General features: G+C 46.1%; 44 protein-coding genes. 24 read left to right on the plus strand and 20 right to left on the minus strand.

Annotated elements, in window-relative coordinates:
- The first annotated feature begins 197 nt into the window (after positions 1-197).
- Positions 198-410, plus strand: coding sequence for a transcription antiterminator/RNA stability regulator CspE (gene cspE / locus AACU59_RS06375; RefSeq protein ID WP_013855834.1), 213 nt, complete (start codon positions 198-200; stop codon positions 408-410).
- Between the two features lie 96 nt (positions 411-506).
- Here the strand turns inward: cspE and trmL are convergent, their stop codons facing one another.
- From trmL to AACU59_RS06390, 3 genes are all read right to left on the minus strand, one after another.
- Positions 507-983, minus strand: coding sequence for a tRNA (uridine(34)/cytosine(34)/5-carboxymethylaminomethyluridine(34)-2'-O)-methyltransferase TrmL (trmL, locus tag AACU59_RS06380; protein ID WP_013855835.1), 477 nt, complete (start codon positions 981-983; stop codon positions 507-509).
- Positions 984-1,082: 99 nt separating this feature from the next.
- Positions 1,083-2,483, minus strand: coding sequence for an envelope stress sensor histidine kinase CpxA (cpxA, locus tag AACU59_RS06385; RefSeq protein WP_094144539.1), 1,401 nt, complete (start codon positions 2,481-2,483; stop codon positions 1,083-1,085).
- Positions 2,483-3,169, minus strand: a complete 687-nt coding sequence (locus AACU59_RS06390; protein WP_013855837.1) for a response regulator — start codon at positions 3,167-3,169, stop codon at positions 2,483-2,485. The genes cpxA and AACU59_RS06390 overlap by 1 nt, the downstream gene beginning before the upstream one ends.
- Positions 3,170-3,355: 186 nt before the next feature.
- Here AACU59_RS06390 and AACU59_RS06395 point away from each other — a divergent pair, with 186 nt between their 5' ends.
- The 3 genes from AACU59_RS06395 to pfkA all read left to right on the plus strand — a co-directional run bounded on the left by AACU59_RS06395 (position 3,356) and on the right by pfkA (position 6,104).
- Complete coding sequence (locus tag AACU59_RS06395; protein ID WP_026027415.1) at positions 3,356-3,850, plus strand: CpxP family protein; 495 nt, start codon at positions 3,356-3,358, stop codon at positions 3,848-3,850.
- Positions 3,851-3,972: 122 nt separating this feature from the next.
- Entirely contained in the window at positions 3,973-4,881 is a 909-nt protein-coding gene (gene fieF / locus AACU59_RS06400; RefSeq protein ID WP_010318335.1) for a CDF family cation-efflux transporter FieF, read from the plus strand.
- A gap of 260 nt (positions 4,882-5,141) precedes the next feature.
- A complete protein-coding gene (gene pfkA / locus AACU59_RS06405) occupies positions 5,142-6,104 on the plus strand; it encodes a 6-phosphofructokinase (protein ID WP_026027416.1) in 963 nt (320 codons plus the stop codon).
- A gap of 111 nt (positions 6,105-6,215) precedes the next feature.
- Here the strand turns inward: pfkA and glpX are convergent, their stop codons facing one another.
- Positions 6,216-7,223: a class II fructose-bisphosphatase gene (gene glpX / locus AACU59_RS06410; protein ID WP_013855841.1), complete on the minus strand. Its 1,008-nt coding sequence runs from the start codon at positions 7,221-7,223 to the stop codon at positions 6,216-6,218.
- Positions 7,224-7,539: 316 nt separating this feature from the next.
- Between glpX and zapB the strand changes: the two genes are divergently transcribed.
- On the plus strand, positions 7,540-7,782 hold the full coding sequence (gene zapB, locus AACU59_RS06415; protein WP_010318338.1) for a cell division protein ZapB: 243 nt from the start codon (positions 7,540-7,542) through the stop codon (positions 7,780-7,782).
- A 118-nt stretch (positions 7,783-7,900) separates the two neighbouring features.
- On the opposite strand, the gene metF is transcribed toward zapB, so the two are convergent.
- The 3 genes from metF to AACU59_RS06430 all read right to left on the minus strand — a co-directional run bounded on the left by metF (position 7,901) and on the right by AACU59_RS06430 (position 12,614).
- Positions 7,901-8,791 carry a methylenetetrahydrofolate reductase gene (metF, locus tag AACU59_RS06420; protein ID WP_094144945.1) on the minus strand — a complete coding sequence of 297 codons (891 nt, stop codon included), beginning with the start codon at positions 8,789-8,791 and terminating at the stop codon, positions 7,901-7,903.
- A 245-nt stretch (positions 8,792-9,036) separates the two neighbouring features.
- Positions 9,037-11,448 carry a bifunctional aspartate kinase/homoserine dehydrogenase II gene (locus AACU59_RS06425; RefSeq protein ID WP_017049225.1) on the minus strand — a complete coding sequence of 804 codons (2,412 nt, stop codon included), beginning with the start codon at positions 11,446-11,448 and terminating at the stop codon, positions 9,037-9,039.
- Entirely contained in the window at positions 11,448-12,614 is a 1,167-nt protein-coding gene (locus tag AACU59_RS06430; protein ID WP_094144944.1) for an O-succinylhomoserine (thiol)-lyase, read from the minus strand. The genes AACU59_RS06425 and AACU59_RS06430 overlap by 1 nt, the downstream gene beginning before the upstream one ends.
- Positions 12,615-13,007: 393 nt before the next feature.
- Here AACU59_RS06430 and metJ point away from each other — a divergent pair, with 393 nt between their 5' ends.
- Positions 13,008-13,334 (plus strand): met regulon transcriptional regulator MetJ, encoded by a 327-nt coding sequence (gene metJ, locus AACU59_RS06435; RefSeq protein WP_010318342.1) that lies wholly within the window; start codon positions 13,008-13,010, stop codon positions 13,332-13,334.
- Between the two features lie 148 nt (positions 13,335-13,482).
- Here the strand turns inward: metJ and AACU59_RS06440 are convergent, their stop codons facing one another.
- Positions 13,483-14,760 carry a malic enzyme-like NAD(P)-binding protein gene (locus AACU59_RS06440; RefSeq protein WP_026027888.1) on the minus strand — a complete coding sequence of 426 codons (1,278 nt, stop codon included), beginning with the start codon at positions 14,758-14,760 and terminating at the stop codon, positions 13,483-13,485.
- A 205-nt stretch (positions 14,761-14,965) separates the two neighbouring features.
- Positions 14,966-15,181, minus strand: coding sequence for a 50S ribosomal protein L31 (rpmE, locus tag AACU59_RS06445; protein ID WP_010318344.1), 216 nt, complete (start codon positions 15,179-15,181; stop codon positions 14,966-14,968).
- Between the two features lie 268 nt (positions 15,182-15,449).
- On the opposite strand from rpmE, the gene priA reads away from it, so the two are divergent.
- The 7 genes from priA to rraA all read left to right on the plus strand — a co-directional run bounded on the left by priA (position 15,450) and on the right by rraA (position 23,301).
- Complete coding sequence (gene priA, locus AACU59_RS06450) at positions 15,450-17,651, plus strand: primosomal protein N' (protein ID WP_094144943.1); 2,202 nt, start codon at positions 15,450-15,452, stop codon at positions 17,649-17,651.
- A gap of 305 nt (positions 17,652-17,956) precedes the next feature.
- Positions 17,957-18,964, plus strand: a complete 1,008-nt coding sequence (gene cytR, locus AACU59_RS06455) for a DNA-binding transcriptional regulator CytR (RefSeq protein ID WP_013855849.1) — start codon at positions 17,957-17,959, stop codon at positions 18,962-18,964.
- A 102-nt stretch (positions 18,965-19,066) separates the two neighbouring features.
- Positions 19,067-19,609, plus strand: a complete 543-nt coding sequence (locus AACU59_RS06460) for an SPOR domain-containing protein (RefSeq protein WP_017043196.1) — start codon at positions 19,067-19,069, stop codon at positions 19,607-19,609.
- 120 nt (positions 19,610-19,729) lie between these two features.
- Positions 19,730-20,296: an ATP-dependent protease subunit HslV gene (hslV, locus tag AACU59_RS06465; protein ID WP_010317615.1), complete on the plus strand. Its 567-nt coding sequence runs from the start codon at positions 19,730-19,732 to the stop codon at positions 20,294-20,296.
- 35 nt (positions 20,297-20,331) lie between these two features.
- Complete coding sequence (hslU, locus tag AACU59_RS06470) at positions 20,332-21,663, plus strand: HslU--HslV peptidase ATPase subunit (RefSeq protein ID WP_088729195.1); 1,332 nt, start codon at positions 20,332-20,334, stop codon at positions 21,661-21,663.
- A 122-nt stretch (positions 21,664-21,785) separates the two neighbouring features.
- Positions 21,786-22,703, plus strand: coding sequence for a 1,4-dihydroxy-2-naphthoate polyprenyltransferase (locus AACU59_RS06475; RefSeq protein WP_017043197.1), 918 nt, complete (start codon positions 21,786-21,788; stop codon positions 22,701-22,703).
- Positions 22,704-22,779: 76 nt separating this feature from the next.
- Positions 22,780-23,301, plus strand: a complete 522-nt coding sequence (gene rraA / locus AACU59_RS06480; RefSeq protein WP_026027418.1) for a ribonuclease E activity regulator RraA — start codon at positions 22,780-22,782, stop codon at positions 23,299-23,301.
- A gap of 105 nt (positions 23,302-23,406) precedes the next feature.
- Here rraA and AACU59_RS06485 read toward each other — a convergent pair whose 3' ends face one another.
- Both AACU59_RS06485 and tpiA read right to left on the minus strand, forming a co-directional pair.
- Positions 23,407-24,744, minus strand: a complete 1,338-nt coding sequence (locus tag AACU59_RS06485) for an MATE family efflux transporter (protein WP_088718008.1) — start codon at positions 24,742-24,744, stop codon at positions 23,407-23,409.
- Between the two features lie 147 nt (positions 24,745-24,891).
- On the minus strand, positions 24,892-25,665 hold the full coding sequence (gene tpiA, locus AACU59_RS06490; RefSeq protein WP_026027419.1) for a triose-phosphate isomerase: 774 nt from the start codon (positions 25,663-25,665) through the stop codon (positions 24,892-24,894).
- A gap of 292 nt (positions 25,666-25,957) precedes the next feature.
- On the opposite strand from tpiA, the gene AACU59_RS06495 reads away from it, so the two are divergent.
- Both AACU59_RS06495 and AACU59_RS06500 read left to right on the plus strand, forming a co-directional pair.
- Positions 25,958-26,305 (plus strand): 5-carboxymethyl-2-hydroxymuconate Delta-isomerase, encoded by a 348-nt coding sequence (locus AACU59_RS06495; protein ID WP_094144942.1) that lies wholly within the window; start codon positions 25,958-25,960, stop codon positions 26,303-26,305.
- Positions 26,306-26,322: 17 nt separating this feature from the next.
- Positions 26,323-26,748, plus strand: a complete 426-nt coding sequence (locus tag AACU59_RS06500) for a DUF805 domain-containing protein (protein ID WP_029190043.1) — start codon at positions 26,323-26,325, stop codon at positions 26,746-26,748.
- A gap of 76 nt (positions 26,749-26,824) precedes the next feature.
- Here the strand turns inward: AACU59_RS06500 and AACU59_RS06505 are convergent, their stop codons facing one another.
- Positions 26,825-27,163, minus strand: a complete 339-nt coding sequence (locus AACU59_RS06505; RefSeq protein WP_013855858.1) for a DUF3135 domain-containing protein — start codon at positions 27,161-27,163, stop codon at positions 26,825-26,827.
- A 116-nt stretch (positions 27,164-27,279) separates the two neighbouring features.
- Positions 27,280-27,897: a helix-turn-helix transcriptional regulator gene (locus AACU59_RS06510; RefSeq protein WP_013855859.1), complete on the minus strand. Its 618-nt coding sequence runs from the start codon at positions 27,895-27,897 to the stop codon at positions 27,280-27,282.
- Positions 27,898-28,149: 252 nt separating this feature from the next.
- Between AACU59_RS06510 and AACU59_RS06515 the strand changes: the two genes are divergently transcribed.
- From AACU59_RS06515 to AACU59_RS06525, 3 genes are all read left to right on the plus strand, one after another.
- On the plus strand, positions 28,150-28,440 hold the full coding sequence (locus AACU59_RS06515; RefSeq protein WP_010317634.1) for a co-chaperone GroES: 291 nt from the start codon (positions 28,150-28,152) through the stop codon (positions 28,438-28,440).
- A 69-nt stretch (positions 28,441-28,509) separates the two neighbouring features.
- The gene (gene groL / locus AACU59_RS06520) at positions 28,510-30,144 is read left to right on the plus strand and encodes a chaperonin GroEL (protein ID WP_013855861.1); all 1,635 of its coding nucleotides are present in this window, start codon (positions 28,510-28,512) and stop codon (positions 30,142-30,144) included.
- 191 nt (positions 30,145-30,335) lie between these two features.
- Positions 30,336-30,893 carry a VC2662 family protein gene (locus AACU59_RS06525; protein WP_026027420.1) on the plus strand — a complete coding sequence of 186 codons (558 nt, stop codon included), beginning with the start codon at positions 30,336-30,338 and terminating at the stop codon, positions 30,891-30,893.
- Between the two features lie 49 nt (positions 30,894-30,942).
- Here the strand turns inward: AACU59_RS06525 and AACU59_RS06530 are convergent, their stop codons facing one another.
- Complete coding sequence (locus AACU59_RS06530; RefSeq protein ID WP_013855863.1) at positions 30,943-31,416, minus strand: MgtC/SapB family protein; 474 nt, start codon at positions 31,414-31,416, stop codon at positions 30,943-30,945.
- A gap of 71 nt (positions 31,417-31,487) precedes the next feature.
- Complete coding sequence (epmB, locus tag AACU59_RS06535) at positions 31,488-32,510, minus strand: EF-P beta-lysylation protein EpmB (RefSeq protein ID WP_017047264.1); 1,023 nt, start codon at positions 32,508-32,510, stop codon at positions 31,488-31,490.
- A 33-nt stretch (positions 32,511-32,543) separates the two neighbouring features.
- Here epmB and efp point away from each other — a divergent pair, with 33 nt between their 5' ends.
- Positions 32,544-33,110 carry an elongation factor P gene (efp, locus tag AACU59_RS06540; protein ID WP_017043203.1) on the plus strand — a complete coding sequence of 189 codons (567 nt, stop codon included), beginning with the start codon at positions 32,544-32,546 and terminating at the stop codon, positions 33,108-33,110.
- A gap of 123 nt (positions 33,111-33,233) precedes the next feature.
- Here efp and frdD read toward each other — a convergent pair whose 3' ends face one another.
- Genes frdD through frdA form a run of 4 tightly spaced genes read right to left on the minus strand, consistent with a single transcriptional unit; the run spans position 33,234 to position 36,582 of the window.
- On the minus strand, positions 33,234-33,611 hold the full coding sequence (gene frdD / locus AACU59_RS06545) for a fumarate reductase subunit FrdD (RefSeq protein ID WP_094144941.1): 378 nt from the start codon (positions 33,609-33,611) through the stop codon (positions 33,234-33,236).
- Between the two features lie 12 nt (positions 33,612-33,623).
- Positions 33,624-34,007 carry a fumarate reductase subunit FrdC gene (frdC, locus tag AACU59_RS06550; protein ID WP_017043204.1) on the minus strand — a complete coding sequence of 128 codons (384 nt, stop codon included), beginning with the start codon at positions 34,005-34,007 and terminating at the stop codon, positions 33,624-33,626.
- A 2-nt stretch (positions 34,008-34,009) separates the two neighbouring features.
- Entirely contained in the window at positions 34,010-34,768 is a 759-nt protein-coding gene (locus tag AACU59_RS06555) for a succinate dehydrogenase/fumarate reductase iron-sulfur subunit (RefSeq protein ID WP_017046770.1), read from the minus strand.
- Entirely contained in the window at positions 34,768-36,582 is a 1,815-nt protein-coding gene (gene frdA, locus AACU59_RS06560; protein WP_013855868.1) for a fumarate reductase (quinol) flavoprotein subunit, read from the minus strand. Before frdA ends, AACU59_RS06555 begins: the two co-directional genes overlap by 1 nt.
- Positions 36,583-36,826: 244 nt before the next feature.
- Here frdA and epmA point away from each other — a divergent pair, with 244 nt between their 5' ends.
- From epmA to cysE, 5 genes are all read left to right on the plus strand, one after another.
- Positions 36,827-37,801 (plus strand): elongation factor P--(R)-beta-lysine ligase, encoded by a 975-nt coding sequence (gene epmA, locus AACU59_RS06565; RefSeq protein WP_094144947.1) that lies wholly within the window; start codon positions 36,827-36,829, stop codon positions 37,799-37,801.
- A gap of 156 nt (positions 37,802-37,957) precedes the next feature.
- Positions 37,958-38,392, plus strand: a complete 435-nt coding sequence (locus AACU59_RS06570; RefSeq protein ID WP_010317649.1) for a rhodanese-like domain-containing protein — start codon at positions 37,958-37,960, stop codon at positions 38,390-38,392.
- Positions 38,393-38,559: 167 nt separating this feature from the next.
- Positions 38,560-39,027, plus strand: a complete 468-nt coding sequence (gene secB, locus AACU59_RS06575) for a protein-export chaperone SecB (RefSeq protein WP_013855870.1) — start codon at positions 38,560-38,562, stop codon at positions 39,025-39,027.
- Between the two features lie 181 nt (positions 39,028-39,208).
- Positions 39,209-40,267 carry an NAD(P)H-dependent glycerol-3-phosphate dehydrogenase gene (gpsA, locus tag AACU59_RS06580; protein WP_161437835.1) on the plus strand — a complete coding sequence of 353 codons (1,059 nt, stop codon included), beginning with the start codon at positions 39,209-39,211 and terminating at the stop codon, positions 40,265-40,267.
- Between the two features lie 86 nt (positions 40,268-40,353).
- On the plus strand, positions 40,354-41,175 hold the full coding sequence (gene cysE, locus AACU59_RS06585; protein ID WP_010317654.1) for a serine O-acetyltransferase: 822 nt from the start codon (positions 40,354-40,356) through the stop codon (positions 41,173-41,175).
- A 62-nt stretch (positions 41,176-41,237) separates the two neighbouring features.
- Here cysE and AACU59_RS06590 read toward each other — a convergent pair whose 3' ends face one another.
- On the minus strand, positions 41,238-41,777 hold the full coding sequence (locus AACU59_RS06590) for a PadR family transcriptional regulator (RefSeq protein WP_038149150.1): 540 nt from the start codon (positions 41,775-41,777) through the stop codon (positions 41,238-41,240).
- Positions 41,778-42,006: the final 229 nt, after the last annotated feature.

Here is a 42,006-nt window from a genome sequence, read left to right on the forward strand (position 1 = left end):
TAGTTACCTCGCTCTGTTGTTCAGGGGTTATTAATGAAACAAAAAATAAAAGTAAAAGTAAATTCTCAGAATCCCATCGTAAAAGTTGATGTCCTCAGTGTTTCCCTTACCTTATTAGTAACATTAAATAATTCAATCTATCAGTGCATTGCGCATAAGCGCGATAACTTTATGAATTTAAATAAAAGGGACACATTATGTCTAACAAAACAACTGGTTCTGTAAAATGGTTTAACGAAACTAAAGGTTTCGGCTTTCTTACTCAAGATAACGGCGGCGCTGACGTGTTCGTACACTTCAATGCAATCGCTTCTGACGGTTTCAAAACTCTAATTGAAGGCCAAAAAGTGTCTTTCAACGTAGAAAACGGTCAAAAAGGCCTACAAGCAGCTCAAGTAACTGTTCTGTAATCTAGCCTAATATCTAGAATTAATAAAAAGGTCGCCTAGGCGGCCTTTTTGCTATTTGGTGATTTATCTTCTTACCGTTTTAGAGCACTAGCGCTGTTATTGCGCACCTTCAAAGCCCATTTGACGCCACGCTTCAAACGCAATAATAGCGACCGCATTAGAGAGATTTAAACTGCGAGCTTCTGCCATCATAGGAATACGAATACGTTGTGTCATCGGTAGGCTTTCGATGACTTGCGCTGGTAATCCACGAGTTTCTGGGCCAAACATCAACACATCTCCTTTTTGAAACTGCGCATCGACGTGGTGCCCCGTGGTTTTAGTGGTACAAGCAAAAATCCGGTACGTTTCGCGCTCTGCATTGAGGTAGTCCATAAAGGCATCCAAGTTGGCATGACGCGTTACGCGCGCTAAATCGTGGTAATCAAGCCCTGCACGGCGCACTTTCTTCTCTTCTAGATCAAAACCCAGCGGTTCAATAAGATGCAAATTAGCGCCGCAATTGGCACACAAGCGAATAATATTTCCGGTATTAGGGGCGATTTCAGGTTCGTAAAGTGCGATATCAAACATGGTATAGCTGCTCTTAAGGAGTGTGGGCCGGAAGTATAAGGTGACGAGCCTATTGAGTACAAGTCACCCGTTATTTGGCAATATAGGCATAAGTGGAATTTAACTATCCAATGGGAGCGTGAATTGTACTTTTAACCCACCTAATTGGCTGCGACTTGCGTGAATAGTACCGCTGTGTTGACGAATGGCACTTTCGGTGATGGCTAAACCTAACCCTGTACCACCACTGTGCCTATCACGCGCGGTCGAAACACGATAAAAGGGGCGGAAAATATCGTCTAACTCGTTTTCGGGAACGCCTTCACCATTGTCTTCCACGCAAACCGATAGTCTGCCTTTTTCGACCGAAAAGGTAATATTGATTTCATCTTTGCCATAGTAAATGGCGTTACGCACAATGTTTTCCAATGCGCTCATCAGCAGTTTTGGTGTACCGGAAATCGTGTGCGGTGGAATCGCATTATAGGTGAGTCTTTTTTCCATCTGCTCCGCCTCAAATTGGGCATCACTCAATAATTCCTCCCATAAACTGGATAGCGGTTGAGTTTCTCTGCTGAGATGGCTATTGGTTTGCATACGCGAAAGCGTCAGCAGTTCACCGATCATCTGCTCTAAACGCTGTGCTTCGGTGTCGATTCGCTCCAATTCTGAGCTGCTACCTTGTTTACGAGTGGCAAGTGCATTGGCCATTCTCAGTCGAGTTAAAGGGGAGCGCAGTTCGTGTGAAATATCCGACAGCAATCGCTGCTGGCCGGAAATCATTTGATTGACGGCTTCTACCATTTGGTTAAAGCTTTTTCCTGCTTGGCGAAATTCACTGGTGCCTTTTTCTAAGCTTGGGTCGACCACAAATTCGCCGCGAGCGACCCGTTTGGCGGCTTGCTCGAGGCGGCTGGCGGGTTGGCTCAATGCCCATGCGAGCCATAGGAGTAGCGGTGTACTGACGAGCATCACGGCAAGCAGTAGACCGAACGGACGGTCAAATAGTTGCAATAAGAACGGGGGGGGCTCATTCCAGCGAATACCGACAAACATGAGTAGATCTTGCTTAGCAAGGGTAATTGGCAATGGACCTGAAATCATATAACGGCCATAGAGCTTCTGTTGTGGCTTATCAATGGATTCAATGCTGGTCACGAAATTTTGGAGTGCTTTAAATTTAAAGTCGGCTTGAGTTTTGGTGGTGAGGATCGTGCCATCTGGCGTTGTGATAAAAAATTGTGGCGTGCCGTTCTTCTCGCGCATGTGCCCTTCACCACGCTTGTTGCTGCTATTTTCTAAACGAAAGAGGATACGTGTGAGTTCATGCTCATCTTTAAACATACTCTCTATTTTCTGTTTTAAGTGTGTAAGACGTTGGTATTCATCGCTAGGTATATCACGGGTTTTGCGAGGATCAAGGTGCGGCAGTGCTAATACTGCGATCAGCACCAGCAGCATCGTAAACCAAAAAATGGCAAAAATTCTGCCATAAAGGCTGTTGATTTTAGGTAGGCGCATTAATCCTCCAGAATCATGAGGTAGCCACGACCACGCAGCGTTTTAATCCGTGATTTACCATCGACACGCTCAGGTAATTTCTTGCGTAAATTCGAGACGTGCATATCAATCGCGCGGTCAAAGGCCGCCAACCGTTTTCCTAGGACATCAAGGCTGAGCGCTTCTTTAGTTAAGGTTTCGCCTGGGTTTTGCACAAAATGAGTCAGCAAGGCAAATTCCGTGGTGGTGAGGTCTAACAATTGCCCTTGGCAATAGGCTTCCTGCTTGCTGGGGTATACTTGAATATCTTGGCACTCAATGACTTCATTATGTTTGGTGCCATTGCTGGTTTGGGTTCGGCGCAAAATCGCGCGAATGCGTGCCAGCAGCTCTCGGTCACTGAAAGGCTTCGGTAAATAGTCATCCGCGCCGAGTTCTAAACCGATGACGCGATCGATCTCCTCTCCTTTGGCGGTGAGCATTAATACCGGGGTATGCCAGTTTTCACGTAACTTTTTCAGCGTTTCCATCCCATTAAGCTTAGGCATCATTACATCGAGTAAGACAAGATCAATGCGATCATGAATGGCCGCGAGCCCGCTCTCACCATCATTCGCTTCAGAGACATCGAAGCCTTCATAGCTCAAGACTTCTTTTAGTAAGCTGGTGAGCTCAGTATCATCATCAATCAGAAGAATATGCGCCATGTGTCGCCTCGTCGTTGGGGAATTTATGGGTACAGTTTACTGCGAAATAGGCAAGATATTCAGTGAGCAATAAGCTCTTTACGATTCTTTACGCTCACTATACGTTGCTTTACCGTACAGGCCCTATTCTACACTCAAGCGCTGTGAATACAGCTTGTTAGAATCCACTTAGTGAAGGAATAGATGATGAAAATGGCAAAAAAATTAGTACTTGCGGCGGTGATACTTCCTCTGACTCTTAGCACAGCAAGCGTCTTTGCATTTGGTGGTAAAGAGCAGCATAAAGGCCCAAATGATAAGTGTGGCGGTTTTGATCGCGGCATGATGCAGCAGCTTGATTTGACGTCTGATCAACAAGCAAAGCTGAAAGGAATGCGTGAGGCGAATCGCGAAGCGATGAAGGGTGAGCACAAAGGTCAACGCCAAGCGAAAATGAAAGCGCACCATGACAAAGTACAGGCTCTCGTGCTCGCTGAGAACTTTGATGCGGCAGCGGCAAATGAACTAGCCAAAGAGATGGTCGATCAACAGGTTGCTCACCGTGTCAAGATGCTAGAAAAACGTCATGACATGATGAGTGTGCTAACTCCGGAACAAAAAGCAAAACTGCAAACGCTACAACAAGATCGCATGCAGAAGTGCATGGAAAATGGTCCTAAGCACATGAAAAAAAATAGCTAGTCATTGATAACCGCTAATAATTGATACTAGGCCTCGGGTGAGGCCTGTTCATTTTTGTGTCATATTCATTCTTAATTTGAGAAGGTATACTACCTGCTCATTCTCAAGCTGATTTTAGTGATATGAAACAAGAATACGCACGCCTTGTTACGCTTGCTGCCTGGACAGCAACCCTTGTAGCCTCATTGTTGCTGATAGTAAAAGTGATCGCTTGGTGGGTTACTGGCTCGGTCAGCCTACTCGCATCCTTGATTGATTCCTTACTTGATATTGCCGCTTCCGTGGTCAATTTAATTGTGGTGCGTTACGCACTGCAGCCCGCAGATAAAGAGCACGCCTTTGGTCATGGTAAGGCGGAATCGCTTGCGGCTCTTGCCCAAGCGATGTTCATTTCAGGCTCGGCCTGTTTTCTTATCCTCAATGGGGTTGACCGTTTTTTCCGCCCACACGAATTAACTTCTCCTGAATATGGCGTTTATGTCAGCCTGTTTGCAATGCTAGTGACTTTTGGCTTAGTGTTGTTCCAAAAGCATGTCGTGAAAAAAACGGGCAGCCAAGCCATTGCCGCGGATTCATTGCATTACCAAACCGATCTGTTCATGAATGCAGCGATTATGATCGCGCTCATATTGAGCTGGTTTGGCTTTAAACAGGCCGATGCCATCTTTGCGATCGGCATTGGCGTTTATATTCTTTACAGTGCTTTTCGTATGGTACAAGAGGCCATTCAGACCTTATTGGATCGTAAGTTACCTGACGAAGAATTGAAGCAAATCCGCACAGAATGTCTTTCTGTGGCTGGTGTGTTGGGTGTGCATCAATTAAGAACTCGCATGTCTGGACCTGTAAGATTCATTCAGTTACATCTGGAACTAGATGACAATATCCGCTTGATTGAGGCGCATCGCATTTCCGATGAGGTGGAAGATAAGCTACTCGAGGCTTTCCCGGGAGCTGATGTATTAATCCACCAAGATCCTTATTCTGTGGTGTTTGGACCAGAAAAAAAGCAAAAATCACAAGGGTGGTAGCGACAAAAACGCTCTTATTAACTATCTTTTTAAGAACAATAAATAAGCATGATTCTGATATGAATCAACAAAGCATTAACTCAAAACTGTAATACTCTTACATAAGTAGCAAACTTACATAATTTCGTGCAAATAACAGTAGTATTCCTCTTTAGGAAAGGTAACATTATGCACAGATTAGAAAGATTTTGCTGTCGGTTTTATCGCTAACGGACAGCGTAAAAAATTAGTATTAAGTTCCCAAAAAATCGAGGGTGAGCATGATTAAGAAGATCGGTGTTTTGACTAGTGGCGGTGACGCACCTGGCATGAACGCAGCAATCCGTGGTGTTGTTCGTACGGCACTCGGTGCTGATTTGGAAGTATTTGGTATTTACGATGGCTACCTTGGTCTTTATGAAGATCGCATTAAAAAATTGGATCGTTCAAGCGTTTCTGACGTTATCAATAAAGGTGGTACTTTCCTAGGTTCTGCGCGTTTCCCTGAATTTCGTGAAGTTGCAGTACGTGAAAAAGCGATCGAAAACCTAAGAAAGCATGGTATTGATGCTTTAGTCGTGATCGGCGGTGATGGCTCTTATATGGGTGCGAAAAAGCTAACCGAAATGGGTTTTCCATGCGTTGGTTTACCAGGCACGATTGATAACGACATTGCAGGTACCGATTACACTATTGGTTACTTAACAGCATTGAATACGGTTATCGACGCAATTGACCGTTTACGTGATACTTCCTCTTCTCATCAACGTATTTCTATTGTTGAAATCATGGGTCGTCATTGCGGTGATTTGACTCTGATGTCGGCGATTGCAGGCGGTTGTGAATATATCATCACCCCTGAAACTGGCTTGAATATGGACCAACTGATCGCGAACGTTCAAGACGGCATTAAGAAAGGTAAGAAACACGCCATTATTGCACTGACTGAGTTGATGATGGATGCTAACCAACTGGCGAAAGAAATTGAAAAAGCAACGGGACGTGAAACTCGCGCTACCGTGCTGGGTCATATTCAACGCGGTGGTCGCCCGACGGCGTTTGACCGTGTTCTTGCGTCACGCATGGGTAATTTTGCGGTACATTTACTGCTTGATGGCCACGGTGGTCGTTGTGTTGGTATTCAGAAAGAGCAGTTGGTTCACCACGATATTATCGACGCAATTGAAAATATGAAGCGTCCAGTTCGCACTGATTTGTATAAAGTGGCTGAAGAGTTATTCTAATCACTTCTTCCATCTCGGTATAAAGTGATTAAGTAAAAAAGACCGCATTGCGGTCTTTTTTGTCTCTCTATGCTTTGTCGTTAAAATAAAACAGAGCAAAGCACTGGCGGATTACAAAATGATCGCGCGCACTTCTGGGTCTTTGCGCTCTAAGTAGTGAATTGATTTAATACGGCGAATGGTACGACAGCGGCCACGAATTAATAGCGTTTCTGTGGTGGCGATGTTGCCTTTGCGGGTAATACCTTCCAGCAGATCCCCTTTGGTGATACCAGTAGCTGAGAAAATGACGTTATCACTGCGGGCCATCTCTTCCATTTTCAGCACTACGCCAGCTTCGACACCCATTTCCGCGCAGCGAGCTAACTCTTTTGCACCGTAAATGCGGTTTTCTTCCGTATCGCCTTTGACTTCATGACGTGGTAGCAGACGGCCATGCATATCACCATCTAGAGCTCGGATGACCGCGGCTGAAACCACCCCTTCAGGTGCACCGCCGATGCAGTACATCACGTCGACTTCACTATCAGGCATGCAAGTTAGGATCGAGGCGGCGACATCGCCATCTGGCACAGCAAACACGCGAACACCCATCTCTTGCATTTGCGCTATGGTGGCATCATGGCGAGGTTTCGCTAAGGTGATCACAACTAGAGTGTCTAATGGTTTATTCAGCGCGGCGGCGATATTTTCTAAATTCTCTTTTAAAGGCTTATTGAGGTCAATGCACCCTTTAGCGCCGGGGCCAACCACCAATTTTTCCATGTACATATCAGGTGCTTTAAGGAAGCTACCTTTTTCGCCAGCCGCCAAAACAGCCAATGCGTTTGACTGGCCCATTGCCGTCATGCGCGTACCTTCAATAGGATCCACTGCGATATCAACCGCATCGCCACCAAGGCCAACAAGCTCGCCAATGTAGAGCATTGGAGCATCGTCAATTTCGCCTTCACCGATTACAATTTCACCTTGGATGTCGGTTTTATTGAGTAGGTTGCGCATGACTTCTACCGCTGCGCCATCGGCCGCATTTTTATCGCCTCGGCCAAGCCATTTGTAACCTGCCAGTGCGGCACCTTCAGTGACTCGAGAGAATGCCATTGCTAAATCGCGTTTCATGCTAGCTCCAAAGAAAAGGGAATAGGAAATTTCGGCGGAATTTTAGCATATCAAATAGTAAACGTTTGCTTTTTTAGTTCACAAGGGTTGCACTTGATCAAAGCTAAGCCTCAAATTGAGCAAATCCATGGCCAGATAAAGTGTTTTTCGGTCTAGGTTTGGCGCTTAAGTGAGTTGACGGTTAAGTTGAGCCGATTTTTTAGCCAAATAGCGAGAAAATTTGCATATAGTGAGTGTTTCTGAGCGCTGTGCTGAGTAGAATGAACCAATAAGTGAAATTTTGTTCACCTCAACCGAATAACTAAGGGTATGCACCATGTCTTTTGAAGTATTAGAACTACTAGAAGCAAAAATTCAAACCGCAGTTGACACCATCGCACTTCTACAAATGGAAGTGGAAGAGCTTAAAGAAGAGAAACAGCAGCTCGTGAATGAAGCGAATGAGCTAAAAGTAGCGCGTGAAGAGCTTGAGCAAAAAGCGCAACAAATGGAGCAAGAGCAGAATGCATGGCAAGATCGTATTCGTAGCTTACTTGGTAAAATGGACGACGTGGAATAATCTGCTCGCTTAAGTGATACCACAACGCCGACATCAAGTCGGCGTTACTTTTAATCAATCATCGCGTTTTATCACGAGCAACATTTACCAATAATAGCGTTATGAGTGCAGAGAAAGTTTATGCTTTCGGTCTTACGCCCAACGTATGGCACAATGCGTAGGTCATTTCAGCGCGATTGAGCGTATAGAAATGGAAGTCTTTGACGCCTTCACGGCTTAAAATACGAACCATGTCAATTGCTTGGCTTGCACCCACGAGCTGGCGTGTGGTTGGGTCATCATCTAATCCATTAAATTGTTTCGCCATCCATCCGGGGACTTTAACGTTGTTTTGCGCGGCAAAGCGAGAAGCTTGTTTAAAGTTTGATACCGGTAGAATGCCCGGTACAATTTCAGCATCAATACCAGCAGCTACGCAGCGGTCGCGAAATCGTAAGTAGCTTTCAACATCAAAAAAGAATTGAGTAATTGCGCGGTTTGCACCTGCATCAATTTTGCGTTTTAGATTGACCAGATCGGATTGCGCGCTTTTCGCTTCAGGGTGGACTTCTGGAAATGCCGCGACAGAAATATCAAAATCATGGCGAGATTTGAGTAGAGTCACTAAGTCGGAAGCATACATTTCTGGTTTGCCGCCACCAGCGGGGATGTCGCCACGCAGCGCAACTATGTTCTGGATGCCGTTGTGCCAGTAGTCATCGGCAATCTGAATCAGCTCATCGCGAGAGGCATCGATGCAGGTGAGGTGCGGTGCTGCAATAAGGCCAGTTTGATCTTTAATCTCTTTAATGATCGAATGGGTGCGGTCGCGCTCGCCAGAGTTTGCTCCGTAAGTCACAGAAACAAATTTAGGTTGCAGGGTTTTTAAACGGTGAACGGAATTCCATAATGTCTCTTCCATTTGCGCTGAGCTGGGTGGAAAAAACTCAAATGAGACATTGATATTATCTGATAGCTCAGCCACGTTCTGGTTGAGTGCATCAATATGACTGGCGTGCGTGTATCCCATTTTATTTCTCCCTGTGGCGTTCTTCCGCCAATCTATCATTCCTTAAGTTGACGTTTAGACGTCTATATGTCCACAGAATGTATTGAATAGCATTTAATGTCAACACTGTAATTATGAATATTATTCATGTTGATTGTGAGTGACCTTCAAGTCATGCTCAACCTCGGTATGCATGACCTAATATCATCCTTTCGCAGTTAAATTAAGGAGCCTAGTGGCCCCTTAATCTGGAATAAGCTGGAGTGTTACAGCAAGCTTGACAGCAAGTTGAGGTCCGATTGGATAGCTCCTGCTGTCACTTCTCTACCAGCGCCCGGGCCACGAATCACTAACGGGTTATCGCGATACCATTTACTCTCGATAGCAAAGATGTTGTCACAAGGTAAAAGGTTAGCCAAAGCGTGTTCACGCTCTAAAGCTTCAACCCCCACCGTTGCTTTGCCATTTTTCTCAAGCCTTGCGACATAGCGTAGCACTTTATCTTCACGTTGTGCTTTGGTTAGTCTCTCTGCTAATTTTTCACTCAGCAGTTGGCCTTTGTCTAAAAAGTCATCCAGTGAGAGGTGCTTGAGCTCATCAGGAACCAGTGATTCAACTTTGACATTTTCCGGTTCGATATGTAATCCCGCTTCACGGGCTAGGATCACCAGTTTGCGCATTACGTCTGAACCATCCAGATCGCTGCGCGGGTCAGGCTCGGTAAGTCCTTGTTGCCATGCTAAATCGACCAGTTCGCTAAACGGTATTGAGCCGTCGAATTGCTGAAATAACCAAGATAAAGTGCCAGAGAAAATACCAGAGAGGGCGACGATTTCATCACCGCTTTCACGCAAATCACGTACCGTGTGGTTAATGGGTAAGCCTGCGCCAACCGTCGCGTTGTAGAGCCAATGGCGGCTAATTTTCGCGAACGCTTCTTTTATTTGGTGGTAATCGACGCTAGAGGAAGAGCCCGCGACTTTATTCGCTGAGATGAGGTGCACCCCATTTTCAGCAATGCTGAGATAGTGATCAGCCAGTTCTTTGCTTGCGGTTACATCGAGCACAACCGCTTCGTCATATCCTTGAATATTGCTTAATCGTTGTAGCCAAGTCATTCCTTCACTGGCAATCGCTTCATCGTCAAAATGCTTTAAAACCGATGCCGCATCAATCCCTTGCTCATCAAACCAATAGGTTTGGCTATCGACCACCGCGACCAACTCGAAGTTCATGCCATGGCGTTTTTCTAACTCTGATTTTTGTTCAGCAAAGAGTTTTAACCAACTCGAACCAATGTTGCCTTTGCCACACAGTGCCAGTGCGACCCGTTTTTGCGCCTGAAATAGTTGGTTGTGCATACCCACCACTAAGGGGGTGATCGGCGTTTTACGCAGTACTGCGACTAAACTCAGCCCAGATTCGGCTTCACAGATAAACTCGATCGGTGATGAACGTAGCTGTTGATAAAAGCCGTAGCAGTGATTGGGGTTTTTCGTCACTCCCGCACCTACAGCCCCCACTAATGAAAAGCCTTCTTTGAGTTTAATTTCCGCTTCAAAAGCGGCATCTTGCAGATGGGCTAGGGCTCCACCTGAAATCTCAGCAGTATAGGCAAGGCGCAATTGGTGTTGATCGGCTTGAGTATCGAAAGCTAGCGGTTCGAGTTGAGCACGACGCAAGCTGCGCAGTACATCATTTTGTAGGCGCTGGAAGTCATGCCCGTGAGCAAAATTAAGCTCAATCAACAGCACATCATCAAGTGAAGTAATGATTTTGGCACCGCGTCCCGATGCCAATACACGCTCAATACGAGTCGATCCTGCTTCGGGTTGATAACTGCAGCGCAAGTGCAAATCCATGGTGCTTTGCGCCACGGGCTGCAAAGTTCGGCTGTGTAATACTGGGGCGGCAAGGCGCGCTAACTCGTTGGTTTCGTCCAAACGCAGTAGCGGCAGTAAACAGGCATCACTGACAATACGCGGGTCGGCGCTATAAACACCGGCCACATCACTCCAAATCGTTACCCGGTTTACTTCCGCAAGTGCACCGATCATAGTGGCGGAGTAATCGGAACCATTGCGCCCAAGTAGCACAGTATCACCTTGTTCACTGCGAGCCATAAAGCCTGTGATGATCACTCGGTGATGCGCGTGTTGTGCCAAAATTTCTTTCAGCAAAGGGTAGGAGCGAGCGCGATCCACTTCCGGTTGTGTGCCTGCTTGCGCGCGAAGAAATTCGCGGGCGTCTTGTGCCACAGCCGCAAGGTTATGTTGATTGAGTAACGCCGCCAATAAGCGTGATGACCACACTTCACCATGGCCAAGTACCGCCGCTTGTTGAGCTGGCGATAGGGGCGCGCAAAGCTGACCCAAAGTGCGAATTTCGTTGGTGAGTAAAGTGATGAGCGGTTGCGCTGCATCTTCATCGAGCAGCGCGTTGATTAAATCGATTTGGTACTGACGGACCGATTGCAAGTTCTCATGAGCCACTCGGCCATCTTTATTGAGAGCGTCGAGAAATTCGATTAAACGATTGGTGGTTTTTCCTGCGGCAGAAACCACCACCAAATCATCAGCTTGAGAATACTCTTTTAAGATATTAACGACCCGTTTGTAGCATTCAGGATCGGCAAGGCTGCTACCGCCAAACTTGTGCAATTGACGTAGGGCAGTCATTAATAGGCCTCCTGCGCTTTAGCAAAGGCTTGCGCGAGATCGTCAATCAAATCTTGGGCATCTTCTAAGCCGACCGATAGGCGTAATAGCTGTTGTGAAACACCGGCTTCGACCAACGCTTCTTCGCCCATCGCTCGGTGAGTCATCGAAGCGGGGTGGCAGATTAAGCTCTCCACGCCTCCTAATGATTCTGCCAGTGAGAATAATGTTAACTGAGAGACAAAATATTTAAGCTGTTCAAAGCTACCCGCAAACTCAAAACTGAGCATAGAGCCAAAGCCAGATTGCTGCTTTTTCGCAATCTCATGGCCAGGATGCTCTGGCAAACTCGGGTGATAAATGACCTTAACTAAGGCTTCGCTTTGCAGATAGTCCAAAATGGCGCGTGAGCTCTCCTCATGGACGCGCATTCTTGCGCCTAAGGTACGAATGCCACGCAGCGTCATATAGCTATCAAAAGGGGTTCCCGTTGAGCCAAGGCAGTTGCCCCACCATGCTAGCTCTTCAGCGTGCTGCTCTGTTTTGGTGATAACAACTCCGCCAATCACATCGGAGTGGCCGTTGATGAATTTGGTGGTGGAGTGGATGACAAAATCTGCGCCCAACTCTAATGGTTTTTGGAAAACTGGCGTTAAGAAGGTGTTGTCAACCGCCACTAATGCACCGACGGCGTGTGCTTGTTGGCAAATATCAGCAATATCTACCACGCGAACCAATGGGTTGGATGGGGTTTCAATGAGTACCAATTTGGGTTTTTTCGCCAAAGCGGCCTGCAAAGCGTTTGGATCGGATTGATCAATAAAGAGTGTCTTAAAATCGCCTTTTTTGGCGCGTGTATTAAACAGTCGATATGTGCCACCGTAACAGTCATGCGGGGCCACGATCAGATCGTCAGGACTTAAAAAGGCGGAAACCCATAGATTCAGCGCCGAAGTGCCACAGTTAGTCACCACTGCGCCTTGACCCGATTCGAGTTCAAACAACGCTTTTTCGAGCAGACCTCGATTTGGGTTGCCAGAGCGTGTGTAATCGTATTTAGGCACTTCACCAAACGCAGGAAAGCTATAATTTGTCGAAAGATAAATTGGAGGCACAACAGCATGATATTGAGAGTCGGATTCAATACCGGTTCTAACGGCGATGGTGGCTGGCTTGCGAGTGGTCATGACGGTTTCCTTACTTAATTAAACTCAATAAACTGACTTTTATTGAGGGGTTCCTGCTTTATCTGGGGACAACGAAATGGCAACGTCCATTGTCTCGAGTATTAGCTATATCCGATAGTGCGTGAGATTGCTATCCCCTTTCTAACTTGAAGTTGCTGCGATGTTGGCTAGGTTCACCTACTTCAATCACATAGTCTGGCTGCCTTGACTTGCCGCTCTGCTGAAATTTCAAGTATTTCGGGTATCTCTTTGTCGATAATGGCACACTTTACTGAACTCAAAAGAAGACGTCAATGTATCTAGACGTCTATATGTCTTTGCTTGTGGCGGTAAATCCCGCTAAAATCCAACTTTCAAATTTTTAACGACCAATTACGATAACGAAGGTGCGCAATGGCAGACTGGAATGGGGAATACATTAGCCCATATGCTGAACATGGGAAGAAGAGTGAGCAAGTCAAAAAAATCACCGTTTCAATCCCATTGAAAGTGTTGAAAGTATTAACTGATGAGCGCACTCGCCGTCAAATCAATAACTTACGCCACGCAACGAACAGTGAGCTGCTGTGTGAAGCCTTCTTGCATGCTTATACCGGTCAACCTTTACCGACCGACGAAGATTTGAGAAAAGATCGTCCAGACGATATTCCGACGGAAGCAAAAGCATTAATGACCGCCATGGGTATTGAATTTGAAGCGTATGATGATGAAGAAGTGTAGCGCGTAATTGCGGTACAACGAGATAAAATAGAGAGGATACTGGGTAAGTTGCCATTGTGACTTTGGCTCTGTGTCTCAGAATATAAAAAAACCGCTGAAAGTCAGCGGTTTTTTTTCGAGCGAGGCATTTAGCCGCTCAAGCTTGTGATTATTCTTGCATGTAATTGACAGGCATCTCGATTCGAGCGACGCCAGAGTCAACCGCTGCTTGAGCAACCGCTTTAGCAACACGAGGCAGTAGGCGTGGGTCCATCGGTTTTGGAATGATGTATTCAGGGCCGAAACTTAACGCTTTTACGCCTGCAGCTTTCAACACTTCAGCCGGCACTTCTTCTTTAGCCAGTTCACGTATCGCCTCAACTGCGGCTAGCTTCATTTGGTCATTAATTTCACTAGCACGGACATCCAAAGCGCCACGGAAAATAAATGGGAAGCACAACACATTGTTGACTTGGTTTGGATAATCGCTACGGCCTGTGCCGAGAATTAAATCGTCACGTACCGCGCGTGCGAGTTCCGGTTTAATTTCCGGATCCGGGTTTGAGCAAGCAAATACGATCGGTTTATCGGCCATTAATTTTAGCGCTTCGGCAGGCAGCAGGTTGGGACCTGACACACCTAGGAATAAGTCAGCGCCTTCAATCACATCTTCCAGTGTGCGTTTGTCGGTGTTATTAGCAAACAACTGCTTATATTCATTGATGTCATCGCGACGAGTATGAATCACACCTTTGCGATCAAGCATGTAGATTTTTTCACGCATTGCGCCGCACTTAATCAGTAGTTCCATGCAAGCGGTAGCTGCTGCGCCAGCGCCAAGACAGACGATAGTGCATTCGTTGAGTTTCTTGCCTTGTAGTTCAATCGCATTGAGCATGCCAGCTGCGGTAACAATCGCAGTGCCGTGTTGATCGTCATGGAAAACAGGCACATTACAGCGCTCGATCAAACGGCGTTCAATCTCAAAGCAATCTGGTGCTTTGATATCTTCTAAGTTGATGCCGCCAAAGGTGTCGGCGATGTTGGCAACCGTATCGACAAATTCATCGATTGTGCGGTGTTTTACTTCAATATCAATTGAATCAAGCCCAGCAAAGCGTTTAAACAGTAGCGCTTTTCCTTCCATGACGGGCTTGGAAGCCATCGGACCTAAGTTACCTAAACCAAGAATAGCCGTGCCGTTTGAGATCACAGCGACGGTGTTGCCTTTCGCAGTGTATTTATAAACGTTGTCGATGTTCTGTGCGATTTCACGAACCGGTTCAGCGACGCCCGGGCTGTAAGCTAAAGCAAGGTCTTCAGCCGAGTCGGCAGGCTTAGTTAGTGAAATGGCAATTTTACCCGCGGTTGGGTAAGCATGGTAATCGAGTGCGCGTTGGCGAAATTGTTCTTCTGCCGTTAATTCTTGGTGAGTGTCATCAGACATAGGTATAAGTGCTCGTGTTGGATTGGAAAAGGTCCATAATTCTAATGGATGTCGCTCAAACTTCCTAGGCGGGAACCTGACGTGCTTCATCAAAAAATGGAGAAAATGTCGCAGATAAGACCAGTGCGTACTGACAACTATACAAAAAATGCCAACAAAAAAGGATGCCGAAGCATCCTTTTTTAATTTTCTAGCAAAAAAGAGATTATTTGCTAGAAAGAGCACCGAAACGCTTGTTGAAGCGATCTACACGGCCGCCAGTATCAACGATACGTTGCTTACCAGTGTAGAATGGGTGACATTTGTCACACACGTCTAGGTGGATAGAATCTTTGCCTAGCGTTGAGCTGAACTCGAAAGAGTTGCCGCAAGAACAAGTCGCGCTAACTGCTTTGTACTCTGGATGGATACCAGCTTTCATGGGATAACCTCAAATTGGGCCGCGTCGCTATCCGAATCTATGCCGGACACCACACGTAGTTAATAAAAAAATGTTGATACCGCTGACTGCTTAACATCAAGCAAGAAGCCATATCATCAAGGCGCGATATATTAATGAATCCTCTTCAGTGGATCAAGCCATTTCGCCGCTATTTTCGCCACATTTTTGTCCAATGACGAAGCTCGAATTTCGGTGACGCATCCAGTAGACTGTCTTTTCACATTTTTTGTAGAACGAACGGTCGATTATGCGCCCCACCATTGCACGCGTTGCCTTACCTGTCCCATTGGATAAGCAGTTTGATTATCAGATCCCAAGTCATCTGTTTCCGATTGTTGGTGGACGAGTGTCGGTGCCATTTGGTCGGCAAACTCTGGTGGGTATCGTCACCGCTATAGTCAGTGAATCTGAGTTTTCAGTCGATCAATTAAAGCCGCTAAAAGCGGTGCTCGATAGCCAGCCAGTCTGGCCAGAGAAACTCTATCAATTGCTGTTGTGGTGTAGCCAATTTTATCAATACCCATTAGGAGACACGCTATTTAATGCCTTGCCTGGCGCATTACGCAAAGGGAAAGCGGCCGATTTTTCGACCTTAGTGGAGTGGCAACTGACGCCCAGTGGGCGCGATCAACTCATGCAAGGATTTGGGCGAGCGGTAAAGCAAGCCAAAGTGATGACGATGCTTGAGTCTGGCGCTGTGCCCCATCAACTGTTTATTGATGAAGAGGTAGGTAGCAGCGTACTCAAAACCTTACAAGAGAAAGGCTGGATAGAATCACTGGAAAAACGGCCGACACTGACGGCTTGGCCGCAAAATGTTGAAGCGGATGTGGAAAAGCCCAAGCTAAACCAAGAACAAGCGATCGCGATTGCTTCAATTAATAGCCATCACCATTTCGCATGCCATTTACTTGAAGGTGTCACCGGTTCAGGGAAAACCGAAGTTTATCTAAACTTAATCAAGCCCGTTTTAGAAAAAGGACGTCAGGCATTGGTACTGGTGCCTGAGATTGGTCTAACACCACAAACCATTAACCGCTTTCGTAAGCGATTTAATGTGCCAGTTGCCGTGGTTCACTCGGGGCTCAATGAAACCGAGCGCCTCAACGCGTGGTTAGCGGCGCGTGATAATATTGCGGGCATTATCATTGGTACTCGCTCAGCGCTGCTAACGCCTTTTGCAGATCTAGGTATCATCATTGTTGATGAAGAGCACGACGCTTCGTATAAACAGCAAGATAGCCTACGCTACCATGCAAGAGATGTCGCGGTAATGCGTGCAAATCTTGAGCAGATCCCGATTGTGCTCGGTTCTGCCACTCCAGCATTAGAAACGTTGCATAATGCATTGAGTGGCAAATATCATCACTTAAGCTTAACTCAGCGTGCGGGCGTAGCGGTTCCCACTAAAAACAAAGTGTTGGATGTGAAAGGCCTGTTTTTAGAGAGTGGGTTATCAGCGCCGCTGATTGCTGAGATGAGAAAACACCTCAGTGCAGGTAACCAAGTGATGCTGTTTCTCAATCGGCGCGGCTTCTCGCCCGCGCTGATGTGCCATGAATGCGGTTGGATTGCCGAGTGCAAACGTTGCGATGCGTACTATACCTTTCACCAATACAGCAGTGACATGCGTTGTCACCATTGCGGCTCGCAACGTCCGGTGGTTCATCAGTGTCAAGGTTGTGGTTCCACTCAGTTGGTCACGGTTGGGGTAGGTACCGAGCAACTTGAAGCGCAACTGGCGCAGCTTTTCCCCGAATATAAAACGGTGCGTATTGATCGCGATAGTACGCGTCGTAAAGGCAGTTTAGAAAGTGCGTTATCATCGATTCGACAAGGTGAGTATCAGATTTTAATTGGCACGCAGATGCTCGCTAAAGGGCACCATTTTCCCGATGTAACTTTAGTAGCGTTATTGGATGTGGATGGTTCGCTATACAGCAGTGATTTTCGCGCCGCCGAACGCTTGGCGCAGCTATTTACTCAAGTGGCAGGTCGAGCAGGACGCGCTAGTAAACCCGGCGAAGTGATTTTACAAACGCATCACCCGGAACACAGTTTGCTGCAAGCACTGTTGCAAAAGGATTATCGTCATTTTGCAGAAACCGCGTTAGAAGAGCGGAAAATAGCGATGTTGCCACCTTACACCTATCTCACACTGTTTAAAGCGGAATCCAATCAAGCTTCGATGGTGGAAGAGTTTTTACGCCAAATTAGGCATACGTTAGAAGCGCATCCGTTATTTGATGATTCGTGCTTAGTATTGGGGCCAACCCCAGCACCATTGGCGAAAAGAGCGGGCAAATATCGCTGGCAGTTATTACTGCAAACTCAGCATCGCTCCAAAATGCAAAAACTATTGATGAGTGCTAAGCCTGCGATTGGACTGTTACCATTAGCCAAGAAAATTCGCTGGTCGTTAGATATTGAACCGCAAGATCTCAGTTAAACCTCAGTAGCGTTTTCGATGAAATGAGATGTAACATATTGAAGCAATCGAGTGCTAAAAAGGTTACTGTTATTTTTGTCAGCCTATTTAATCCTCTCTAATGTGAGTGGCTTCACGCTTATTATGTAAAATTTGTTAATCTGACCGTAACTTTCTGGGTGGAAATGAATAGACTATCACTCATATATCCGCTGTGAATAACAGCTCAGCGTTCAAAATGGATAACCAGATTTTACAACCGGATTTTATAAACATAACAACGGGTGATTTCAGCCCAGTAACAACTTTTAAAGAGGTTAATTTCTATGGCGACAATGAAGGATGTTGCCCAGCTTGCAGGTGTATCAACCGCCACGGTATCTAGGGCGTTGATGAACCCTGAAAAAGTATCATCTTCAACGCGAAAGCGTGTCGAAGATGCTGTTTTGGAAGCTGGTTACTCACCAAATTCTCTCGCTCGCAACTTACGCCGTAATGAATCTAAAACCATTGTCGCTATCGTGCCTGATATTTGTGACCCTTACTTCACAGAGATCATTCGTGGTATCGAAGATGCGGCGATGGAACATGGTTATTTAGTACTGTTGGGTGATAGTGGTCAGCAGAAAAAGCGAGAAAGTTCGTTAGTTAACCTCGTATTTACTAAGCAGGCCGATGGCATGTTGTTGCTGGGAACGGATTTGCCGTTTGATGTTAGTAAGCCGGAGCAAAAAAACCTGCCACCTATGGTCATGGCATGTGAATTTGCGCCAGAACTTGAGTTGCCGACGGTACATATTGATAACCTTACTTCAGCGTTTGAAGCGGTGAACTATTTGACGCAGCTCGGGCACAAACGCATCGCGCAAATATCGGGGCCAGCAGAGGCCACGCTGTGTAAGTTCCGCCATCAAGGTTATCAACAAGCCTTACGCCGTGCAGGAATTACCATGAACCCTAATTATTGCACTTATGGTGATTTTACTTTTGAAGCTGGGGCTAAAGCACTGCGCCAATTATTGGCGTTATCTGAGCCACCCACAGCCATTTTTAGTCATAATGACAGTATGGCTATCGGTGTCATTAAGGAAGCCAAAAAATTGGGTTTACGCGTTCCACAAGATATTTCAGTGGTGGGATTTGATGATATTCAATTTGCGCTCTACTGCGATCCACCGTTAACGACCATCTCACAGCCGCGCTATGAGATAGGGCGTCAAGCGATGCTCATGATGCTCGATCTTCTTCGCGGTCAAGAGGTTGGCGCAGGTTCTCGACTATTAGAAACCAAGTTAGTGATTCGAGAAAGCGCAGCGCCTCCTCGTTTGAACTAACCACACGCAGCGCATTTTTGATGCGCTGCAACTCTTTCAACACTATTAAGTCGTTGGAAACTGCATTAACATTGGCACAAACCATCAACTTTTGAATTCTCTGTGGCTAATAAAGATTATGTAAGGCGCGGTCGTAGTCCGAAAAAGCCGACCCCGAAAAAAACAACTCCACGTCGTAAACCTTGGCGTAGTGGCTTATTGGCACTGTTGCTCGTTTCCGGTTTTGGTTATGGGCTGTTCTTACTCAGCCGTGATCCTGAGCCGCCTCAAGCGGTTGTGGTTCCTACAAAACCAGTCGCAAAACCTAAGCCAGAGAAAGTGATCCCACCGCCCCCAGAGGAAAAATGGGATTACGTGGATAGCTTGCCGAAACGTGAAGTAGAAGTGGTAGCCAAAGAACAGAAAGTGTCTGAAATCCCTTACATTATGCAGTGTGGGGCGTACAAAACTTCGGCACAAGCTGAAAGCCGTAAACTTGATATCGCGTTTCAGGGTTTAAAAAGTGAAATCCGAAAAACGGAAGGCAGCAGTTGGTATCGCGTGGTATTAGGGCCGTACAAATATAAGCGTGATGCGCAGCGTGACGAGCATAAATTACAACGCGCTAAAATTGAGCCGTGCGCCATTTGGACTGAACCACAATAAGAGCGATCACTCACCGCATCCAATCGATTCGCGGTGAGTGTTTTTTGTGACTTGAAATCTTCCCCAACCATCCTCATATATTTGCTAACTCCATCGTGAAAACAAATAAGAGGTCCTGTCGTGACTACCATCGTCTCTGTACGTCGTAATAATAAAGTTGTCATCGCCGGTGACGGACAAGTATCGCTCGGTAATACAGTAATGAAAGGCAACGCGCGCAAGGTTCGCCGTCTGTACAATAATCAAGTCTTGGCAGGGTTTGCAGGTGGCACAGCCGATGCGTTTACCTTGTTTGAGCGCTTTGAAAGTAAGCTGCAAATGCATCAAGGTCATCTTACTAAGGCCGCGGTTGAGCTGGCAAAAGATTGGCGTAGTGACCGAGCACTGCGTAAGCTAGAAGCGATTTTAGCGGTGGCTGATGAAACGGCATCACTCATTATTACGGGCAATGGTGACGTCGTTCAACCAGAAAACGACCTGATTGCTATCGGTTCGGGTGGTAATTTTGCCCAAGCTGCGGCGACCGCATTATTAGAAAATACCGATTTAGATGCACGTGAAATCGCTGAAAAAGCACTGAAAATTGCGGGCGACATTTGCGTGTTTACCAACCATTTCCACACTATCGAAGAACTAGAAATACCGGCGGAATTGCTACTGCAACAAACAGTAACCACCGAAAAATAAAGACAGTGTTAGGGTAAAGAATTAAGGAAAATCTGATGTCTGAAATGACTCCACGTGAAATTGTTCACGAATTAAATCGCCATATTATTGGTCAAGATAAAGCCAAACGTTCGGTGGCGATTGCGCTGCGTAATCGATGGCGTCGCATGCAGCTCGAAGAGAGCTTGCGCGCCGAAGTAACGCCGAAAAACATTTTGATGATTGGTCCAACTGGGGTGGGAAAAACGGAAATTGCTCGTCGTCTCGCCAAGCTTGCCAACGCACCATTCATTAAAGTGGAAGCGACCAAATTTACCGAAGTGGGTTATGTTGGTAAAGAAGTGGAAACTATTATTCGCGATTTAACCGATGTCGCGGTAAAAATGACTCACCAGCAAGCGATGGAAAAAGTGCAATTTCGCGCGCAAGAGCAAGCAGAAGAGCGTATTTTAGATGCTTTATTGCCGCCAGCTCGTGATGCTTGGGGAGAGAATGAAAAGGGCGAAGAGAGCTCGAATACTCGCCAAATCTTCCGTAAAAAGTTGCGTGAAGGAAAGCTCGACGACAAAGAGATTGAAATCAATGTCGCTGTCCCTCAAATGGGGGTTGAAATTATGGCACCTCCGGGCATGGAAGAGATGACCAATCAGCTGCAAGGTTTGTTTCAGAACCTTGCAGGGGATACCAAGAAAAAACGCAAACTCAAAATCAAAGAGGCCTTCAAAGCTTTGACTGAGGAAGAAGCGGCAAAATTGGTCAATCAGGAAGAGCTGAAAGATCAAGCTATTTTTAATGTTGAAAATAACGGCATTGTCTTTATCGATGAGATTGACAAAATCTGTAAACGCGGCGAAAGCTCAGGTCCAGATGTGTCGCGTGAAGGGGTACAACGTGATTTGCTACCTTTGATTGAGGGCAGTACCGTCTCGACTAAGCACGGCATGGTTAAAACTGATCATATCCTCTTTATCACATCGGGTGCATTCCAAGTGGCGAAGCCCTCTGATTTAATCCCCGAGTTGCAAGGCCGCTTGCCGATTCGCGTCGAACTTGAAGCATTATCGAGCCATGACTTTAAACGTATTTTGACTGAGCCGAAAGCCTCTCTGACCGAGCAGTATATTGCGCTGATGAAGACGGAAGAGGTGAACATTGAATTCACTGAAGATGGCATCACTCAAATTGCGGAAGCCGCGTGGAAAGTGAATGAAACCACGGAAAATATCGGCGCACGTCGCCTACATACCGTGATGGAGCGTTTGATGGATGAAATCTCATTTGATGCAACAGAAAAGCCTGGCTCCTCAATGATTATCGATGCCGCCTACGTCAAGCAGCGCCTAGGTGAGTTAGTCGAGAATGAAGATTTGAGCCGCTTTATTCTTTAGCGGATCGAATGGTCAGTACACTGTTTGTAGCCCGTCCAAAGTGACGGGCTTTTTATTGCCGTGTTATACTCGTCAGCAGAACAGTATATACTGACCCCTTTTTTGAACGGCAGTGACCTTGCATGAAGAATTCGCTCCATATCTGGCTTGATGCGGCCAGGCCTAAAACGCTCCCTCTCGCGCTAGTTTCTATTTTAACGGGCAGCGCGTTAGCTTTCTCATCGGGCCATTTTTCGTTGCCAGTAGCGCTGCTTGCTCTGCTTACCGCGACCTTATTGCAAATCTTATCTAACCTTGCAAATGATTATGGTGATGCGGTCAAGGGCACGGATAATGAGGCTCGCTTAGGGCCAATCAGAGCGATTCAGTCCGGTGCGGTGACGCTCGATGATATGAAGCAAGCGATGCTGATTAACATCACATTGACGGTTATCTCGGGTTTGGTGTTGATTTTTTATGCACTGGATAGCGTGCAAAGTATTCTGGCTTTTGTCGGGTTGGGCGTGCTCGCTATTGTGGCCGCGATTGCTTACACGGTCGGTAACAAACCCTACGGCTATGTCGGCTTAGGTGATTTATCCGTATTCATTTTCTTTGGTTTACTTGGGGTGTCTGGAACCTATTTCTTGCATACCGGCCATGTGGAACCGAGCCTGTTCTTACCCGCGTTAGGCTGTGGCTTATTGGCGGTCGCTGTGCTCAATGTCAATAATATGCGTGATATTGAAAATGATGCAGTTTGCGGAAAAAAAACCGTTGCCGTACGTCTTGGGCAAACGCGCGCCAAGCAATATCACTTTATGCTATTGGCGGGTGCGGTGATCGCTTTTGCTTGGTATTTAGTGATGCAAAGCAGCCCAACGTGGATCAGTTTGCCCTTTTTGTTGAGCATTGTGGTAGTGGTAAAACACAGTAAAGCGGTGTGGGTGAGTGATCAACCTGCGCAGATAGCACCTATGATGCCCGCTATCGTCAAATGTTCACTGATCACCAACTTGTTGTTTGTTGGAATTGTTATAGCTCAAACTCTGACGAGTTAATTGTCGCTTGTCATTGCAATGACTTAATGACCCTATATACTCGGTGAAGATAATTTTCGGCAAGAGAAGAACCATTATGGAATACAACACCTCTGCGTTATGTGATATTTATCTCGACCAAGTCGATGTGGTGGAGCCAATGTTTAGTAACTTTGGTGGAAGCGCATCCTTTGCTGGCCAGCTTACGACGATTAAATGTTTTGAAGATAATGGCTTAATCCGTGAAGTATTAGAGCAAGATGGGCTAGGACGGGTGCTGTTAATTGATGGTGGTGGTTCACTGCGCCGTGCGCTGATTGATGCAGAATTGGCCGCTCTTGCTGAAGAAAATGAGTGGGAAGGCATCGTTGTTTACGGTTGTGTCCGTGAAGTGGATGAACTCGAAGAGATGAGCATCGGCATTCAAGCGCTCGCCTCTATTCCTGTTGGAGCATCCAATCAAGGTATCGGTGAAGTGGATGTGCCTGTCAATTTTGGTGGCGTCACTTTCCTACCTGAAGATTATTTGTACGCTGATAATACGGGTATTATTTTATCTCCTGAGCCTTTAAATGTGGATATGGACTTAGATGATGACCTTGACGAGATTGAAGAGTAGTTTCTCGCGCTGAAAGGCGATGTTTCTAAGTGATAAAGCCAGCATGAATGCTGGCTTTTTTATATTTAGTTCACCACGACGTGCTCAACCAGATAAATGGTAGCATTAGCGAAACAGGTAAGTTCGTTTTAGACGCAGGGCGTAGTAATAACCCAGCAGCCCACCTAAGGTATTGCCTGCGGCAATCCCGATAAACAGCCCTTCGACATCATAGAGATACGAACCTAACCACGCGGCAGGAAGAGTGAACACAAATAGCCGCATCACGCTCCACTGAAAGGCGCGCATGGGTTGATGCAATGCATTCAATCCAGAGACAAGCATCATCACAATGCCTTGAAAGCCATAGCTCAGTGGCACCACCAGCAAATAGTGCCACAATAGATCGCGCACCGAGGGCTCTTGAGAAAATAGGGCTGACAAAGGGATGCTCAGCGGTACCATCATCGCAAAAATCATCAATTGAAATACGATAGAAAAACGCATGCTGAGGAACAAGCCAGCAAAGCTACGCTCAATATTTTTTGCGCCGATGTTTTGTGCCATAAAGGGAGTCAGTGCTGAGGTTAGTGACATCAAGACCAAAATGAGTATCGACTCAATACGCTGCGCGGCGCCGTAAGCGGCTACGGCAGCCGTGCCATGGCTTGCCAGCATTATCATTAATAGCGCGCCAGAGAGTGGATTCATTGCATTGGAGAGTGCCGCTGGTGTGCCCACTTTTAAGATCTGCTGCCAATCATGCCATAAAGTAGGAAAATACGGCCATGCCAATAATTTTTCTCTTTTGATTAATACATATAGCGATCCGCACAGTGCGCCTAACCAACTGAATGCACTGGCAATAGCAGCACCTTGGATTCCTAATTCAGGGAAAGGGCCATAACCAAAAATCAGCAGCGGATCGAGCAGACCGTTAATACAACCTGCGAGCATCATAATTTTAGCCGGCGTTTTAGTATCACCCGTTGCTCGAATTGCGCTGTTACCAGCCATGGGAATAACGAGCAAAGGAATGGTCAAATACCAAACCTGCATGTATTGCTCAATCAAAGGGATTAAATCGTCAGTGGCACCAAGCAGTAGGAAAAGTGGCTTAATGGTCAGTAACCCCAGAATTGAAGCGAATGTCACCAGCACCACAGCCAGCAACACGCCATGACTAGAAAAACGCGCCGCATTCTTAGCGTCACCTTGACCGAGTAAGCGGCCAATACTCGTCGAAAGTCCAATACCAATTCCCATGGTGATGCAGTTGACCGCAAAGGTGACGGGAAAGGTAAAACTGATGGCGGCAAGAGATTCGGTGCCCAACAGTGAGATAAAAAAGGTGTCGACCAAGTTAAACATCAAAATCGCGATCAAACCAAAAATCATTGGGATCGTCATTTGAGTGAGCACATTTGGAATTGGGGCGGTTAATAGGCCGTGTTTATCGTGCATTACTGGCAACGTAGGTTAAGCAAAACGTTAGGATACTTGATTCTGGCGATCGCGACTATAGCTGCTGGGATGGGAAGTGTGACGCGAGTGAAGAAACAAAAAAGGCCAGCAAATGCTGACCTTCTTAACGATAATTAGTGTGAATAATTACGCTTTTTTCGCTTCAGCTGCTGCTTTTGCGATAGCTGCAAAGCTTTTCGCATCAAGTGCCGCGCCGCCAACTAGAGCACCATCAATGTCTGGTTGTGCGAAGTAAGCTGCTGCGTTTTCAGGTTTTACAGAACCGCCGTATTGGATAACGACATTCTTCGCGACTGCTTCTGATTTTGCAGCAATGTGCGCGCGAATAGCGGCGTGAATACGTTGAGCATCATCTGCTGTTGCTGCTTTACCTGTGCCGATCGCCCAGATTGGTTCGTAAGCGATGATCGCACCTTCTAGCGCTTCAACACCTTGAGTGTTGATCACAGCGTCAAGTTGACGTGCACATACGGCTACTGTTTCGCCAGCTTCGTTTTGTGCTTCAGATTCACCGATACAAAGTACTGGTGTTAGGCCATTTTCTTTTAGGAATGCAAATTTTTGCGCCACAAATTCATCGGATTCGTTGTGGTATTCACGACGCTCTGAGTGACCAATGATGATGTGTGTTGCACCGAATTCTTTCAGCATTGCTGGAGACATATCGCCAGTGAATGCGCCACTGTTGTGTACGTCGCTGTTTTGGGCACCCAGAATGATCGCGCTACCCGCATCGGTCAGAGTGCGCTCTGCTAGGTCAATAAAAAGTGCTGGTGGAGCAACGGCTACGTCAACACCCGTTACGCCTTCAAGCTCTGCATTCAGACCATTTAGCAGCTCAACAACCATCTCTTTGCTGCCGTTTAGTTTCCAGTTACCCATAACTACAGGATGACGCATAGGAATATCTCCATTATCTATCAAAGTTAAAATGAATGAATGTCAAAAATAAACGTGATTGCGAAAGAATATAACAGATAAAATCGGTCAGATCATGATTCGAGTCATGACTTTATGGGATCTTAAGCAATGCGTGACACCCCTTATCAGTGATCAGATAGACAGAATAGCCGATAATGGCTCGGATTTTACGAGATTAATTGCTATTAGTGGCTGTTAAAAGAAAAGCTAGTGATACCAATAAGGCTCACCAGTGTTGAAATTTGATCATGAATGAAGAAAAGGAATTCGTATGCCCAACCTTGTTATGGAATACTCGAACTCTGTGGATGAACGTGTGAATGTTCAAGGGTTATTGGAAGATCTTCACCAAGTCGCACTTCGCTGCGGATTATTTGACGCTGACTCAGTGAAATCACGGGCGCTACGCTGCCACCATTGGTGCATTGGTGAAGAGGGCGACAGTGTTGATTTTATTCACCTCAGCTTTGATTTACTGTCAGGGCGGACACCTGAACAAAAAAGAGAGTTGTCACGTCAATTAATGACGGTATTGCAACAGCAAGCTAGTCAAGTCAGGAGTCTGACCGTGAATTTGCGTGATATGGATAAAGATTGCTTCCAAAAGGTTGTAAATTAACCATTTTAGGTAACAAGATGTCAATTAAAGAACTGCTATTTTCATTTCAAGGACGCATCGGGCGCAAAGTATTTTGGATGTGGAATCTCTGTTATTACGCGTCCATTATGGGCTTCGCACTCGCTGCAAACCAAATGTTTCCTGCCTATACGCACCTGATCTTGCCGCTGTTTTTGCTAGTGGTGTTACTGCCTGATTTGGCCATCACGGTAAAACGTTGGCATGACAGAGATAAGTCTGCTTGGTGGTTATTGCTTAATGTCCCTTTGGTGATAGGCCGTATGAGTATGCCTTTTGCCAGTGCCGAGATTGCCACTCAAGCCAGTATGACAGAGTCATTGGTATCGCTGGTCGCACTGGTTTGTGGCTCATGGATTTTAGTCGAATGTGGTTTTATGAAGGGAACGCAAAGCCGCAACCGCTACGGACCTGAACCAGAGTAAACTTGATAGAAAAAAATTGATGAAACAACAGGAGGCTAATGCCTCCTGTTGTTTTAAAAAGCTTCAAATAGCGAGGTTAACGCCAGTCGCTGTGGCGCGGCACAAATGGAATGATGGTCGCGCTCGGTTGAGTGCGCGCCGATTCGCCATCTAAGGCATTTCTAAATTTCATCATCTGTTCGCCGAGCTCACGCATCAGCATAACATTAGCATGGACAGGGTTTTTGCATTGGCTTACCACCAAGTCAATGTGACTTTGCTGAGCCCATAACCTGTCTTGCATGTTGTTGGAAGAGGAGAGGATCATCTCTTCACAGATATCTTTTTTCAGTTGCGTAAAGGCATCTGGATTATGTTTGGCAAGTTCAACCAACTCATCAAAAGAAGGTAAGGCCTGTTTTTGAGGGGGCTCCATATCTTTCTCCTTTACACTATTTCTCTGTTGATTATTTTATCAACACAATGAAAGCATAACCGATCAATAAGGTAGGAGTTGGAACGAAATCGCCATTTCTTACTAATGAGACGATCTTAGCGTGGTGTGATTTGATAACGGCAGCGACGCTCACCCATAATGATGTGTTCGCTCCGCTCAACTACATATTGCTCACCGATCAACGTTTGGAAAATATTAAGTTCAGATTGGCACAGATTAGGGCAGCGTGCCGCAGCTTTACAGATAGGGCAATGGTTCTCAATTAAAGTGTAACCGTTCGTTGATGGTATGAGCTCTGCCATATAGCCTTCTTGCTCACGAAGCGTCACTAGCTTAGCTAGTTTTTCTTCTAAACTGTGGCAATCAATTAATGCGTGTTGATACTGTGCTAATGTGTGAGCTTCACGCTCTGCCGCCACTTTGGCTAGTCCTTCTTTACCAAAAAGGTGCTCAACAGCATCAATCACTTGGATGATCAACTCGCCATGCCGATCAGCAAATTGGTCGTGGCCTTGTTGTGTCAAAGACCAGTGTCGAGTAGGGCGTCCGACTTTTACTTTGACATCATGAAACGCCACAATGCCATCATCTTCCAAACTTTGTAGGTGCTGGCGAGCCCCCATGGTGGTAATACCTAGGTCGTCGGCCAGTCGTTTAGCGGTTACCGCTCCATCGCGTTTGATGGTTTGAAGTATTCGGTCAATGGTTTTCATCGCATTCCTCTGTTTGCCTTATCTATTATGAAGAAGCAGCTTAATAAAGCAAATTATTGACTATACAGGATGAGCCGCTAGTAACTTTTGTCAGCACAGAACCAAGATTCGCTATCAATTCGTTAAATAGATCACAAAATTTTCGCTTTCCCCCCTTGGGATCCCTTGCTTGCTCCCCCACATATCACTCACGAGCTGAGTAATCAGCCTTTTCATAAACCTAACGGAAAATCTAATCAGGAGAGACGACCGATGAACATTCGTCCATTACACGACCGAGTTATCGTTGAACGCCAAGAAGTTGAATCTAAATCTGCTGGTGGCATTGTTCTAACAGGTTCCGCTGCAGAGAAATCGACTCGCGGCGTCATCTTAGCAGTAGGCAAAGGCCGAATCCTTGAAAATGGTTCGGTACAACCGCTGGATGTCAAAGTAGGTGATACGGTTATTTTTGCAGAAAGCTACGGTACTAAAACGGAAAAGATCGACGGTAAAGAAGTGCTCATTATGTCTGAAAACGACATCATGGCGATTGTCGAGTAAGCATTGAGTAATTTTTGCTCTGATTCAAAAACGATTGATTAAAACAGAATTTAGAAAAGGAAATTAAAGATGGCTGCTAAAGACGTTAAATTTGGTAACGATGCACGTATTAAAATGCTAGAAGGCGTTAATATTCTAGCCGATGCAGTAAAAGTCACCCTTGGCCCTAAAGGCCGTAACGTTGTGATAGATAAATCGTTTGGTTCACCTATTATCACCAAAGATGGTGTCACTGTTGCGCGTGAAATTGAACTGGAAGACAAATTCCAGAACATGGGTGCACAAATGGTGAAAGAAGTTGCTTCTCAAGCTAACGATGCAGCGGGTGACGGAACGACAACCGCAACGGTATTAGCGCAAGCGATCATCACTGAAGGCTTGAAAGCTGTAGCAGCGGGTATGAACCCAATGGATCTTAAGCGTGGCATCGACAAAGCTGTCGTGGCGGCGGTTGAAGCGTTGAAAGAGCTTTCAGTACCTTGTTCAGACACTAAAGCGATTGCGCAAGTGGGTACTATTTCTGCGAACTCGGATTCAAGCGTGGGTAACATCATTGCTGAAGCGATGGAAAAAGTGGGCCGAGATGGCGTTATCACTGTTGAAGAAGGTCAAGCACTGCAAGATGAACTCGATGTAGTGGAAGGTATGCAGTTTGATCGTGGTTACCTATCTCCTTACTTCATTAATAACCAAGAAGCGGGCAGTGTTGATCTAGATAGCCCATTCATCCTATTGGTTGATAAGAAAATTTCTAACATTCGCGAACTGCTTCCTGCACTTGAAGCGGTAGCAAAAGCTTCTCGTCCACTACTGATTGTGGCGGAAGATGTTGAAGGTGAAGCATTGGCGACGCTGGTTGTGAACAACATGCGTGGCATTGTAAAAGTTGCTGCCGTGAAAGCACCTGGTTTTGGTGATCGCCGTAAAGCGATGCTACAAGACATTGCTACCCTAACGGGCGGTACTGTGATTTCTGAAGAGATCGGTCTTGAGCTTGAAAAAGTGACCTTGGAAGATCTAGGCCAAGCGAAGCGCATCTCTATCACTAAAGAAAACACCACCATCATTGATGGTGCAGGTGAAGAGCAAGCTATTAAAGGTCGCGTTGCACAAATTCGTCAACAAATTGAAGACGCAACTTCAGATTACGACAAAGAAAAACTACAAGAACGCGTGGCCAAACTGGCAGGTGGCGTTGCAGTGATCAAAGTCGGTGCAACCACTGAAGTTGAAATGAAAGAGAAGAAAGATCGCGTAGAAGATGCACTGCATGCAACTCGCGCAGCCGTTGAAGAAGGCGTGGTTGCGGGTGGTGGTGTTGCACTGATCCGTGCGGCTGCTAAAGTTGCGGGCCTTGAAGGTGACAACGAAGAGCAAAACGTAGGTATTCGTGTTGCACTACGTGCGATGGAAGCACCAATTCGTCAAATCGTGAAAAACGCGGGCGAAGAGGATTCTGTTGTGGCTAACAATGTTCGCGCTGGTGAAGGTAACTATGGTTACAACGCTGCGACGGGTGAATATGGCGATATGATCGACATGGGTATTTTGGATCCAACCAAAGTGACTCGTAGTGCGCTACAGTTCGCAGCTTCAGTCGCGGGCCTTATGATCACCACAGAAGCTATGGTGACTGAGCTACCGAAGAAAGAAGCGGCAATGCCTGATATGGGCGGCATGGGCGGTATGGGAGGGATGATGTAATCATCCTCTCTCAATAAGAAACCGGAGCTTGCCTCCGGTTTTTTTTTCGCATAATTAGCTCAATCCTGACGTTTGAGTGATCCGACTCTTCTAGACTTCGTCTCTTCACTGATCACAATTTGGTGATGATGTGAGTGAAATAGCGTGAACAAACCAAATATTAACGGTTTCATTGGTCAATGGAGATCTTTATGAAAAAAGTACTTTCAGCACTAGCCGTAGTGGCTGCGTTATCTTCTTCTGTTGCGATGGCTGGCACTCCAGTTATGTTTTCTTCCATCAATAACTTCAATGCGCCGGATGAAAATGCGGTATCAGGCGTTCGTGTTGCGGCTCTTTACGGTAAAGTGAATGAGGTTAAAGGCTTAGATCTCGCCGTTGTTGGATTATCTGAAACTGACTCTACGACGGGTGTAAATTTAGGTCTTTTAGGGGCATCGAAAGTCAATCAAGAGATGACTGGTGCTTCACTCGGTTTGTTAAACTGGAATACAGGGCAGACCGTGGGTGCTAACGTGGGTGTAGTGAATCTGACCAACAATGTACAAGGTGCTAACGTCAGTCTAGTGAACTACTCTGAAGGTAATACCATGGTTGATGTTGGTGCAGCAAACTTCTCTGATACATCGAAAGTGCAAGTGGGTTTGTTCAACAAAACCACAAAAATTGAAGGTGTTCAGGTTGGTCTAATTAACTGTGCGGATAACGGTTTCTTTAAGTGTTTTCCTATCATCAACTTTGCTAAATAGCCGATGAATTGAAATCGAAAGAGCAGCATCAAGCTGCTCTTTTTTCACCTTATGTACGACGACGAAAGCGTTGATGAACACCACGGCGCAAACTTTGAAAGCTATTTTCTACCTTATCCACGCCATACAACACACACAATGCTAATACCGTGATAATGATGGATTGCTGTAAGTAACCAAGACCGATCATCAATCCCAGTGATGCCAGTACCCAAATAACAGCGGCTGAGGTGACGCCATGGATTTTCCCATCTTGAGTCATCATCACGCCTGCGCCTAAAAAACCAACCCCAGTAATAATTTGTCCAAGCACGCGAGCTTGATCTAAGGTGTTAGGGGACAGTGATACGGCCATCGCTAGAAAGAGATAAGTCCCTGAGATAATTAATATTGATGTGCGAATGCCCACAGGTTTACCGCGGGTTTGGCGTTCAACGCCAATCAGTAACCCATTGATAGCACAGCACAATAATGCAGACCAACTGAATGGACTAAGATCAAGAAATTGTCCGAGAGATTGCATGATGGTTTTCCCAAAAGTATGAAGGTAAGAGTTCGTTGATTGACACCGAACCGCTCTTTGACGTTCTGTAATTACTCAAGATGCAGATCGAGTGGCGTTTTACTGGCTCTGCCACCGATTTCTCGAGTTAGCTTAGCAACAAGATAGCCCGAGACTCGCTCAATGACACCTGCCATTATTTCTTTTGCTTTTTGATCACTAACAAAAAAGTGCGCTGCGCCTTGCACTTTATCCAGCACATGCAAGTAGTAAGGCAAAATTCCTGCATCAAATAACGTTTCGCTGAGCGCGACTTGCGCGTCAACGCTATCATTAACACCTTTTAACAATACACCTTGGTTGAGTAAGGTAACATTGATGGCGCGCAGACGACTCATCTGCTGTTTGAATTCTAGGTTGATTTCATTGGCATGGTTAATGTGCGTCACCAAAATGACTTGTAAGCGAGTTTCACGCAGCAGATCACACAATGCATTGGTGATTCGAGCGGGGATCACCACGGGCAAGCGCGAGTGAATACGCAACCGTTTAATATGAGGCACGCTGCTGATTGCATCGATGAGCCAACGCAGTTCTTCATCTTTTGCCATTAACGGATCACCGCCCGATAAAATGACCTCATTGAGTTCGGGATGCGCGGCAATATAGTCGACGCTTTGCTGCCACACCTGCTTTGAGCCTTTATTCTCTTGGTAGGGGAAATGACGACGAAAGCAGTAACGGCAGTTAATTGCACAACCACCTTTGACTATCATTAGCACTCGGTTGCGGTATTTATGCAGCAATCCCGGAATGGCATTGTTTTGCTCATCAAGCGGATCATTTGAGTACCCATCATGCCATTCAAACTCTTCATTGAGTGGTAAAACTTGACGCAACAGGGGATCGTAAGGGTTTCCTTTTTCCATGCGATCGACAAAACTTTGTGGCACTCGTAGTGCGAAGAGTTTGCGTGCGGCAAACCCGTTTTGCCAAAGGGCAGGATCAATCTCTAACTGCTGGAGAAGCTCGGCAGGGTTTGAGATCGCATTCGTTAATTGTTGAAGCCAGTTTTGCTCAACAGAATCAAGTTTTCGGGTTATTATATGCGGCATTGAATTTAACTCGAAGAATGGTAAGAGGAAAAAATGGCTACTGTTAGCACGAATGAATTTAAAGGCGGTCTCAAAATTATGCTTGATAATGAGCCTTGTGTCATTCTCGAAAATGAATATGTGAAACCAGGTAAAGGCCAAGCCTTCAACCGTGTCAAAATCCGTAAACTTCTTTCTGGCAAAGTGTTGGAAAAAACATTTAAGTCAGGTGATTCAGTAGAAACGGCTGACGTAATGGATATCGATCTTGATTATCTCTATAACGACGGCGAATTCTACCACTTTATGAATAATGAAACATTCGAGCAAATTGCGGCGGATAATAAAGCTGTGGGTGAAAGCGCAAAATGGCTAGTGGAAAACAACACTTGCATGTTGACGCTTTGGAACGGCAACCCAATTGCGGTAACGCCACCAAACTTTGTTGAACTTGAAGTGGCTGAAACTGATCCGGGCTTGAAAGGCGATACGCAAGGTACGGGTGGTAAACCCGCTACGTTGGTCACAGGTGCTGTGGTACGTGTGCCACTGTTCATCTCTATCGGTGAAGTGATCAAAGTGGATACCCGCTCTGGCGAATACGTAGGTCGAGTCAAATAATCACCTTAAAGTAAGTAAGAAGGTCGCTCGGTAAGCGGCCTTTTTTATTGCTCCAAAGCTGAGTGAGTACCGTAATAAAAAGAGCTGCCGAGGCAGCTCTTTGATGTCATCACTTTTCCATCTTTAAATCATAAAGATAAAAACGACTGCGAGCGCGGAAATCAGCGCAGCAAACGCATAACAAGCGATTTTACCCACTAAACCGGTGTGGAATTTTAGGTCATGCATACCGTGGTGAACACGGTGCATGGCATGCCACATCGGTAAGGCTAATGTACCAATGATAAACAGTGCGCCGATGATGCTAGTCGCAAAACTCGAAACGCGTTCATAACTCATTGCTTCAGCATCGATAATGCCTAATGGTGCTAAAATACCCAACACGAGAATGGTGATCGGGGTAATCATCGCAAACCATGTTCCACCGGCACCAAACAGCCCCCACCAGATAGGTTCATCAGAACGTTTTGGCGTGCGATTTACCTTATAATTGTTGTTCATGACTATAAGCTCCTACACCACGATGAGAACAATCAGTGAGATAAAAGCAACCGCTGCCCACTGAGTTAATACGATGATTTTCTTGTCGATTAGCTTACCCTTCAAGCGGATTGGCATCACTTGAGGCATCATGCTAAAGAAGGTTTGTGCATGCAGCAAACTCCCCGCCAACGCGACAATATTGATTGCGACCACAATGGGGTTTGCCATAAAGCTTAGCCAGCCTTCCCATGCTTCAGGGCCTTTAACCAAGCAGCCCAAGCCAAAGGTAAGGAATAAGGTAAAGAATATCAGTGGCAGTACCGTGGCTTCACGCAACATGTAGAAGCGGTAGAATGGGTGATCTTTCCACCAAGTACGTGTCATTTCACGAACGTAAGGTTTACGGTTACTCATCCTTATCCCTCCACTTTCTTTGGTGAACCGTCAGGTTTTAGCATGGCAATCACGAAGTCCATTGAAGATTCAACTTTGCCTTGGTTGACGGCTGCCGCTGGGTCAACGTGTTTTGGACACACTTCAGAGCAGTAACCAACAAAGGTACAACCCCAAGCACCGTTATCACCATTGATAAGCTTCATACGCTCGGCTTTACCATGGTCACGGCTATCTAAGTTGTAGCGGTGAGCAAGGGTTAATGCTGCGGGGCCAATAAACTCAGGGTTCAAACCAAACTGAGGGCAGGCCGCGTAGCAAAGACCGCAGTTAATACAACCAGCAAATTGTTTGTATTTGGCCATTTGCTCTGGCGTTTGTAAGTTGGTGCCATCTTCAGGTTTGCGATCGTTGCCAATGATGTAGGGTTTAATGGCTTCAAGACGCTCGATAAACGAAGTCATATCCACGATCAAATCTTTTTCAATTGGGAAGTTGGCTAAAGGTTCAATCTTCACGCCATTGGGGTAATCGCGCAGGAAGCTTTTACAAGCCAATTTAGGTACGCCATTGACCATCACACCACACGAACCGCAGATCGCCATACGGCAAGACCAGCGATAAGAGAGATCCTTATCGAGGTTATCTTTGATGTAGCCAATCGCGTCGAGCACTGACATGGTGTCATCAAAGGGAACTTCAAACGCTTGCAGGCGTGGCTTAGCATCTTTTTCTGGGTCGTAGCGCAAAATGTCTACTTTTTGAATGCGATTTGCTGACATTATTTTTGCTCCTCTGCGCTTTTCTCTTCTGCCGCTTTTTCCGCGGCGGCAGCCTGTTCTGCCGCTTCACCATAGAGACGAGCTTTCGGCTGAGATTTCGTGATCTTAACCGCACTATAGTCGATACTTGGAGCGGCATCAGGTTGATAGAAAGCTAAAGAGTGCTTGAGGTAGTTCACATCATCACGCTCAGTACAACCTTCGTCTAAACGCTGATGCGCACCGCGAGATTCTTTACGCAAGATAGCTGAGTGAACCATAGCTTCAGCCACTTCAAGGCCATAACCGACTTCGATAGCGTACAGAAGGTCGGTGTTGAACACTTTGCCTTTATCTTTAATGCTAATGTTCTTGTAGCGTGCTTTTAGCTCGGTGATTTTATCAATCGTCGCTTGCATTAAATCTTCTTGGCGGTAGATACCACAACCCGCTTCCATGGTGTGACCCATCTCAGTGCGAATGGTGGCCCAGTTTTCATCACCTTCTTGGTTCATTAACGCTGCAATACGCTCTTCTACGGCTTTGACTTGTTTGGCGATAGATTCATCGTTCCAACCTTTGAATTCCGCTGCGCGTTTCACTGCACTTTCACCCGCAACGCGGCCAAAAACCACAAATTCAGCTAACGAGTTAGAACCCAAACGGTTTGCACCATGCAAGCCAACCGAGGCACATTCGCCGACAGCAAACAGACCTTTGATGCGCGTTTCACACTGACCGTCCGTTTCGATACCACCCATGGTGTAGTGTACGGTTGGACGAATTGGGATCGGCTCTTTTGCTGGATCAACGTTGACGTAAGCTTTCGCCAATTCGCAGATAAACGGCAAACGCTCTTGTAAGTACTCTTCACCGAGGTGGCGAAGATCAAGCAGCACAACATCACCAAGCGGATGTTTGATGGTGTTGCCTTTCTGTTGTTCATGCCAGAAAGCTTGAGAAACTTTGTCGCGAGGACCGAGTTCCATGTATTTATTTTTAGGCTGACCCACCGGAGTTTCTGGGCCCATACCGTAATCTTGCAGATAACGATAGCCATTTTTATTGACGATGATACCACCTTCACCGCGGCAGCCTTCCGTCATCAAAATACCCGTGCCAGGTAGGCCAGTTGGGTGGTATTGCACGAACTCCATATCGCGTAGAGGGACGCCATGACGATAAGCCATCGCCATACCATCGCCGGTTACAATGCCGCCGTTGGTGTTGCAGTGGTACACACGGCCCGCGCCACCAGTAGCTAATACTACAGATTTTGCTTTGATGGTTACTAGCTCACCTTCGGACATATGAATCGCGATAAGCCCTTGAACTTCGCCATCTTCAACAAGTAGATCCACCACGAAATACTCATCAAATCGATTGATTTGTGGGTACTTCATTGAAGTTTGGAAGAGGGTGTGCAGCATGTGGAAGCCAGTTTTGTCAGCCGCAAACCAAGTACGTTCGACTTTCATGCCACCAAAACGGCGTACGTTGACTTCGCCATTTTCTTTACGGCTCCATGGGCAACCCCACTGTTCCATTTGCACCATCTCGCGGGTCGAGTTGGCCACAAAATATTCAACAACATCCTGTTCACATAGCCAATCTCCCCCACCAACGGTATCGTTGAAGTGGTTGTCAAGGCTATCTTCTTCCTTGATAACTGCTGCTGAGCCTCCTTCCGCTGCAACCGTATGAGATCGCATAGGATAAACTTTAGAAATCAGAGCAACTTCTAAATCAGGGTTTGCTTCAGCGGCTGCAATTGCAGTGCGAAGACCAGCGCCGCCTGCGCCGATGACTGCGATATCTGTGGTGATAATTTGCACAGTTATCCTCCGGTGTGTGATGCGGAAAATCCGCTTGTTATAGTTAAAGGTTCGTAAGCCTTAAGTGGTGCGGGTAGTGTAGAAGAGCTGTGTAAGGAAAAAATTGATTCTGTTAGGTTTTTGCTTCGGAAGTGCAAGCGCGAGCATACTTATTTTTCTTTGTGTGATAATAATCACGTTAGAATTTGGAATTGCGCTTCAAGTCAGTAAAATTCATATCATCCAAACTTATGTGTGCCAGAACATGAATAGAAAAAACTGGATGCCAACCGCATCAATATCACAACTCAAACAGCGTGCTCAGTTACTCAAGCAGATCCGCCATTTCTTTGAACTACGAGATGTATTGGAAGTCGATACACCAGCCATGAGTCATGCCACGGTAACCGACATTCATTTGCAAACCTTCCAAACCCAATTTGTTGGTCCAGGGTATGCTGATGGCCGTCAACTCTATTTAATGACTAGCCCAGAGTTTCATATGAAACGACTTTTGGCGGCGGGGAGTGGTTCGATTTATCAGATCAATAAAGCGTTTCGCAACGAGGAAAATGGCCGCTATCACAACCCAGAATTTACGATGTTAGAGTGGTATCGGGTTGGTTTTACTCACCATGATTTAATGGATGAGATGGATCAATTGCTGCAACTTATTTTGCAGTGTGGATCGGCGCAGAAGATGAGCTACCAACAAGCATTTTTACAGGTACTTGGGGTTTGTCCGTTAGAAGGCTCAATGAACGAGTTAAAAGCGGCTGCGAGCCGATTAGGTCTAAGTGACATTGCTGAGCCAGAAGAGGATAGAGATACCTTACTGCAACTGCTATTTAGTGTCGGTGTTGAGGCGCAAATTGGTCAACAGGTACCCGTTTTTGTTTACGATTTTCCTGCATCACAAGCGGCACTAGCTAAGATTAACCCGCAAGATCATCGTGTTGCGGATCGCTTTGAGGTCTATTTCAAAGGGATTGAACTTGCGAATGGTTTTCATGAGCTGGACAACCCACAAGAGCAACTGGCTCGTTTTGAAGCGGATAACCAAAAGCGTAAAACGATGGGGCTGGTCGAACAGCCGATTGACTACCACTTGATAGCGGCGTTAGAGGCTGGCTTACCTGAATGTTCAGGAGTGGCGCTTGGTATTGATCGCTTGATTATGCTGGCGTTAGGCCAAGATCATATTGATAACGTGACGGCTTTTCCTTTTCCGATAGCTTAAGCTTTTAAGCTGATGTGGATTGCGCGCTTGTAGTGCGATGAGCGCGCTGAAAAACGGCAACAGTTTCTTATTATGCAATGTAAGCCCTCGCGTCTGGCTGACAACCTCGTTATACTCCTTGTCTGATTTTAAGCCCACATTGCAAGAGCACAGAATATGCAAGAGTACATCGAATTTTTCCAACACAATATGATTCTATCTTTGGCATGGGTAGGTATTCTCGTCGCCTTAATCATGAGCATCGTGAAATCAACCACGGCAGCCTATAAAGAGATCACCGCTTCACAAACGACGCTTTTAATGAATCGTGAAAACGGTGTTGTTGTCGATATCCGCACGAAAGATGAATTTAAAAAAGGCCATATTACCGATGCGGTTCACATTTTACCGTCAGATATTAAATCCGGTAACTTGGCTAGCCTTGAAAAGCACAAGTCTGACCCAATCATTGTGGTATGTAAAACGGGTCAAACCGCGCAAGAGAGTGCCAACCTGCTTGCTAAAGCTGGGTTTGAGAATGTGAATTTACTGAAAAATGGTCTTGTAGCTTGGAATGAAGCGAACTTGCCATTGGTTCGTGGCAATAAATAATTCACTGATCGCGGTTATCTTGAACTGAGTGTGCTGGCTGAAAAGCCAGCATTTGATGCTAAGAGTTGTGATGTTTTCCACGTAATCGTGAGCTCATCTAGTCATTCGAAATCAGCTCGGTTAGTCTAAAAGCAACACTGAATTTGTAAGTATTTAAGGATTTAATCATGGCTGAAGCCGCACAACAAACAGCACAACAAAATTTCGCAATTCAACGTATCTTTCTAAAAGATGTCTCTTTTGAAGCGCCAAACTCACCTGTTATGTTCCAAAAAGAGTGGAATCCAGATGTGAAGTTGGATCTTGACACTCAAAGTCGTGATCTGGGTGAGGGTGTGTATGAAGTCGTATTACGCCTAACGGTGACAGTGAAAAACGCGGAAGAAATCGCGTTCTTATGCGAAGTGCAACAAGGTGGTATTTTTACTGCTGAAAAAATGGAAGCGGGTCAACTTGCTCATTGTTTAGGTGCATTCTGCCCGAACATTCTGTTCCCATATGCACGTGAAACGATTTCTAGCTTAGTTGTTAAAGGGACATTCCCACAACTTAACCTTGCACCAGTGAACTTTGATGCATTGTTTATGAACTACCTACAACAACAAGCGACTCAAGGCGAGCAAGCAGAAGCTTAATCGTTAATGACGTGAGATCATTAACGTTGGCGTTCCACGTCAGACTTTGATGATAAAAAATGCACAAAGCATCCCAGATAATGATGGTGCGTTGTGCATTTTTTGTTTATTTCGAATGCCAATACCTCCGTTCCTTGCTACTCCGTATTGAAAGCTGTATCGGAAGGAATTTAGGTATAACATGACAAGACGAATAGCAATGGACGAAACAATGACAGATCCTAACAGTATTTACGGTAAAGCGATCACCATGACAGTAGTTGGTGCGGGTTCTTACGGCACATCTCTGGCGATTTCTTTAGCACGTAACGGTGCTAATGTTGTCCTTTGGGGACACGATGCTAAGCATATGGCTCGTCTTGACGCTGATCGTGCTAACCAAGAATTTTTACCCAGTATTGATTTTCCCGATTCGCTGATTGTGGAAACCGATTTGAAAAAAGCGGTACAAGCGAGCCGCGATTTGTTGGTTGTAGTTCCGAGCCACGTATTTGGCCTTGTTATGAATAGTTTAAAGCCTCACTTGCGTGATGATTCCCGTATTTGCTGGGCAACCAAAGGGCTTGAACCTGAAACGGGCCGGTTACTGATGGATGTGGCCTATGACACCATTGGCGAGCGCTATTCATTGGCGGTGTTATCTGGGCCGACTTTTGCTAAAGAGCTGGCGATGGGAATGCCTACCGCAATTTCTGTTGCCTCGCCTGACGCGCAGTTTGTCGAAGATCTGCAAGGCAAAATTCACTGCAGCAAAACTTTCCGTGTTTACGCCAATAGTGATTTTATTGGCATGCAGCTAGGTGGTGCGGTGAAAAACGTGATTGCGATTGGCGCTGGCATGTCCGATGGGATTGGCTTTGGTGCGAATGCGCGTACTGCATTGATTACGCGCGGTCTGGCCGAAATGTGCCGTTTGGGTGCAGCGTTAGGTGCTCAGCCAGAAACTTTTATGGGTATGGCCGGATTGGGTGACTTAGTGCTCACTTGCACCGATAACCAATCACGTAACCGTCGCTTTGGTTTGGCGTTGGGACAAGGGAAAGACGTGGATACGGCGCAGCAAGAAATTGGCCAAGTGGTTGAAGGTTATCGCAACACCAAAGAGGTGTGGTTATTAGCGGCGCGCATGGAGGTTGAAATGCCAATAGTTGATCAAATCTATCAAGTGCTGTATCAAGGAAAAGATGCGCGTGTTGCAGCACAAGATTTGCTGGCTCGTGATAAAAAAGCAGAACGCTAATTCATTGCTCATGATTAGGCACAAAGCCTATTAGCAATCTACATTGACGCTCTAGAGATTGGATGAGGAAGGGTGATCAACCAACGATGAAACATTGCGAAAAACTCAAAGTGTGGCAAGCCATAGTCAAAGAGGCGCGCGAGCAGTCAGAACAAGAACCGATGCTGGCCAGTTTTTATCATGCCACTATTATTAAGCATGATAGTTTAAGCTCGGCCTTGAGCTACATTCTTGCCAATAAGCTGAATACGGCCTCAATGCCAGCGATGGCGGTGCGTGAAGTGGTCGAAGAGGCATTTGCCGCAGACCCCAGCATTATGGAAGCGGCGGCGTGTGACATCTGCGCGACTGTCAATCGCGACCCCGCAGTATCTATGTTTTCAATGCCTCTACTTTATCTCAAGGGCTACCATGCCTTACAAGGCTATCGCGTCGCGAACTGGTTATGGAAGCAAGGTCGAGTGGCGTTGGCTACCTATTTTCAAAACCAAATTTCGGTAGCTTGCCAAGTGGACATCCATCCTGCTGCACGTATTGGCCGCGGTATCATGCTTGACCATGCTACGGGCATTGTGATCGGTGAAACCGCAGTGGTGGAGAATGATGTCTCTATCTTACAAGATGTAACGCTAGGTGGAACGGGTAAAGAGTGCGGCGATCGCCACCCGAAAATTCGTGAAGGCGTGATGATTGGCGCGGGTGCCAAAATTCTCGGTAATATTGAAGTGGGCGAAGGGGCGAAAATTGGTTCTTGTTCGGTGGTATTGCAAGCAGTGCCTCCGCACACTACCGTCGCTGGAGTGCCAGCCAAAATTGTCGGTCGTCCGCAAACCGATAAGCCTTCGTTAGATATGGACCAACAATTTAATGGCCGTTCTCAAAGTTTCATTGCCGGTGATGGTATTTGATTTGGTCGCGGAAAACAAAAAGGGTGATGCTCACAGAGCATCACCCTTTTTTATGGTTGGCATTAAGCCATTGCATCGAGTTCAGCAAGCACTTCTTCAGCCCAATCAACCCACGCTTGGCGAACCAGTAGGTTGCGGCGTAGTGTTAGACGCTCAAGGCGCTGTAGCTTATCGAGGGTAGCTGGTGTTGCATAGTACGCAGACTCAATCTCTTTGTAGTGAGCAACCAGTTTTTTCGATTCTTCAACTAATTCACCCAGTTGAATTCGGTAAGGTGTTGCTGGTTGTACCGAGCAAGCGATCAATTTAGCGCTAAATTCATCACGTACGGTTGGGTGAGCTGTAGGTTGGTCAAACCATTCACCTAAAGCGCTGCGACCTGCATCGGTGATGGAGTAAACTTTACGATCTGGCTTGCCATCTTGCGGTTCTAATACACAAGTGACTAGGCCTTGTTGACCCATTTTATTCAGTTCGCGGTAAACTTGTTGGTGGCTGGCTTTCCAAAAATAGCCAATGCTCGAAGAGAACTCTTTTGTGATGTCGTACCCTGTGGCATCGCGAGTGCTCAAAACAGTGAGGATAACGTGTGGTAATGACATGTCTTTAATCCAAATGGTTAATAAACTCAAAAACAACTTGCTCAAACTCGTGTTGTGCTTCTGATGGCATCAATCATGAATGAGTTTAAGCAACACCCACCGTTCTATTGACGGAGTGGGTTGTGTCACCTTAAAAAGCCGTTTATCACCTAGGATTATATGCGTGACGCATATCGACCTGCGATTTGTTATGTTTGTATGCTACCGCAGAGGAGCAGTAGTATATCTA

This window comes from Vibrio sp. V23_P3S9T160 (assembly GCF_963886625.1).
Lineage (GTDB): Bacteria > Pseudomonadota > Gammaproteobacteria > Enterobacterales > Vibrionaceae > Vibrio > Vibrio anguillarum.

What these genes read in the sequence shown, in the direction of transcription:
- zapB (WP_010318338.1), top strand. Translation starts at nt 7,540, where the DNA reads ATGTCTTTTGAAGTATTAGAACTACTAGAAGCAAAAATTCAAACCGCA.
- rpmE (WP_010318344.1), bottom strand. Translation starts at nt 15,181, where the DNA reads ATGAAAGCTGGTATCCATCCAGAGTACAAAGCAGTTAGCGCGACTTGT.
- AACU59_RS06515 (WP_010317634.1), top strand. Translation starts at nt 28,150, where the DNA reads ATGAACATTCGTCCATTACACGACCGAGTTATCGTTGAACGCCAAGAA.
- AACU59_RS06510 (WP_013855859.1), bottom strand. Translation starts at nt 27,897, where the DNA reads ATGAAAACCATTGACCGAATACTTCAAACCATCAAACGCGATGGAGCG.
- AACU59_RS06525 (WP_026027420.1), top strand. Translation starts at nt 30,336, where the DNA reads ATGAAAAAAGTACTTTCAGCACTAGCCGTAGTGGCTGCGTTATCTTCT.
- AACU59_RS06530 (WP_013855863.1), bottom strand. Translation starts at nt 31,416, where the DNA reads ATGCAATCTCTCGGACAATTTCTTGATCTTAGTCCATTCAGTTGGTCT.
- trmL (WP_013855835.1), bottom strand. Translation starts at nt 983, where the DNA reads ATGTTTGATATCGCACTTTACGAACCTGAAATCGCCCCTAATACCGGA.
- metJ (WP_010318342.1), top strand. Translation starts at nt 13,008, where the DNA reads ATGGCAGACTGGAATGGGGAATACATTAGCCCATATGCTGAACATGGG.
- hslU (WP_088729195.1), top strand. Translation starts at nt 20,332, where the DNA reads ATGTCTGAAATGACTCCACGTGAAATTGTTCACGAATTAAATCGCCAT.
- AACU59_RS06485 (WP_088718008.1), bottom strand. Translation starts at nt 24,744, where the DNA reads ATGCACGATAAACACGGCCTATTAACCGCCCCAATTCCAAATGTGCTC.
- groL (WP_013855861.1), top strand. Translation starts at nt 28,510, where the DNA reads ATGGCTGCTAAAGACGTTAAATTTGGTAACGATGCACGTATTAAAATG.
- epmB (WP_017047264.1), bottom strand. Translation starts at nt 32,510, where the DNA reads ATGCCGCATATAATAACCCGAAAACTTGATTCTGTTGAGCAAAACTGG.
- gpsA (WP_161437835.1), top strand. Translation starts at nt 39,209, where the DNA reads ATGACAAGACGAATAGCAATGGACGAAACAATGACAGATCCTAACAGT.
- cytR (WP_013855849.1), top strand. Translation starts at nt 17,957, where the DNA reads ATGGCGACAATGAAGGATGTTGCCCAGCTTGCAGGTGTATCAACCGCC.
- metF (WP_094144945.1), bottom strand. Translation starts at nt 8,791, where the DNA reads ATGGGATACACGCACGCCAGTCATATTGATGCACTCAACCAGAACGTG.
- AACU59_RS06430 (WP_094144944.1), bottom strand. Translation starts at nt 12,614, where the DNA reads ATGACCACTCGCAAGCCAGCCACCATCGCCGTTAGAACCGGTATTGAA.
- priA (WP_094144943.1), top strand. Translation starts at nt 15,450, where the DNA reads ATGCGCCCCACCATTGCACGCGTTGCCTTACCTGTCCCATTGGATAAG.
- AACU59_RS06395 (WP_026027415.1), top strand. Translation starts at nt 3,356, where the DNA reads ATGAAAATGGCAAAAAAATTAGTACTTGCGGCGGTGATACTTCCTCTG.
- tpiA (WP_026027419.1), bottom strand. Translation starts at nt 25,665, where the DNA reads ATGCGTCATCCTGTAGTTATGGGTAACTGGAAACTAAACGGCAGCAAA.
- frdD (WP_094144941.1), bottom strand. Translation starts at nt 33,611, where the DNA reads ATGAACAACAATTATAAGGTAAATCGCACGCCAAAACGTTCTGATGAA.
- efp (WP_017043203.1), top strand. Translation starts at nt 32,544, where the DNA reads ATGGCTACTGTTAGCACGAATGAATTTAAAGGCGGTCTCAAAATTATG.
- AACU59_RS06495 (WP_094144942.1), top strand. Translation starts at nt 25,958, where the DNA reads ATGCCCAACCTTGTTATGGAATACTCGAACTCTGTGGATGAACGTGTG.
- pfkA (WP_026027416.1), top strand. Translation starts at nt 5,142, where the DNA reads ATGATTAAGAAGATCGGTGTTTTGACTAGTGGCGGTGACGCACCTGGC.
- AACU59_RS06500 (WP_029190043.1), top strand. Translation starts at nt 26,323, where the DNA reads ATGTCAATTAAAGAACTGCTATTTTCATTTCAAGGACGCATCGGGCGC.
- AACU59_RS06475 (WP_017043197.1), top strand. Translation starts at nt 21,786, where the DNA reads ATGAAGAATTCGCTCCATATCTGGCTTGATGCGGCCAGGCCTAAAACG.
- AACU59_RS06590 (WP_038149150.1), bottom strand. Translation starts at nt 41,777, where the DNA reads ATGTCATTACCACACGTTATCCTCACTGTTTTGAGCACTCGCGATGCC.
- frdC (WP_017043204.1), bottom strand. Translation starts at nt 34,007, where the DNA reads ATGAGTAACCGTAAACCTTACGTTCGTGAAATGACACGTACTTGGTGG.
- cspE (WP_013855834.1), top strand. Translation starts at nt 198, where the DNA reads ATGTCTAACAAAACAACTGGTTCTGTAAAATGGTTTAACGAAACTAAA.
- AACU59_RS06505 (WP_013855858.1), bottom strand. Translation starts at nt 27,163, where the DNA reads ATGGAGCCCCCTCAAAAACAGGCCTTACCTTCTTTTGATGAGTTGGTT.
- AACU59_RS06425 (WP_017049225.1), bottom strand. Translation starts at nt 11,448, where the DNA reads ATGACTGCCCTACGTCAATTGCACAAGTTTGGCGGTAGCAGCCTTGCC.
- glpX (WP_013855841.1), bottom strand. Translation starts at nt 7,223, where the DNA reads ATGAAACGCGATTTAGCAATGGCATTCTCTCGAGTCACTGAAGGTGCC.
- fieF (WP_010318335.1), top strand. Translation starts at nt 3,973, where the DNA reads ATGAAACAAGAATACGCACGCCTTGTTACGCTTGCTGCCTGGACAGCA.
- secB (WP_013855870.1), top strand. Translation starts at nt 38,560, where the DNA reads ATGGCTGAAGCCGCACAACAAACAGCACAACAAAATTTCGCAATTCAA.
- AACU59_RS06570 (WP_010317649.1), top strand. Translation starts at nt 37,958, where the DNA reads ATGCAAGAGTACATCGAATTTTTCCAACACAATATGATTCTATCTTTG.
- rraA (WP_026027418.1), top strand. Translation starts at nt 22,780, where the DNA reads ATGGAATACAACACCTCTGCGTTATGTGATATTTATCTCGACCAAGTC.
- AACU59_RS06555 (WP_017046770.1), bottom strand. Translation starts at nt 34,768, where the DNA reads ATGTCAGCAAATCGCATTCAAAAAGTAGACATTTTGCGCTACGACCCA.
- AACU59_RS06390 (WP_013855837.1), bottom strand. Translation starts at nt 3,169, where the DNA reads ATGGCGCATATTCTTCTGATTGATGATGATACTGAGCTCACCAGCTTA.
- cysE (WP_010317654.1), top strand. Translation starts at nt 40,354, where the DNA reads ATGAAACATTGCGAAAAACTCAAAGTGTGGCAAGCCATAGTCAAAGAG.
- epmA (WP_094144947.1), top strand. Translation starts at nt 36,827, where the DNA reads ATGAATAGAAAAAACTGGATGCCAACCGCATCAATATCACAACTCAAA.
- cpxA (WP_094144539.1), bottom strand. Translation starts at nt 2,483, where the DNA reads ATGCGCCTACCTAAAATCAACAGCCTTTATGGCAGAATTTTTGCCATT.
- AACU59_RS06440 (WP_026027888.1), bottom strand. Translation starts at nt 14,760, where the DNA reads ATGTCTGATGACACTCACCAAGAATTAACGGCAGAAGAACAATTTCGC.